Annotated in this window: 54 protein-coding genes and 3 pseudogenes (1 of these 57 only partly in view); 30 read left to right on the plus strand and 27 right to left on the minus strand. The window is 69.8% G+C overall.

The genetic code is table 11. From position 1 onward, the window contains the following. The 3 genes and pseudogenes from J7E87_RS04270 to J7E87_RS04280 form a co-directional block, all read left to right on the plus strand. Positions 1-320, plus strand: a pseudogene (locus tag J7E87_RS04270) (RNA helicase); the annotation flags it as partial. 397 nt (positions 321-717) lie between these two features. Continuing rightward, positions 718-1917 carry a hypothetical protein gene (locus J7E87_RS04275; protein ID WP_215090036.1) on the plus strand — a complete coding sequence of 400 codons (1200 nt, stop codon included), beginning with the start codon at positions 718-720 and terminating at the stop codon, positions 1915-1917. A gap of 146 nt (positions 1918-2063) precedes the next feature. After that, on the plus strand, positions 2064-2738 hold the full coding sequence (locus J7E87_RS04280) for a class F sortase (RefSeq protein WP_215090038.1): 675 nt from the start codon (positions 2064-2066) through the stop codon (positions 2736-2738). A 121-nt stretch (positions 2739-2859) separates the two neighbouring features. On the opposite strand, the gene J7E87_RS04285 is transcribed toward J7E87_RS04280, so the two are convergent. After that, positions 2860-3567, minus strand: coding sequence for an HAD family phosphatase (locus tag J7E87_RS04285; protein WP_215090040.1), 708 nt, complete (start codon positions 3565-3567; stop codon positions 2860-2862). A 25-nt stretch (positions 3568-3592) separates the two neighbouring features. Then, entirely contained in the window at positions 3593-4075 is a 483-nt protein-coding gene (locus tag J7E87_RS04290; protein WP_215090042.1) for an Lrp/AsnC family transcriptional regulator, read from the minus strand. Between the two features lie 139 nt (positions 4076-4214). On the opposite strand from J7E87_RS04290, the gene J7E87_RS04295 reads away from it, so the two are divergent. Beyond that, positions 4215-5897, plus strand: coding sequence for a LuxR family transcriptional regulator (locus J7E87_RS04295; RefSeq protein WP_215090044.1), 1683 nt, complete (start codon positions 4215-4217; stop codon positions 5895-5897). Positions 5898-6089: 192 nt separating this feature from the next. Continuing rightward, on the plus strand, positions 6090-7475 hold the full coding sequence (locus tag J7E87_RS04300) for an FAD-binding oxidoreductase (protein ID WP_215090046.1): 1386 nt from the start codon (positions 6090-6092) through the stop codon (positions 7473-7475). 87 nt (positions 7476-7562) lie between these two features. On the opposite strand, the gene J7E87_RS04305 is transcribed toward J7E87_RS04300, so the two are convergent. Next, positions 7563-7961: an SHOCT domain-containing protein gene (locus J7E87_RS04305; protein WP_215090048.1), complete on the minus strand. Its 399-nt coding sequence runs from the start codon at positions 7959-7961 to the stop codon at positions 7563-7565. A gap of 226 nt (positions 7962-8187) precedes the next feature. Here J7E87_RS04305 and J7E87_RS04310 point away from each other — a divergent pair, with 226 nt between their 5' ends. The 4 genes from J7E87_RS04310 (at position 8188) to J7E87_RS04325 (ending at position 12615) form a co-directional block, all read left to right on the plus strand. Further along, positions 8188-8391, plus strand: a complete 204-nt coding sequence (locus J7E87_RS04310) for a cold-shock protein (RefSeq protein ID WP_215090050.1) — start codon at positions 8188-8190, stop codon at positions 8389-8391. 325 nt (positions 8392-8716) lie between these two features. Then, complete coding sequence (locus J7E87_RS04315; protein ID WP_215090448.1) at positions 8717-10219, plus strand: FUSC family protein; 1503 nt, start codon at positions 8717-8719, stop codon at positions 10217-10219. 122 nt (positions 10220-10341) lie between these two features. After that, positions 10342-11493 carry a nitric oxide synthase oxygenase gene (locus tag J7E87_RS04320; protein ID WP_215090052.1) on the plus strand — a complete coding sequence of 384 codons (1152 nt, stop codon included), beginning with the start codon at positions 10342-10344 and terminating at the stop codon, positions 11491-11493. Positions 11494-11565: 72 nt separating this feature from the next. Beyond that, the gene (locus J7E87_RS04325; protein ID WP_215090055.1) at positions 11566-12615 is read left to right on the plus strand and encodes a lactonase family protein; all 1050 of its coding nucleotides are present in this window, start codon (positions 11566-11568) and stop codon (positions 12613-12615) included. A gap of 99 nt (positions 12616-12714) precedes the next feature. Here J7E87_RS04325 and J7E87_RS04330 read toward each other — a convergent pair whose 3' ends face one another. The 7 genes and pseudogenes from J7E87_RS04330 to J7E87_RS04360 form a co-directional block, all read right to left on the minus strand. Then, positions 12715-13635 (minus strand): sirohydrochlorin chelatase, encoded by a 921-nt coding sequence (locus tag J7E87_RS04330; RefSeq protein WP_215090056.1) that lies wholly within the window; start codon positions 13633-13635, stop codon positions 12715-12717. A gap of 95 nt (positions 13636-13730) precedes the next feature. Next, a complete protein-coding gene (locus tag J7E87_RS04335; protein ID WP_215090058.1) occupies positions 13731-14723 on the minus strand; it encodes a BadF/BadG/BcrA/BcrD ATPase family protein in 993 nt (330 codons plus the stop codon). Continuing rightward, complete coding sequence (locus J7E87_RS04340) at positions 14720-15382, minus strand: uracil-DNA glycosylase (RefSeq protein WP_215090450.1); 663 nt, start codon at positions 15380-15382, stop codon at positions 14720-14722. Before J7E87_RS04340 ends, J7E87_RS04335 begins: the two co-directional genes overlap by 4 nt. Before the next feature lie 53 nt (positions 15383-15435). Next, on the minus strand, positions 15436-16521 hold the full coding sequence (locus J7E87_RS04345) for a sialidase family protein (protein WP_215090060.1): 1086 nt from the start codon (positions 16519-16521) through the stop codon (positions 15436-15438). A gap of 455 nt (positions 16522-16976) precedes the next feature. After that, the gene (locus tag J7E87_RS04350) at positions 16977-18056 is read right to left on the minus strand and encodes an NADH:flavin oxidoreductase/NADH oxidase (protein WP_215090062.1); all 1080 of its coding nucleotides are present in this window, start codon (positions 18054-18056) and stop codon (positions 16977-16979) included. Between the two features lie 120 nt (positions 18057-18176). Then, a pseudogene (gene ddaH, locus J7E87_RS04355) lies at positions 18177-18992 on the minus strand (dimethylargininase); the annotation flags it as partial. Positions 18993-19116: 124 nt separating this feature from the next. After that, positions 19117-19608 carry an Lrp/AsnC family transcriptional regulator gene (locus J7E87_RS04360; RefSeq protein ID WP_215090066.1) on the minus strand — a complete coding sequence of 164 codons (492 nt, stop codon included), beginning with the start codon at positions 19606-19608 and terminating at the stop codon, positions 19117-19119. A 199-nt stretch (positions 19609-19807) separates the two neighbouring features. Here J7E87_RS04360 and J7E87_RS04365 point away from each other — a divergent pair, with 199 nt between their 5' ends. Then, complete coding sequence (locus J7E87_RS04365) at positions 19808-20158, plus strand: helix-turn-helix transcriptional regulator (RefSeq protein ID WP_215090068.1); 351 nt, start codon at positions 19808-19810, stop codon at positions 20156-20158. A gap of 29 nt (positions 20159-20187) precedes the next feature. Here J7E87_RS04365 and J7E87_RS04370 read toward each other — a convergent pair whose 3' ends face one another. Continuing rightward, positions 20188-21543, minus strand: a complete 1356-nt coding sequence (locus tag J7E87_RS04370; RefSeq protein WP_215090070.1) for an FAD-dependent oxidoreductase — start codon at positions 21541-21543, stop codon at positions 20188-20190. A 140-nt stretch (positions 21544-21683) separates the two neighbouring features. Here J7E87_RS04370 and J7E87_RS04375 point away from each other — a divergent pair, with 140 nt between their 5' ends. Then, positions 21684-22289, plus strand: coding sequence for a DUF6214 family protein (locus tag J7E87_RS04375; RefSeq protein WP_308312851.1), 606 nt, complete (start codon positions 21684-21686; stop codon positions 22287-22289). 46 nt (positions 22290-22335) lie between these two features. Here J7E87_RS04375 and J7E87_RS04380 read toward each other — a convergent pair whose 3' ends face one another. Continuing rightward, positions 22336-23001 (minus strand): DUF305 domain-containing protein, encoded by a 666-nt coding sequence (locus J7E87_RS04380; protein WP_308312852.1) that lies wholly within the window; start codon positions 22999-23001, stop codon positions 22336-22338. Positions 23002-23177: 176 nt separating this feature from the next. Between J7E87_RS04380 and J7E87_RS04385 the strand changes: the two genes are divergently transcribed. Beyond that, entirely contained in the window at positions 23178-24683 is a 1506-nt protein-coding gene (locus J7E87_RS04385) for an LVIVD repeat-containing protein (protein ID WP_215090073.1), read from the plus strand. Here J7E87_RS04385 and J7E87_RS04390 read toward each other — a convergent pair. From J7E87_RS04390 to J7E87_RS04415, 6 genes are all read right to left on the minus strand, one after another. Further along, a complete protein-coding gene (locus J7E87_RS04390; RefSeq protein ID WP_215090075.1) occupies positions 24665-25312 on the minus strand; it encodes a TetR/AcrR family transcriptional regulator in 648 nt (215 codons plus the stop codon). The two genes, J7E87_RS04385 and J7E87_RS04390, sit on opposite strands and share 19 nt — an antisense overlap. A gap of 181 nt (positions 25313-25493) precedes the next feature. After that, complete coding sequence (locus tag J7E87_RS04395) at positions 25494-26189, minus strand: HAD family hydrolase (RefSeq protein ID WP_215090077.1); 696 nt, start codon at positions 26187-26189, stop codon at positions 25494-25496. 19 nt (positions 26190-26208) lie between these two features. Then, positions 26209-26925, minus strand: a complete 717-nt coding sequence (locus J7E87_RS04400; protein WP_251016958.1) for a phosphatase PAP2 family protein — start codon at positions 26923-26925, stop codon at positions 26209-26211. A gap of 4 nt (positions 26926-26929) precedes the next feature. Then, on the minus strand, positions 26930-27865 hold the full coding sequence (locus J7E87_RS04405) for a M56 family metallopeptidase (RefSeq protein WP_215090079.1): 936 nt from the start codon (positions 27863-27865) through the stop codon (positions 26930-26932). 95 nt (positions 27866-27960) lie between these two features. Then, a complete protein-coding gene (locus J7E87_RS04410) occupies positions 27961-28506 on the minus strand; it encodes a DUF5134 domain-containing protein (protein WP_215090081.1) in 546 nt (181 codons plus the stop codon). Between the two features lie 239 nt (positions 28507-28745). Further along, a complete protein-coding gene (locus J7E87_RS04415; protein WP_215090083.1) occupies positions 28746-29132 on the minus strand; it encodes a VOC family protein in 387 nt (128 codons plus the stop codon). Positions 29133-29207: 75 nt separating this feature from the next. On the opposite strand from J7E87_RS04415, the gene J7E87_RS04420 reads away from it, so the two are divergent. Next, the gene (locus J7E87_RS04420; RefSeq protein ID WP_215090085.1) at positions 29208-29759 is read left to right on the plus strand and encodes a GNAT family N-acetyltransferase; all 552 of its coding nucleotides are present in this window, start codon (positions 29208-29210) and stop codon (positions 29757-29759) included. A gap of 24 nt (positions 29760-29783) precedes the next feature. Here the strand turns inward: J7E87_RS04420 and J7E87_RS04425 are convergent, their stop codons facing one another. Together J7E87_RS04425 and J7E87_RS35825 are read right to left on the minus strand one after the other, a co-directional pair. After that, the gene (locus tag J7E87_RS04425; protein WP_215090456.1) at positions 29784-30434 is read right to left on the minus strand and encodes a glycerophosphodiester phosphodiesterase family protein; all 651 of its coding nucleotides are present in this window, start codon (positions 30432-30434) and stop codon (positions 29784-29786) included. Positions 30435-30537: 103 nt separating this feature from the next. After that, positions 30538-30663 carry a hypothetical protein gene (locus tag J7E87_RS35825; protein WP_285427295.1) on the minus strand — a complete coding sequence of 42 codons (126 nt, stop codon included), beginning with the start codon at positions 30661-30663 and terminating at the stop codon, positions 30538-30540. A 301-nt stretch (positions 30664-30964) separates the two neighbouring features. On the opposite strand from J7E87_RS35825, the gene J7E87_RS04430 reads away from it, so the two are divergent. From J7E87_RS04430 to J7E87_RS04450, 5 genes and pseudogenes are all read left to right on the plus strand, one after another. Beyond that, positions 30965-32362 (plus strand): DUF6421 family protein, encoded by a 1398-nt coding sequence (locus J7E87_RS04430; protein ID WP_215090087.1) that lies wholly within the window; start codon positions 30965-30967, stop codon positions 32360-32362. Positions 32363-32388: 26 nt separating this feature from the next. Then, positions 32389-33144, plus strand: a complete 756-nt coding sequence (locus J7E87_RS04435) for an SDR family NAD(P)-dependent oxidoreductase (RefSeq protein ID WP_215090089.1) — start codon at positions 32389-32391, stop codon at positions 33142-33144. After that, entirely contained in the window at positions 33123-34202 is a 1080-nt protein-coding gene (locus J7E87_RS04440; protein WP_215090091.1) for a low specificity L-threonine aldolase, read from the plus strand. Before J7E87_RS04435 ends, J7E87_RS04440 begins: the two co-directional genes overlap by 22 nt. Positions 34203-34277: 75 nt before the next feature. Next, positions 34278-34856, plus strand: coding sequence for a transglutaminase family protein (locus J7E87_RS04445; protein WP_215090093.1), 579 nt, complete (start codon positions 34278-34280; stop codon positions 34854-34856). A 13-nt stretch (positions 34857-34869) separates the two neighbouring features. Further along, positions 34870-35570 (plus strand): annotated as a pseudogene (locus J7E87_RS04450) (B3/4 domain-containing protein). Positions 35571-35574: 4 nt separating this feature from the next. On the opposite strand, the gene J7E87_RS04455 reads toward J7E87_RS04450, so the two are convergent. Next, positions 35575-36297 carry a 1-acyl-sn-glycerol-3-phosphate acyltransferase gene (locus tag J7E87_RS04455; protein ID WP_215090095.1) on the minus strand — a complete coding sequence of 241 codons (723 nt, stop codon included), beginning with the start codon at positions 36295-36297 and terminating at the stop codon, positions 35575-35577. Between the two features lie 160 nt (positions 36298-36457). Further along, positions 36458-36874: a DUF4395 domain-containing protein gene (locus J7E87_RS04460; protein WP_215090097.1), complete on the minus strand. Its 417-nt coding sequence runs from the start codon at positions 36872-36874 to the stop codon at positions 36458-36460. 75 nt (positions 36875-36949) lie between these two features. On the opposite strand from J7E87_RS04460, the gene J7E87_RS04465 reads away from it, so the two are divergent. The 6 genes from J7E87_RS04465 (at position 36950) to J7E87_RS04490 (ending at position 43401) form a co-directional block, all read left to right on the plus strand. Beyond that, positions 36950-37363, plus strand: coding sequence for a thioredoxin family protein (locus J7E87_RS04465; protein WP_215090099.1), 414 nt, complete (start codon positions 36950-36952; stop codon positions 37361-37363). Positions 37364-37562: 199 nt separating this feature from the next. Next, on the plus strand, positions 37563-38069 hold the full coding sequence (locus tag J7E87_RS04470) for a flavin reductase family protein (protein ID WP_215090101.1): 507 nt from the start codon (positions 37563-37565) through the stop codon (positions 38067-38069). A 231-nt stretch (positions 38070-38300) separates the two neighbouring features. Then, on the plus strand, positions 38301-39089 hold the full coding sequence (locus tag J7E87_RS04475; RefSeq protein WP_215090103.1) for an electron transfer flavoprotein subunit beta/FixA family protein: 789 nt from the start codon (positions 38301-38303) through the stop codon (positions 39087-39089). A 58-nt stretch (positions 39090-39147) separates the two neighbouring features. Continuing rightward, positions 39148-40110 carry an electron transfer flavoprotein subunit alpha/FixB family protein gene (locus J7E87_RS04480; RefSeq protein WP_215090105.1) on the plus strand — a complete coding sequence of 321 codons (963 nt, stop codon included), beginning with the start codon at positions 39148-39150 and terminating at the stop codon, positions 40108-40110. Between the two features lie 153 nt (positions 40111-40263). After that, a complete protein-coding gene (locus J7E87_RS04485) occupies positions 40264-41562 on the plus strand; it encodes an aldolase/citrate lyase family protein (RefSeq protein ID WP_215090108.1) in 1299 nt (432 codons plus the stop codon). Positions 41563-41634: 72 nt separating this feature from the next. Further along, positions 41635-43401, plus strand: a complete 1767-nt coding sequence (locus J7E87_RS04490; protein WP_215090109.1) for a serine/threonine-protein kinase — start codon at positions 41635-41637, stop codon at positions 43399-43401. Here J7E87_RS04490 and J7E87_RS04495 read toward each other — a convergent pair. Further along, positions 43387-44373, minus strand: coding sequence for a LacI family DNA-binding transcriptional regulator (locus J7E87_RS04495; protein WP_215090111.1), 987 nt, complete (start codon positions 44371-44373; stop codon positions 43387-43389). The genes J7E87_RS04490 and J7E87_RS04495 overlap by 15 nt on opposite strands. A 214-nt stretch (positions 44374-44587) precedes the next feature. Here J7E87_RS04495 and J7E87_RS04500 point away from each other — a divergent pair, with 214 nt between their 5' ends. Continuing rightward, complete coding sequence (locus J7E87_RS04500) at positions 44588-45553, plus strand: ROK family protein (protein WP_215090113.1); 966 nt, start codon at positions 44588-44590, stop codon at positions 45551-45553. Here J7E87_RS04500 and J7E87_RS04505 read toward each other — a convergent pair. After that, positions 45537-47585, minus strand: coding sequence for an NPCBM/NEW2 domain-containing protein (locus tag J7E87_RS04505; protein WP_215090115.1), 2049 nt, complete (start codon positions 47583-47585; stop codon positions 45537-45539). The genes J7E87_RS04500 and J7E87_RS04505 overlap by 17 nt on opposite strands. Positions 47586-47852: 267 nt before the next feature. On the opposite strand from J7E87_RS04505, the gene J7E87_RS04510 reads away from it, so the two are divergent. Genes J7E87_RS04510 through J7E87_RS04520 form a run of 3 tightly spaced genes read left to right on the plus strand, consistent with a single transcriptional unit; the run spans position 47853 to position 51136 of the window. After that, on the plus strand, positions 47853-49148 hold the full coding sequence (locus J7E87_RS04510) for an ABC transporter substrate-binding protein (RefSeq protein ID WP_215090458.1): 1296 nt from the start codon (positions 47853-47855) through the stop codon (positions 49146-49148). A gap of 36 nt (positions 49149-49184) precedes the next feature. Continuing rightward, positions 49185-50219, plus strand: coding sequence for a carbohydrate ABC transporter permease (locus J7E87_RS04515; RefSeq protein WP_374195138.1), 1035 nt, complete (start codon positions 49185-49187; stop codon positions 50217-50219). Further along, positions 50216-51136: a carbohydrate ABC transporter permease gene (locus J7E87_RS04520; RefSeq protein ID WP_215090117.1), complete on the plus strand. Its 921-nt coding sequence runs from the start codon at positions 50216-50218 to the stop codon at positions 51134-51136. Before J7E87_RS04515 ends, J7E87_RS04520 begins: the two co-directional genes overlap by 4 nt. Positions 51137-51197: 61 nt before the next feature. Here the strand turns inward: J7E87_RS04520 and J7E87_RS04525 are convergent, their stop codons facing one another. Further along, positions 51198-51374: a hypothetical protein gene (locus J7E87_RS04525; RefSeq protein WP_215090119.1), complete on the minus strand. Its 177-nt coding sequence runs from the start codon at positions 51372-51374 to the stop codon at positions 51198-51200. A 231-nt stretch (positions 51375-51605) separates the two neighbouring features. On the opposite strand from J7E87_RS04525, the gene J7E87_RS04530 reads away from it, so the two are divergent. Then, positions 51606-52640 (plus strand): NUDIX hydrolase, encoded by a 1035-nt coding sequence (locus tag J7E87_RS04530; protein ID WP_215090121.1) that lies wholly within the window; start codon positions 51606-51608, stop codon positions 52638-52640. On the opposite strand, the gene J7E87_RS04535 is transcribed toward J7E87_RS04530, so the two are convergent. Continuing rightward, positions 52581-53309 carry an MBL fold metallo-hydrolase gene (locus tag J7E87_RS04535; protein WP_215090123.1) on the minus strand — a complete coding sequence of 243 codons (729 nt, stop codon included), beginning with the start codon at positions 53307-53309 and terminating at the stop codon, positions 52581-52583. The two genes, J7E87_RS04530 and J7E87_RS04535, sit on opposite strands and share 60 nt — an antisense overlap. A 56-nt stretch (positions 53310-53365) precedes the next feature. Continuing rightward, positions 53366-54757, minus strand: coding sequence for a dipeptidase (locus J7E87_RS04540; protein ID WP_215090125.1), 1392 nt, complete (start codon positions 54755-54757; stop codon positions 53366-53368). Positions 54758-54899: 142 nt separating this feature from the next. On the opposite strand from J7E87_RS04540, the gene J7E87_RS04545 reads away from it, so the two are divergent. Next, positions 54900-55950: the 5' portion of a geranylgeranyl reductase family protein gene (locus tag J7E87_RS04545; RefSeq protein WP_215090127.1), read on the plus strand. It continues 167 nt past the right edge of the window; only the first 1051 of its 1218 coding nucleotides appear in the window; the start codon lies at positions 54900-54902; its stop codon lies off the right edge, out of view.

Here is a 55950-nt window from a genome sequence, read left to right on the forward strand (position 1 = left end):
TCGTCACCCTGGTCCTGCCCAATCAGCGCCGCGACATGACCCGCCTCATGGCCGACGCGGGCATCACCCCCCAGATCGCCCAAGTACGCTCCGGCGAGGCCGAACTGAGCCGCATCACCGGCGCCCAGGCCCCCTCCGGCGTCCCAATCAGCGTCAGCGCGCCGATCACGGAGCGCCCCAAGCGTGGCGGCGCCCCGTTCCGAGGCCGAGGCACTCGCCCGGGCCAGCCCGGGCGCTCCGGTGGCGAATCACGCCGGTCCGCCGAGGCCCGCCAGACCGCTGAGGCCCGAAAGGCCGCACGGGTCCGTCGGTCCGCGTAGTCCGCGCGCAGGATGAAAACCCCCTGTGGGGAGCTGCATCCTCCGGCGTGATCCGCGTTCCCGCTCAGGCACTCCGCGCGGATCGCCGCCCTCTGAGCCGGCACCGCTCCCCGCCCGACCGGGGCTGTAATGAGGCGGATCATCAAGCCGAGAATGAGGCACCGTCAGCGGATGAACGCCGCCGAGTAGAGATGAAACCTCTACTCGGCGCGGCGTGCCGTCCAACGGGTGACTATTGGCTGGTTGTCACACGAAGGGCCCCATGGTGTAGCTCGAATGCGGAGCTCTCCGGTGGTGCGGAGACGAAATCCGGCTAACGGTGAATCACGTCGCCCCTGCGATTCCATGAGCCGATGAAGTGTCGGCCGTCGCAGCCGCGGCGAAAGGAATGTGACTCATGCGCTCTGCCCGCACCCTGTTCGCGTCGGCGGCCGTCTCCGCGGTCCTCGCGATTACCACTCCTGCCGCATATGCCCTGACCCTGGCCGACGACCAGGACAGCGGCTCCTCCAGCGGCTACAGCCAAGAGTCCGAGAAGGGCGACAAGTCCGAGAAGGACGAGAAGTCCGAGAAGAGTGAGAAGTCCGAGGAGGGCTACAAGTCCGAGAAGGGCGACGACGAGTCCAAGAAGGACGACTCCGAGGCCAAGAAGGACGACTCCGAGAAGAAGGGCGACGACGAGTCCAAGAAGGACGACTCGGAGTCCAAGAAGGACGATCACGGGGACAAGAAGGACGACTACGGGTCCAAGAAGGACGACCACGAGGACAAGAAGTACGACCACGGGGACAAGAAGTACGACCACGGTGACAAGAAGCACGACCACGGGGACAAGAAGGACGACCACGGGGACAAGGACGACGACGAGGACAAGCCGAACGGTGGTGTTGACACCGGTGGCGGCGCTCTGGCCATGGTCATGGCCGACGACGAGGACGGCGAGAAGTCCGAGAAGGGCGACAAGTCCGAGAAGGGCGACGACGAGTCCAAGAAGGACGACTCCGAGTCCAAGAAGGACGATCACGAGGACAAGAAGGACGACTACGGGTCCAAGAAGGATGACCACGAGGACAAGAAGTACGACCACGGTGACAAGAAGTACGACCACGGTGACAAGAAGCACGACCACGGGGACAAGAAGGACGACCACGGGGACAAGGACGACGACGAGGACAAGCCGAACGGTGGTGTTGACACCGGTGGCGGCGCTCTGGCCATGACCATGGCCGACGACGAGGAGGGCTACAAGTCGGAGAAGGGCGACGACTCCAAGAAGGACGACGACTCCAAGAAGGACGACGACTCCAAGAAGGACGACCACGGGGACAAGAAGGACGACTACGGGTCCAAGAAGGACGACCACGAGGACAAGAAGTACGACCACGGTGACAAGAAGGACGACCACGGGGACAAGGACGACCACGGGGACAAGGACGACGACGAGGACAAGCCGAACGGTGGCGTTCACACCGGTGGCGGTGGCACGGCCCTGCCCGGCGGGAGCCTGGCTGCCGGCGCGGTGCTGATGCTCGGTGGTCTCGGTGCAGGCGCGTACCGGCTGCGTCGCCGTAACGCGTCCGGTGTTTCGCCGGCCTGACGGGGTTTGCCCCATAGCAGTTCGCTTGCCGTCGCGGCCGCCGCCCTCCCGGGCGGTGGCCGCGACGATTGCCCTTTCGGCACCGCAGCCTCTTCCGTCGTCTCCCGGCGCCCCACTGACGTCCTAAATGCGAAAGGCACGCTCGCATGACCGCCCAGCAGCCTCCTGGTTCCGCCCTCGCCTCCCGTCCCCTCGGCCGCGTCCTGCTGTGGCCCGCACTGGCGGTTGTGCTGGGTTTCTTCCTTATCTACAACTTCTTCGGCGCGTCGGTGGAACTCAAGCCACCCGCCCGCGCCGCGGCTTCCGCCCCCGCCGCGCCACCGGGGGCTGCCGCCCCGGCCGACGAGCTGGTGCTGCCCCGTTCCGTCCCGAAGCGGATCGCGATCTCGGAGATCGCCGTCGACGCGCCGTTCACGGCGCTGTCCATCGGCTCGTCCGGACAGCTGAACGCACCACCACCGGACGACAACAATCTGGTCGGCTGGTTCGAGGGGGGTGTCACACCCGGCGAGCGCGGCACCTCAGTCGTCGCGGGCCACGTCGACACCAAGACCGGTCCGGCTGTGTTCCTGCAGCTCAGCTTGCTCAAGCCTGGAAGCACGGTCGACATCACCCGCGAAGACGGCACCGTCGCCACGTTCAAGGTCGACTCCGTCGAAACCTTCAGCAAGGCGCACTTCCCCAATGAGCGCGTCTACGCCGACACCCCCTCCCCACAGCTGCGTCTGATCACCTGCGGAGGCGATTACGACAGGAAGGCGATGGACTACACGGACAACGTGGTGGTGTTCGCCCACCTCGACTCCGTCAAACGTGCCTGAACCGCTGCCCCGGAACCGGGACATCGGCCGCACAGCACGTCGAACGGACCGTCAGGGCGGCCCGGCCTTCCGGCGCCACCCCGCCATCGCTCCGGTCACGTCCGTCAGTCGGCCCTGGGCGTCAACCTGATGCCCGTCGGGAGACCCGCTGGGCGACGAGCCAGTCGTACGCCGCCCGCGCCGTGAACTCGCCCTGTCCGCCCGCGAAGAGCAGCTCCGCCGCCCGGAACACCGGGTCGTCGGCCGTCGCGGGCACATAGGGAATGGCGATACAGCGCATGCCGGCGGCGTGGGCGGCCGCCGCGCCGGGAGGCGCGTCCTCCAGCACCACACAGTCGCCGGGACCGGTACCCAGGCGGCGCGCGGCATCAAGGAAGATGTCGGGCTCCGGCTTGCCCTGCGCGACCTCCTCGGCGGAGACGACCGTCGGTATGAACGCGTCAAGTCCGGTGCCCGCCATCACCACCTCGATGGCGGCGCGGGACGAACCGGATGCCACCGCCATCGGCACTCCTTTCGAGTGCAGCAGTTCCACGAACTTCCGCATCTCGGGGAAGACCTCCGTCGAGGCGCGCGCCAGCTCCAGATAGTTCCGGTTCTTCCCGGCCAGCAACTCGTCGACCGGTGCCTCGATCCCGTACTCCCCGCGCAGAATCTCCAGCGTCTCCCGCGTCCCGATGCCGATGAAGCGCGTGTGGTGCTCCCAGCTGAAGTCCGGCACGCCGTGCTGGGCCAGGAGCCTGCGCCCCGCTTCGTAGTAATTCGGCTCGCTGTCCACGAGGGTGCCGTCGAGATCGAAGATGACCGAAGGGGAACGCGAAGTGCTCATGCGTTCCAGCATGCCAAGGCGCGGCTCAGCGTGAGGTGCCGGCCGACCGGCCCACCGATTCGACCAGCGGCAGCAGCCGGTGGGGGACCCGCTCGCGGAGCGCCATCTCGGTGCGCGTGCGCACCACGCCCGGCAGTTGGATCAGTCGCTGGATGACGTCTTCGAGGTGTCCGTTGTCGCGCGCGGCGACCCGGGTCAGCAGATCGCCGCCGCCGGTGATCGAGAACGCCTCGATGATTTCCGGTACGGCCGCGAGCGCGTCGCCGACCTCGTCCAGATGCCCCTGGGTGACCTCGATATGGACGAAAGCGAGGACGGGGTGCCCGAGGGCGGCGGGGGAGAGGTACGGTCCCATGCCCGTGATCACGCCGTCCCGCTCAAGCCGGTCGATCCGGGCCTGCAGGGTGCCGCGGGCGATGCCCAGGATCCGGGCGTACTCGCGCACGCTGGTACGCGGCTGCTCGATCAGCAGCCGCAGGATGCGGGTGTCGAGCGCGTCCACCGCCATAGTCCGTTGGCCTCCCTCTGGTCCGATACCCCGGTACATGACCGTACCAATGGCCCAATTCCGTAACGCGCCCCGAGGCTGCCCGCTCCTATCCTGATGAGGGGTGGTCCGGCTCGCGGAGAGCGCGAAGGGAGCCGCGGTGGCTGACCAGATCACCGGCGCAGAGCAGGCGATCGAGCAGGCGAGGGACGCTGTCGCCCGTGAGGCCTGGGCCGATGCCTACGCCGCCCTGCGCGACATCGACCCCGACCGGCTGACTTCCGACGACCTCGCCGCACTCGCCGATGCCGCGTGGTGGACCCGTCGCGTCGATGAATCGATCGAGGCGCGGAAAAAGGCCTACTCCGGCTATGTGGCGGCGGGCGCCGCCCGGCAGGCCGGATTCAGCGCCTGGATGCTCTTCTACGAGTATCAGCTGGCGGGACGTACGGCGGCGGCCGCCGGCTGGCTCCGCCGGTCCCGGCAGCACCTCAGCGGCGAACCCGAGTGCGTCGAGCAGTGCTATCTCGCCTGGGTCGAAGCCGAAGAGGCACAGCAGCGAGGCGCGTTCGACGAGGCGATGAACGGCGCCCACCGCATGGCCGGCATCGCGCGGCGCTGCGGCAGCCCGGATCTCCTCGCCATGAGCGCCCAGGTGCAGGCGAGCGTGCTGCTGGCCCGGGGACGGGTCGTCGGCGGGCTCGCACTGCTGGACGACGCCATGTGCTCCGCCATGGCCGGCGAGCTGAGCTCGTTCTTCACCGGGTGGATCTACTGCCTGGGACTCCAGCAGTGCATGGCCTGCGCCGACCTGGAACGGGCCGTCGAGTGGACCGAGGCCGCCATGGCCTGGTGTGCGTCGATGCCCGAGGAGAACAACTTCCGCGGGCTGTGCCGGGTACACCGGGTGGAGGTGCTGGAGCTGTGCGGTGACTGGCCCCGGGCCGAGACCGAGGCCGCCCTGACCTGCAGGGAGCTGCTGCCCTACGAGGCGAGGACGGCCGCGGAGGCGTTCTACCTGACCGGTGGCATCCAGCGGCGGCGCGGCGAGTTGGCCGCGGCTGAGGCATCGTACGACCGCGCTCATGAGCTTGGCCGCGACCCGCAGCCGGGCCTCGCCCTGCTGCGCCTGGCCCAGGGCAAGGCCGACTCATCCGCTGCCGCCCTGCGGCTCGCACTGGCGGCCGAGGGCGGTGGGGATGATGGTGGTCCCGGCCGCCTCGGGCGCTGTCGGTTGCTCGCGGCCCAGGTCGAGGTCTCGCTCGCACTCGGGCAGCTCGGCCAGGCCCGTACGGCAGCGGACGAACTGGAGTCGACCGCTCGCGCCTGGCAGCAGCGGCGCGAGTCCGAGACCACCGTGCTGCATGCGACCGCCGCGGCGGCGGGCGGCGCGGTGGCATTCGCCGACCGCGACCTCGAGCGGGCGCTGTCCCTGCTGCACCGGGCGCTGTCGCTGTGGCTGGAACTGGGAGTCCCGTACGAGGCGGCGCAGGTCCGGATGACCCTCGCCGCCGCCGACCGCGCCGCCGGGGACGACGAAGGCGCACGGCTGGAACTCCGGGCCGCGCAGGCGGTCTTCGAGCGGCTGAGCGCGGTGCCCGATGCGCGGCGGGCGGCGGCCCTGCTCAGCGCTGTGCACCACCGCCTCCCCGGTGAGCTCACCGTGCGTGAAATGCAAGTGCTGCGCCTTGTCGCCTCGGGCCGGACCAACCGGTCCATCGCCGCCGAGCTGGTGATCAGCGAGCACACCGTCGCCCGTCACCTCAACAACATCTTCGCGAAGCTCGATGTGTCTTCCAGGGCCGCTGCCACGGCGTACGCCTGCACACACGGCCTCGCGTGATCCCGTATGCGATGGGGCGCATGGGCTGTTCTGCCCATGGGTGGTTCGGCGAGATGGGCGGTTTTGGCGATGAGGGCCGCTCGGCCCCGTGCCTAGAAAGGTGCTGTCCGCATTCCCGAAGAGTCCCGGGATCCCTGAATATCCCCGAAGGTCCGCACGGACCACTGAAGACGCGGAAAGCCGGTGGCGGCCATGACCACCTACACGCCAGCCCTCGACGACAAGCTGTTGGAGGGGCTGCAGGGGGCCGTACGGGGCGACATCGTCCAGCCCGGCGACCCCGACTACGACGAGGCCCGCAAGGTCTACAACGCGATGCACGACAAGCGGCCGGCGATCATCGTCCGGCCCGTCGACGTGGGCGACGTCGTCGCCACCGTCGACTTTGCCCGGGAGCGGGATCTGCTGCTGGCGGTACGCGGCGGCAGCCACAGCGTCTCCGGCTACGGCACCTGCGACGGTGGCGTCGTGCTCGACCTCGGGCGCATGCGCGGGATTCGGATCGACCCGCAGGCACGTACGGCTCGGGCCGAGGGCGGCTGCACCTGGGCCGATGTCAACCACGCCACGCACGCCTTCGGCCTGGCCACCACGGGCGGCATCGTGTCCAGTACCGGTGTCGGCGGTCTGACGACGGGAGGCGGCATGGGGTATCTGGCCCGGCGCTATGGGCTGGTCTGCGACAACCTGGTCTCGGCCGACCTGGTCACGGCCGACGGGTCCTTTCTGACCTGTACCGAGGAGCGCAACGCCGACCTGCTGTGGGCAGTGCGCGGCGGGGGCGGGAACTTCGGAGTCGTCACATCCTTCGAGTACCGGCTGCACCCGGTGGCCGACATTCTCGGTGGGCCGACGTTCTATCCGCTCGACGGCGACGTGATGCGCGGATACCGGGAGTTGATCGCCGGCTTCGACGAGAAGCTCGGCGCCGTGCTCGTCGTCGCGCTCGGCCCGCCGGTGCCGTTCCTGCCCGAGCGCTGGCACGGCCGGCCGCTCTGCGGAGTGGTCACCTGCTGGAGCGGCCCCGAGGATGAGGACGATGAGGTCCGTGCCCGCCTCGCCGAGCTTGGTCCGGTCGTGGGGCAGTACCTCGAACGCATTCCGTATCCGGTGATCAACACTCTCTTCGACGACCTGCTGCCCGCGGGCCTCTTCCACTACTGGAAGGGCACCTTCAGCCAGGGACTGCCGGACGGGGCCATCGACGCGTACGTCGACTACGGCGCCACGACTCCCACCATCCAGAGCGCGACCGTCGTGTTCCCCATCGATGGCGCCTGCCACCGAGTGGGGCCGCAGGAGACCGCGTTCACCTACCGGGACGCCGACTTCGCGACCGCACTCAGCCCGACCCTCCCCACCCGCGCCGACTGCGAGGCCACTGTCGGCTGGGCGCGCGCCTTCGCGGCGGCACTCGAGCCCCACTCCTTGGAGGGTGGCTATGTGAACTTCATGGACCACGACGACCAAGGCCGGGTCCGGGCCAACTACCGTGAGAACTATGACCGCCTGACGACGATGAAGCGACGCTACGACCCCGGCAATCTGTTCCGCCTGAACCACAACATCACGCCCTGAGAAGCCTCGCGGTCACCGTGGGCAGGGGCCCGTATCGCCCTCCGTCCGGCCCGGACGCCGCGAGACCGGGGCGATGCCGCCGCTCCCTCAGGCGAGGAGCTTGTCCTTCGCCCTCTGGAATTCCTCGTCGGTGAGGAGGCCCTTTTCCTTCAGCTCGGCCAGCCTGGCCAGTTCGTCGGCTCCGCCGCCCGTACGTCCGCCGGAGCCGGCCGCGTCACGGATGTACGCCTTGACCGACTCGTCGGCCGCCTTGGCCTGCTGGGCGTCGCGCTCTCCCATCGACTTGCCACGGACGATCACATAGACCAGCACGCCCACGAACGGCACCGCGAGCACCAGGATCAGCCAGCCCGCCTTGAGCCATCCGTTGAGGTCGTGGCTGCGAAAGATGTCCGTGACGACCTTGAAGAGCAGGAACAGCCACATGACCCAGATGAAGAACCAGAGCATGGTCCAGAAGAGATTGAGCAACGGGTAGTCGTCCATGAATCAGTCATAACATCGAATATCGGCCGCTGCCCGAGAAGCGAGAGCGCCTCGGTACAGCGTCGCGTCGCCCGTCTGGCGGGTGGCGGGTGGCCACCCAGCTGGTCGAGGTCGAGTTCCCGGGCGAAAGCCGCACGGGGTGACAAAATTGGGAGCGCAGTCTCGATGGGGCTGCGGTCGGTGCCCGATGAGGCGGCACCGTGGCATGGGACAAGGGATCGAATCGATGGCAACAGGCACTGTGAAGTGGTTCAACGCCGACAAGGGCTTCGGCTTCATCCAGCAGGACGACGGCGGCCCGGACGTGTTCGTCCACTTCTCCGCCATTCAGACCACAGGCTTCAAGGAGCTGCAGGAGGGCGACAAGGTCGAATACGAAGTCACCCAGGGCCCCAAGGGCCCGCAGGCGGAGCAGGTCCACCCCAGGTAGGCACCCGCGCCGCCAGGTAGGCGCCCGCGCCATGGCGCGGGCGCCTACGCAGCGCGGCACCTGCGTACGCTCCGCGATCAGCGGCATACGCGGTCGTAGTCGGCGGGCCGGTTCGATGATGAGCCGGACCTCGACTTGGTAGTCCGTTGGCTCGTATCGCGGCCGTGATCGGCGGGTCCGGATAGGCCAACGGTCCATTGGTTCGAGCGTCACTTGAGCCAATGGGGGTGCGGATGTTCTGATGTAGGGGTCGATGGCGCTGCGGAATCCGCGGCGCCTTTTCCATGTCAGGGCGAGGGCGGGGCCGAAAGCAGTGCTGAAGAGGATGTTCGTGGTGCCGGATCCGGGTCGACTGCGGCTGCGCAGCGCCACTCGGTCCGTCCTCGGCGTCGGCGGGGCGGTTGTCGCGTGCAGTCTCGCCGGTCACACCCTCACCGGCGTCATCACCGGCGGCCTGGCCGCGCTTCTCGCGCTCTTCAACGTCGTCGACCCCACCGTGCGGGCCCAAGCGGTGACCACGGCCCTTCTCCCCGCCGCCGGATTCCCGGTGCTGGCGCTGGCGACGACCCTGCACGCCGAGCCGCTGCCGCGCGCCGCCGCCTGGCTCGCCCTGATCTTCTGCGGCGTCTACGCCCGGCGCTGGGGCGCGCGCGGACAGGCGCTGGGGATCTTCGCCTTCATGATGTTCTTCGTCACCCAGTTCCTGGACGCGGTCCCGGCCCAGCTGCCGGAGCTGTACGCGTCGGTGGCGCTGGCCATCGTCGCCTGTTCGGTGGTCCGCTTCGGTCTGTGGTGCATCGAACGGCGCACGCCGCCGCCCGCGGCCCCCGCGCCGTTCCCCGGTCGCGGACTCGCCCGCCCCACCACCCGCCAGGCCTTCCAGGCGACCTTCGCCTGCGGCATCGCGCTCGCGGCCGGGCAACTGATCTCGCCGGACCGCTGGTACTGGGCCGTCGCCACCGCCTGGTGGATATTCGTCAACACCGCATCGCGCGGCGAGACCCTGGTCCGGGGCTTCCGCCGGGTCCTCGGCACCGTCACCGGCATCGCCGCGGGCCTGCTCGTCGCCATCCCGATCGCGGGCGCGCCCGCGCCCACCGCCGCCCTGGTCGCCGTCTGCGTTTTCGGGATCTTCTACACGGCCGCGGCCTCGTACAGCTGGATGATGTTCTTCGTCACCGTCATGGCCGGTCTGCTGTACGGGCTGCTCGGCGTGCTGCACCCCGGGCTGCTGCTGCTCCGGTTCGAGGAGACAGCGGCCGGCGCGCTGGGCGCGGCGCTCGGCGTCGCCCTGATCCTGCCCCTCACTACGCATGCCGCGACCGACGCCTGGATCCGGCGCGCCCTGCACTGTGTGCACGGCTGCACCACCACTGCCGCGCGCCGGCTGGCCGGGGACGAGCAGGCCGACCCCGCCCCGCTCGCCGCCGAACTGGAGCTGCTGCTCGGCCGGGTACGGCTCTCCCTCGCGCCGCTCGTCCACCCGCTCAGCCCGCTGCGCGCCCGCAAGGCGCGCGCCCGCCAGGTGATCGTGCTGCTGGACGAATGCGCACGCGAGGTCCGCGGCCTCGCCGCCGTCGCCGCCGACCCGGAGGCTTCGCACGACGCGCGGCTGGCCGACGCCTGCCACCGTGTCGAAGCCGCGGTGCATGCCCTGGTGCCGCCCGCCGCCCGGCAGGCGGCGGTCCACAGCGACCCCGTAGCGGTGCCTCAGCACCACCCCGGTGCCGAGGCGGCCCTCACGCATCTCCAGGCGCTGGAGCGGGCGCTGGCGGAGCTGGACGCGCCCCTGCGTACCTCTCCGCGCGCCCCTCTTGTGCCCGCCTGACCTGGGGAATAGGCGCAAAGCCCTTGAACGAGGCAAATTCCCCCGGCACACACAGGGTGATCAGGCTGTTCAAGGGGTAGCCACAGCGGCATCCACGTTCCAGGAGCCCGGGGGTGCGCACCATGCGGCAGTCTCAGTTCAGACCCTTGTGCCTGACAGGCGCACAGGTGGACCGGCAGGAGGCGGAGGATTTCATCCGCCTCCACCACCGGGAGGAGCGAGCGGGGGGCGACCCGGCCGCCCGGATCGCCGCCGTCCTCGCGGAGATCGACGAGACCGGCACTTATCGCCACACCCGAGCGGAGCTCGCCCACGGCGCACGCGTCGCGTGGCGCAACAGCAACCGCTGCATCGGCCGCCTCTACTGGCGCTCCCTGCGAATACGCGACCGAAGACACATCGACGACGCCGACTCCGTGGCACGCGAGTCGGTGGAACACCTGCGCCAGGCCACCAATGACGGCCGCATCCGCCCGATGATCACTGTCTTCGCCCCGGACGAGCCCGGACGCCCCGGCCCGCGGATCTGGAACGAGCAGCTCGTACGGTACGCGGGTTACAGCTCCGCCCACGGGCCCACCGTGGGCGACCCCCGCAACGTCGCCCTCACCGACGTCGCCTTACGGCTCGGCTGGCAGGGCGGGCCCGGCACGCACTTCGACCTGCTGCCCCTCGTCATCGAGGACGGCGACGGCAAGCCGCGCTGGTTCGAGCTGCCGGGCGACGCCGTCCTCGAAGTGGAGCTGCACCATCCTGAGGAGAGCTGGTACGAGGATCTTGGCCTGCGCTGGCACGCCGTACCCGCCGTCTCGAACATGTGCCTGGAGATCGGCGGAATCTGCTACCCCGCAGCCCCCTTCAACGGCTGGTACATGGGCACCGAGATCGGCGCCCGCAACCTCGCCGACACCGACCGCTACGACCTGTTGCCGCGCATCGCCGAGCGGCTGGGCCTCGACACGACGAGCGACCGCTCGCTGTGGAAGGACCGGGCGCTGGTCGAGCTGAACCGCGCCGTGCTGCACTCCTTCGACCGCGCTGGCGTCACTGTCACAGACCACCACACCGAATCGCGCCGCTTCCTGACCCATCTGGACCGGGAGGCGAGCCGTGGCCGCTGCGTCGGCGCCGACTGGTCGTGGATCGTGCCGCCGATCTCGGGCTCGGCGACGCCCGTCTTCCACCGTACGTACGACTCCACACAGCGGCGGCCCGCCTATGTCCACCACCCGGATGCGCAGGCACGCGCCCACGGTGAACGCGACTTGCGGTAGCCGGACTTGGTCTAGACCGCCTGCTACCGTCTGCCCGGCAACAAGCGATCAGTCGGCGAGAGGGGAAACGCTGTGCTCGACAAGGGCGCCGGGCGGGCATTCATCGGGTCGTTCACCTCGGCAGGAGGCCGCGGGATCATCGCCGCGGACGTGGACGGGGAAACCGGTGCGCTCGCCGAGACGGGAGCGAGCGACGCCGTCGCCGACCCCTCGTATCTCGCCATCGCGATCGGATCCGGCGGCCCGGTCCTCTACGCCGTCTCGGAGACAGCCGAGGGCGCGGTGGCGGCCTTCGACGTCAACGGGCCCTCGCCGAAGCCGATCGGTGCGCGGATCCCCGTGTGCGGCGAAGGCCCCACCCATCTCGCGCTCACAGCGGGCCATCTGGTGACCGCCAATTACGGATCGGGCAGCGTCACCGTGCTCCCTGTCACAGCCGGCGGAGAGCCCTTCGCCGCCAGTGGCGTACTGCAGCACGAGGGCGCGGGCCCCGACCCGCAACGGCAGCGCGGTCCGCACGCCCATCAGGTGCTGCCCGATCCGACCGGGCGCTGGGTGCTCGGCGTCGACCTCGGCACCGACTCGATACGGATCTGCGCCCTTGACCCCGACGCGGGTGAGCTGACCCTGCACGGCGAGACAGCGCTGCGCCCCGGAACGGGCCCGCGCCATCTCGCCTTCCACCCCGCGGGCAGCCATGCCTATGTGCTGAACGAGCTCGAGCCGACCCTCACCGTCTGCCGCTGGGACGCGGACGCGGGCGTCCTCGAGCCGATCGGCGAGACGCCGGTGGTGCCGGACGGCGTCGATGGACCCGTGTACCCGTCCGAGGTGGTCGTCTCGCACGACGGCAGGCATCTGTGGACCGCCAACCGCGGCCACGACAGCATCGCCGTACTCGCGCTCGACGGGACGCGAGAGAAGGCGGAGCTGGTCACCACAGTGCCCTGCGGCGGGCACTGGCCGCGCGATCTCGCCCTGGATCCGACGGGACGCAGGCTGTACGCGGCCAACGAGCGCTCCGGGGACGTCACGTGGTTCGACATCGACCCGGAGACAGGCGTGCCGCGCAGGGCGGGCTCCCTAGACGCCCCCGCGGCCTCCTGCGTGATCTTCGCCTGATCACCGGGCCGTAGCGCGAGGGCCCGCACCGTTCGAGTGATGCGGGCTCTTGCGCGTGTCCTCTGTGCGTATCCGCTTCGTGTACCTACGGCAATGCCGTCAGTGCGAGGGCGAGCCCTGCGGCTGCGGGGCGATGCCCAGCGCGGTCGTGTACTGCGACAGCACCAGCCTGCCGATCGCCGGGTAGGCGCCGAGCGCCTCGGCGGAGGCGCAGCCCGCCTCCTTGACGGCGGCGTCCAGCAGACCACCGGGCAGCTCCGGGCCGACCAGATAAGGGGCCAGGGCCAGCTGCGTGGAACCCGAGCCGCGCAGCTGCTGGGCGATCGCGCTCACCGCGCCTTCCTGGTCGAGCGCCGCGGCCATCACCGGCACCGCGAGGCGCGCGGCCAGCAGCATGCCGGTGATCCCGGCGGCCTGAACGGCCTCCTCACCGCCGACCGTGGCCAGGATGATGCCGTCGGCCGCCGTGGCCACGGTGAACAGCCGGGCGCGGTCGGCACGCGCGAGGCCGGCCTCCGAGAGCCGCACGTGCAGGGCTTCGGCGAGCAGCGGGTGCGGGCCGAGTACGTCGGTCAGCTCCGCGCTCGCGCGGCTGTCCATGATCGCCTGGCGGATGCGTCGCATCAGTGCGTTGTCCGGGCCCGCGAGGAGCGGCACCACGACGGCGGCGGGACCCTCGGGCGCGGACACTTCACGACCGGCGGCCTTCGCGATCTCGTACCGCTCGGTGCGCCGGGCGGCGGTATGCGCGAGGACGCTCGCGAGCGTGGGGCACTCGGCGTCGTCGCCGTCGAGATACCCGATGGCCACGTCGAGGCCGGGCAGCTCCGAACGGGCGATGCTTATGACCTCTTCGGCCAGGCTGCGCGTGGCGTACACGGGAGCGCCGGGAACGGCGAGCACGAGCGCGGGCGCGCCCTCAGGAGCCGCCACGGGTTCCGGGCGGCGGTGCCGCCCGGACTGGCGGGGTCGCGGCATTCGTACAGGCAGGCCGGATGCAGGCCCAGTGGGGGAGCTCATGGCGCCGCATGCTACTGGTTTTGGGGGTGCGGCTGTTCGGGGAGGGGGCACTCAAGTGTCATCTGTCCGTATTTATCCGGTGAATGTCGTACGCCTCAACTGCCCTGCTCTGTCGGTACGTGCAGCAGGGTCGGATGGCGTGGCAGCCGCAGCGAATCGGTGGCGAGCGCGGCCGCGAGAAGCACCGCGCCGGCGAGCGGATCGCCGGCCGCGGGCACCGGCCGGGCGTGCGGCAGCTGTCCGGACAGCTCACTCCTCAGCGGTACGAGCAGCGGGTCGCCCAACTTGAACAGCCCACCGGTCAGGGCGACTTCACAGCCACCGGGTGCCTCGGCGGCCGACGGGCACACGGCCTCGGTCGCTTCCGCGATATGCCGGGCGGCCCCGGCAAGAATGCTCGCGGACACCGCGTCGCCCTGCGCCGCGCACCGCCCGACCTCGGGCGCGAAGGAGGCGAGCACCGCGGGCCGGTCCGGACGCGGATAGAGAACGCCCGGCATTTCCTGCGCCGGACCGAACACCGACTCCATTCTGGCCAGCAGCGCGGCGGAACCGCCGCGCCGCCCGTCGTGGGCGCGCAACGCAGCCTCCAGACCCGCCCGCCCGATCCAGGCGCCCCCGCCGCAGTCGCCCAGCAGATGGCCCCAGCCGTCGGCCCGGTGCCAGGCCGTCAGATCCGTGCCCATCGCGATCATGCCGGTGCCTGCCGCGACCACGGCCCCGGGACGCTGGCCGAGCGCACCGGCGTATGCGGTGACCGCGTCCGCGGCGAGCGCGAGACGGCGTACACCCAGTGACTCGGCAAGTGCGGTGGGGAGTTCGGCGCGCAGGCGGTCGCCGAGCGTCGCCATCCCGGCGGCGCCGATCGCGACCGCGGACACGGTGCCGCCACCTGCCCGGTCCAGCAGCGTGCGCGCCATCGGCAGCAACTGGGCCAGCAGATGCCCCGCGTCGATGCCCCCGTCGCCGGTGCGCACCGGTTCCCGTGACTCGACACTGTCGGCGCGTGCCGGGTTCGAGGCATCGGCGAGCGCCGTACGCAGACCGGAGCCGCCCGAGTCCACAGCGAGGACCCAGCGTGCGGTCACGGAAGCCGCCAGTCGACCGGCTGCGCCCCCTGGCGTTCGAGGAGTTCGTTGGTCCGGCTGAACGGGCGGGAGCCGAAGAAGCCGCGGTCCGCGGACATGGGGGAGGGGTGCGAGGACTCGATCGCGGGGAGGTCGCCGAGCAGCGGACGCAGACTGCGGGCATCACGCCCCCACAGCACGGACACCAGGGGCTTGCCGCGCGCGGCGAGGGCCCGGATGGCCTGCTCGGTCACCTCCTCCCAGCCCTTGCCGCGGTGCGCGGCGGGCTTGCGGGGCGCGGTGGTCAGAGCCCTGTTGAGCAGCAGCACACCCTGCCGGGTCCATGGCGTCAGGTCGCCATTGGCCGGACGGGGGTGCCCCAGGTCGGCGTGCATCTCCCGGAAGATGTTGTCCAGGCTGCCGGGCACCGGTCGCACTTCCGGCGCCACCGAGAAGCTCAGCCCCACGGCGTGCCCGGGTGTGGGGTACGGATCCTGGCCGACGATCAGGACCCGCACATCCTCGAAGGGCTGCTGAAAGGCGCGCAGCACATTCGATCCGGCCGGCAGATAGGTACGCCCCGCGGCGACCTCCGCGCGCAGGAAGTCGCCCATCGCGGCGACGCGTTCGGCCACTGGAGCGAGGGCGTCCGCCCACCCCGGCTCGATGATTTCTTTCAAGGGTCGTCGTGCTGCCACGGTGCGTCACTCTACTGGTGCCGCGGCCCTGCCTCTCAACCCATGGCCGCTGCCCGCACGCAGAGCACATCCGGCAGATGGGAGGCGAGCAGCTGCCAGGTGTCTCCGTCGTCCGCGCTCGCGTACACCTCGCCGTTGCGATTGCCGAAGTACACCCCGGCCGGGTCGGCGTCGTCCGTGCACAGCGCGTCCCGCAGCACGGTGCCGTAGTGGTCGCCCTCGGGCAGCCCGGCCGACAGCGCCTCCCAGCTGCCGCCCGCGTCGCTCGTGCGGTAGACGCGACAGCGACGTCCGGCAGGCACCCGGTCCGCGTCCGCCGTGATCGGGAAGACATAGGCCGTATCGGGCCGGTGGGGATGGGCGGCCACCGCGAAACCGAAGTCGGACGGCAGGCCCGCGCCGATGTCCGTCCACTTGGCGCCCGCGTCGTCGCTGCGGTACACACCCCAGTGGTTCTGCAGATACAACCGGTCCAGATCGCCCGCGTCCTGCGCGATCTTGTGGACGCACTGCCCGAACTCCGGGTCGGGATCGGGCAGGAAGACCGCCGACACTCCCTGGTTGGAGGGCGCCCAGCTCGCGCCGCCGTCCTTGGAGCGGAACACCCCGGCCGCCGACACGGCGACCGTCACCATCTCCGGGTCCCGGCGGTCGGTCACCACGGTGTGCACGGCCTCACCGCCGCCGCCCGGCACCCATTTCGAGCGGGTCGGATGCTCCCACAGCGGGCGTACGAGCTCGAAGGTCTCGCCGCCGTCGTCCGAGCGGAACAGCGCGGCGGGCTCCGTCCCCGCGTACACCACGTCCGGCGTGGCGGGGCCGGCCGGATGCAGCTGCCACACGCGCTCCAGCGACGCCCCGGTGTCCTTGGGGAACTTCACGGCCGGTTGTTCCGGCTCGGTCCAGCTCTTGCCGAGGTCGTCGGAGTGGAACACCGAAGGGCCCCAGTGCGCGCTGTCGCCGCCCACGAGCAGGCGGGGCACGGGCCGGCGCGTGTCGATCCCGATCGAGTACACGGCCTGCGCGTTGAAGTGCGGGCCGTCGAACTCCCATGTGCCGCCGCGCCTGCGGCCGATGAAGAGCCCTTTTCGAGTGCCTACAGTCAGAAGAACATCGGACATGGCCTTTGCCTCCAGGACGCCGTTGTCTTGAATACGGGCCAGTCTGCACCCGCCCACTGACAGTGGCCCGTCAGGCGGTTCTTCTCGCAGCTCAGCCCGGGTGTGGACGGTTCAGTCGACTACCGAGCCGCCGGTGATGCCGAGGGTCGTCGCGGTCATTGAACGAGCCAGGTCCCAGGCGGCGAAGACCGCCACAACGCCGACGTCGGCGAGCGAGGCCGCCCGGTCGGGGCGCGTTCGGCGAGATGGACCCGCGCACCTTCGCGGGCGAAGGCGCGGGCGACCGCCCCGCCGATCGCGCCCCCCTCCGCAGATGACGGCGTTGTCGTTTTCGAGCAGCACGAGGTGCCTCCTGAGTACGTACGTACTCAGTGCAGACCGGCCGGTGTCCCGGAACTCATCGGTTGCCGGAGTGCCGGGATCCCGCGGAGCCTCACGGACACCTCCCGGGAGTCTCAGACGGAGCGGTGGTACTGCTCCGGGATGTGGATCTCGCCGCCCAGCTCACGGGCCGCGTGCCGGGCCCATGAGGGGTTCCGCAGCAGCTCGCGGCCGAGCAGCACCGCGTCGGCCTCGCCGTTGTCAAGGATCTTCTCCGCCTGCGCTGCCTCGGTGATCATGCCGACCGCGGCGACCGGGAGCCCGGTCTCCGCCTTCACCCGCGCGGCGAACGGCACCTGGTAGCCGGGTCCGGTCGGGATGCGGACCCGCGGTGCGTTGCCGCCGGTGGACACGTCGAGGAGGTCGACGCCGTGCTCCTTGAGCAGCGCGGCGAAGCGGACGGTGTCGTCGGCCGTCCAGCCGGCCTCGTCCAGCCAGTCGGTGGCCGAGATACGGAAAAAGAGAGGCAGTTCGTCGGGCCACACGGCGCGCACCGCGTCGACGACTTCGAGGGCGAAGCGGATGCGGTTCTCGAAGGACCCGCCGTACTCGTCGGCCCGCCGGTTGCTGTGCGGCGAAAGGAACTCGCCGATCAGATATCCGTGCGCACCGTGGATCTCGGCGACCTGGAAGCCGGCGTCCAGCGCTCGGAGGGCGGCTGCCGCGAACTGGCCGGTGATTTCCCGTATCTGGGCGACCGTCACCTCGGCGGGGACGGGGTGCCCCTCGTCGAAGGAGAGCGGACTGGGCCCGAGCGGCTGCCAGCCGTTCTCATCGGCGCCCAGCGGCGCGCCGCCCTTCCAGGGGCGGTCGGTGGATGCCTTGCGCCCGGCGTGCGCCAGCTGGATGCCGGCGACGGTGCCCTGGCTCGCCAGGAAGCGGGTGATCCGGCGGAACGCCTCGACCTGGGTGTCGTTCCAGATCCCGAGGTCCGCGGGGCTGATGCGGCCCTCCGGGCTCACGGCGGTCGCCTCGGTGAGGATCAGGCCAGTGCCGCCGGTGGCGCGGGCGGCGTAGTGGGCGAAGTGCCATTCGTTCGCGGCGCCGGCGTTCGGGCCGAACGCCTCCGCGCTGTACTGGCACATGGGTGCCATCCAGACGCGGTTGGGGACGGTAAGCGACCGCAGGGTGTAGGGCTGGAACAGCGCGCTCACGGCGGACTCCATTCGGGGCGGGACCGGTGTACGCGTCGTACGATACCTGTCGTAGTACGGCGAGTGTCAAACTATGAGGATTCTCGTACATCGCGCCCGGCGACGCCCACGCCCGACGCTCTACTCCCGGATCTCCTGCGTGCAGCACTTCGCTCCACCGCCGGCCTTGCGGAACTCCGAGAGGTTCACGGGGACGGGGACGTAGCCGCGCGCTGCCACGGCCTCCATGAGGCCCGTCGCATCCTGCGCCATCACCACATTGCGTCCGTCGGAGACGGAGTTGAGCCCGAAGGTCAGCGCATCCTCCCTGGTGGCGACGACGGCGTCCGGGAACAGGCTTCGCAGGACCTGCTGACTCCCATCGGAGAAAGCGCCCGGGTAGTAGGCGATATTGCTGTCGTCGAGAGCGAAGAGCGCTGTGTCCAGGTGATAGAAATGCGGATCGATCAAGTGGAGGCTCACTGTCGGCTTCCCGAAGAATTCCTGGACCTCGTGATGGGCTGCCGGCAGTGTGCGGAACCCGGTGCCCGCGAGGATGTAACCGCCGACCGGGGTGAAGTCCCCTTCCCCTTCACAGGTATGAGAGGGGATCCGGGTCTCGAATCCGGCGCTTTCGAACCAGGCCCGGTAATGGGCGGCTTCCGGCTGCCGCTCCATTGCGTGGAATTGCGCGCCGAACGCCTTGCCGTCGAGTACGAGTGCCGAATTGGCCGCGAACACCATGTCGGGGAGATCCATGACCGGATCCACGACGTCCACGGTGTGACCCAGCGCGCGATACAGGGCTACGAGCCCGTCCCACTGCTTTCGCGCAAGGCCGATGTCGACCGGCTCCCCCGAGGTCATCCAGGGGTTGATGGCGTACCGGACGTCGTAGTACTCCGGCGGGCAGACGAGATACCGGCGTCTCTTCGCGGTTCGGATGGACGGCATCCGCGTTGTCCTCTCATCGGACTGGGGGTGCTGACCACGCTAGAGACAGTGACGGACAGTGACAAGACGAATGAATTGCGTCTACACGCAACAACGTTGCGTGAAAAGGAAGTGGAGCCACTACTTGTTACGTCAGGTCCGGCGAGATGCGTCCCGACCCGGCCTCGGGGCTGCTCGGCAGGAGATGCGAGAGCACGATGAAGCTGTTGGTGGCCTTCACGAAAGGCTCGGACCGGATCCGCTCGAGGACGTCTTCGAAGTGCGCTACGTCGAGCGCCCTGATGTGCAGGATCGCGTCGGCCCGTCCGGTGACCGTCACCGCCGACTGGACCTCGGGGTGATTCCGGACCACCTCCGCCAGCCTCCTCGGCGGAGCCGCTCCGTCGCAGAACACCTCCACATACGCTTCGGTGTGCCAGCCGAGCGCCGCGGGCTTCACCACCGTGGTGAAACCCGCGATCACCTCCTGCTCCCTGAGTCGGTCCACCCGGCGCTTGACGGCGGGCGCCGAAAGGCCGATCGACATGCCGATCTCCCGCAGGCTCGCCCGCGCGTCGGCCATCAGGGCCGAGATGATCTTGCGGTCGAGTTCGTCGAGATCAGCTCCGCGCCGGGACATGGAGTCAGCTCCTTTCGCAGCGTTCACCGCGCCTCACGGCTGCGCGGGGAGCACGGTTCGCGGCGATCATGCCATCCGTCTTCCCGCGGTGCCCGGTGCGGCTCCGCCCTCACGGCTCGTACGGCCTTCACCGTATTACGGCGAGTGTCAAACTACGAGAGTTTTCGTACAATGGAGACCCCGACGAAGTGGAGCCGCCGTGACCACCGCGACAAGCCCCCGCGTGCTTGCCCATCCCACGCGCGAGGAGATTCGCCTGGAGAACGTGCTCCACGCGCTCTCCGACCCGATGCGGCTGCGTGTGGTGCGTGACCTCGCGACGGCCGAGGACGACCTGTCCTGTTCGTACTTCGACCTGCCCGTCACCAAGTCGACGACCACCCACCACTTCCGCGTCCTGCGTGAGAACGGCGTGATCCGGCAGATCTACCGGGGCACCGCCAAGATGAACGGGTTGCGCCGCGACGACCTGGACGCGCTCTTTCCCGGGCTGCTCGACAGCGTCCTCGCCGCCGCAGCGGGCCAGGCGGACCGCCTCGGCGAGGGCTGAGGCTGTGGCGCACCACCCGCACCCGTCGCTCAATCGCCCGCCGCGCTCAACAGTCCTGTCCAGTCGGGGATCTTGACGGTACGCCGGCCGAGCGTGAGCCCCAGCGCCGACTCCGCCGTCTCGATCGCCAGCCAGCCCGGCCACTGAACAGGCCGGTGTCCCAACTCCCGCATCTCGGCCAGCGGATCCGCGGCGACAGGCCGAAGGGCGAGTGTCGCGGCATCGTCGAGAAGCGAGGCCACCGTCTCTTTGGCGCACGGCCGGTTGGTGCCGATCACCCCGGTCGGCCCACGCTTGATCCACCCCGCCACATACTCCCCGGGCGACGGCTCGCCGTCCCGAAGTACCCGCCCGGCCGCGTGCGGCACCGTGCCGTGCCCCTCGTCGAACGGCAGCCCGGGCAGCGGGACACCGCGGTAGCCCACCGCCCGCAGCACCAGTTGCGCCTCGACCTCTTCGTACGATCCGGTGCCCCGAACGCCTCCCTCACCGTCCGGAGCGGTGCGCTCGAACCGTACGCCCGCCACCCGCCCACTGCGCTCCAGCAGCTCCACCGGGCGCAGGAAGAACCGCAGATGAATCCGGCGGCCCCGGCTCTGTGGGGGCTGCGCCGCCCAGCCGCGTACGACTTCGAGGTTGCGCCGGTTGACCGCGGGCAGCGCGGACACGGCGGAGGCGGAAGGATCGGCGTACGCCGGGTCGAGCGAGAGGTCCGCGGGGTCGACCAGTACCTGGGCAGCGGGCAGCGAGCCGAGCTCCCGCAGCTCCTTGGTGGTGAACTTCGCCTGCGAGGGGCCGCGCCGGCCCACCATGTGCACCTCGCGCACCTGGCTGAGCGAGAGCGCCCCGAGTGCCGTCTGCGGCACATCGGTGGGCCGCAGCTCGTCCGCGCCCCGCGCCAGGATGCGGGCCACGTCGACGGCCACATTGCCGACGCCGATGACCACGGCCGAACGGGCCCCGAGAGCGAAGCCGTTGCCCGCGGAGTCGGGGTGCGCGCTGTACCAGGAGACGAAGTCGGTGGCCGAGCGGCTGCCGGGCAGATCCTCGCCGGGGATGCCGAGCCTGCGGTCCCTGGCGGCCCCGACGCAGTAGACGACAGCGTGGTAGAGCTCCAGGAGCCGTTCGGGGCCGAGTCCGTGCCTGCCCACCTCCACATTGCCGATGAAGTCGACCCGCTCGTGCTCCAGCACGGCGCGCAGATTGTTCTGCAGCGACTTGATCTTCTCGTGGTCGGGCGCGACTCCGTAGCGCACCAGTCCATAGGGGCAGGGGAGCCGGTCCAGTACGTGCACCCGCACATCGGGCACCCGGCTCTGCTGGACGAGGTCCTGCGCGGCGTAGACCCCGCTGGGCCCCGATCCGATGACGGCGACGCGAAGCACAGCTGCGCTCCTTCCCGCAGGGGGTTCCAGCATCCCACCGGGAGGCGCCGATGGGGGAGATGCTCTAACGGGGTGTCTTGTGGCGTCGCGACGTGCGTGCCGCCGCGAGAGGTATGGATTTGGCTGGTTACGTGCTAATTGTGCAAGAAACTACGTTTCTTAACGCTAATGATCTGTATGACCTCGGTGGGGCGCTGCCCTACCCTCCCGTCTGGGAGCTGCAAGGTGCCGGCACAGTCACCTCGGAGTCCGGCGGACGCGAGATCATTCCGCCCTGGTTCAACGTCCGGCTCACCTTTGCCGACGGTGCCCGCATCGACGTCCTCGTCGTAGTCGACGACGGGCGGGTCGCCATCGAGGATCTGCGCGCCGACCCGCCGCTGTCGCTCGGGGGCTTCGAGATGCTCGCCGAGCGGATCGAGGACCTGCTGGAGGACGCCTGCCGGGTGGCTACGCCGCCACCTGCTCCCGATGAACCGGAGCCCGACCCGCCGTGCGTCGCCGAGCACGCGGACCCGCGGGGTCCCGGCCGTCGTCGGACCCGCCCTGCGGTGCCGCGCGGCAGCGCAGGGCGGCGGATGGCGGCCGACGCCTACCGGGCCGCGCAGCAGGACGGGCGTGACCCGGTGCTCGCAGTGATGGCCGCGAGCGGGCGGAGCCGACGCAAGTCGCTCCGGCTCATCGCGGGCGCTCGCGACGACGGCTATCTCACGCCACGCCACAACCGCCGCCGCCACCGTTCGTGACCCTGGCCCTTTCCCTGGCTCGAGCCCGGCGCCGGCCGGCGGCGGATCACAACGCGTGCATCCGGTTGATCTCACTCGTCTGCTGGGCGATCACGTCGCTCGCCATCTCCTCGATGAGGATGTTGTTGCCCTTCGAGAGGGCGTCGGTGGCCATGGTGATGGCTCCCTGGTGGTGAGTGGTCATCAGCTTCAGGAAGAGTTCGTCGAACGCCTTGCCCTTCGCCCCACGCAGCTGGGCCAGTTGGGCCGTGGTGGCCATTCCGGGCATCACGGCGTGCTCGTGGTCGTGACCGCCCTTCCCCTTCGTCTCACCGTTCGTTTTCAGCCAGCCCTGCATCGCGCCGATCTCCGGCTTCTGCGAGGCGGCTATGCGCTCCGCCAGCCGCTTGACCTGCGTGGACCCCGCGCGGTCCGGTGCCAGGGCGGTCATCTGCAGCGCCTGACTGTGATGGGTGATCATCATGTGCGCGTAGGAGAAGTCCGCCGCGTTGGGGGAGTCGTCGGGGGCGGCCTTCGCGGCTTCTTCGGCGGAGAGGGTTCTGGCCGGCTCGCCCGGTTTGCCCGGTGCCACCACTGAGGGTCCGGCATCCCCCTTGGCCTTGGCGGGAGTGCCGGAGTCCGACTCGCAGGCACCCAGGGCGAGTACGGCGGCCGTGACCGCGGCAGCGACTACCGACCTGCGGACACACGCGGCCCTACGGCGGTTCAACACGGTGACCTCCTGTGGCACTTGGGGTGTTTGGGGACGTTCCTAGCACGCTTCCATACGCGGTTGATCAAAAACTTTCATTACGTCTCTGTTGCCATCTGTTGAGATGTACATGGAAGGGAAGATACTGCCGGGGTCCGTGAACCGTTCAACAGCGAACGGATACAAGGGAGGACGCAGTGACCCTGTTGCACCCCACCCGAGTGCGGCGCAGACGTCTGGGCGTGGCTACAGCCGCGGCCGGGCTCCTCGCCACACTGCTGACGGCCGGACCCGCGGTCGCCACACCCGACCCCGGCGACACCCCTGCTCAGCAGGGAGTCTCCTCGGGGCAGGCAGCCGAAGACAGGGCTGCCATCACGAGCGGCGACATACCCGGCGTGGACGAGATCGTCCACAGCGACAACATCGAACATCTCGCCAACATCCCCAAGGACGCGCTCAAGGGCACCAACTCGGACCTCGCCTTCCAGGGGAAGTACGCCTTCGCGGGCAACTACGACGGCTTCCGGATCTTCGACATCAGCAATCCGAAGTCGCCCACGACCGTGGCTCAGGTCCTCTGCCCCGGTGGGCAGAACGACATCTCGGTCTCCGGCAACCTGGTCTTCCTCTCCACCGACTCCTCGCGCAGCGACAACTCGTGCAACAGCACCTCGCAGCCCGCGACCGAGAAGTCGTCCTGGGAGGGCATGAAGATCTTCGACATCAGCGACATTCGCAACCCGAAGTACGTCGCCGCTGTTGAGACAGCCTGCGGCTCGCACACGCACACGCTCGTGCCTGAGCGCCGCAACGTCTACGTCTACGTCTCCTCGTACTCGCCGAGCGCGACCTTCCCGGACTGCCAGCCGCCGCACGACGGAATCTCCGTCATCAAGGTGCCGCGCAAGGCTCCCGAGAAGTCGGCGATCGTGAACTTCCCGGTGCTCTTCCCCGGTGAGGGCCCGGACGGCGGCGGCAACCCCGGCTCGCCCACCAACCCGGGCGTCTCCAAGACCACCGGCTGCCACGACATCACGGTGCTCCCCTCGAAGGACCTGGCCGCCGGCGCCTGCATGGGTGACGGCATCCTGTTCTCGATCGAGGACGCGGAGCACCCGAAGGTCATCGACCGGATCCAGGACAACGTCAACTTCGCGTTCTGGCACTCGGCGACCTTCAACCAGAAGGCCAACAAGGTCGTGTTCACCGATGAGTTGGGCGGCGGCGGGGCGGCGACCTGCAACGCCGAGATCGGCCCGAACCGCGGCGCCGACGGCATCTACGACATCGTTGGCAAGGGCGGGCGGAGCAAGCTGGTCTTCCGCAGCTACTTCAAGATCGACCGGCACCAGGCCGACGCCGAGGTCTGCGTGGCCCACAACGGTTCGATCATCCCGGTGAAGGGCCGCGACATCATGGTCCAGGCCTGGTACCAGGGTGGCGTTTCGGTGTGGGACTTCACCGACTCCTCGAAGCCGAAGGAGATCGGCTACTTCGAGCGGGGTCCCGTCACCCTCGACCGGGTCACCACCGCGGGCCCCTGGTCGGCGTACTACTACAACGGGTACGTCTACTCGAACGACATCGCCAAGGGCCTCGACGTCCTGAAGATCAACGACAGGCGCACGGACCCGGCGAAGCGGGTGCGGCTGCCCGAGCTCAATGTGCAGACCCAGCCCGACTACTTCGACCGCGACTGATCCCCGGCCTCAACAGGCGTTCCGCCGGGCGGCTCCTCGCCCGGCGGGACGCCGAGGTCCCAGTCCAGCCCGTACCGCTGGAACAGTTCGGCGCGCAGCCGAGCCGGCGGCATCGGCACCCCCGGCAGCAGGACCGCGAAAACCGCGCCCATCAGCAGGGCGCGAAGGAGTGGATAGTCGACGTCGACATCCTGTGATCCGTAGCGCTCCACCGTGTCGCGCAGCAGCGCCGCGAGCCGCTGCTGCTCCGGGCACTGCCTGAATCCCTCGGCCTGCAGGACCCCCGACATATGCGTCCGCATCAGCGTGGGCCGCTCGACCGCGAGCCCGAGGATTGCGTCGATCGCCCGGGCCAGCCGCTCCCGCCCGTCATCGGTTCTGGGCGCGCGCTCCAGCGCCGCTTCCAGCGTGCGATGCATCAACCGGTGCACTGCCGACTGGAGCAGCTGCCGTTTACCCGGGAAGTAGTACGAGACAAGCCCGCGTGCCGAGCCCGCTCTGTCGGCGATGTCGCCCAGTGTCGTCGCCTCGTACCCCCGCTCTCCGACCAGCTCCACGGTGGCGTCCAGGAGCCGCTCCCGGGAACGCCGACGGAGCTCTTCATTGACCGATGCGCTCCGCGGGGACATGCTTGACTCCTGCGTTGACTGGCTCTGAGCCAATATACTCAGCGTGCCCCGGGGCGAGGCCTTCAGGGCCTGGTCAGCGGGGGTGCTGCCCGAACCGGGCGACGCGGGGGATCGTCCGGTTCGGGTGGTTTTGCCATGCCTTAAGTATGCCTCCGGGCGCCTCCGGTCTGTTTCATCCGTTTCATTCGATGAGCCCGAGCACCGGGCGCAGCCCCGCCGGACGCTCCGCCACCGGCAGATGGTCGACGAAATGGACCGCACACCCCAGATTCGCGGCCCCGCCGTCCGCGACCTTGTCGTCGCCGACCATCAGAACGTCACCCGGGGCCGTGCCCAGCGCGTCACAGGCCATGCGGAAAAGACGTACGTCGGGTTTCTGCAGGCCGTGCTCGTACGACAGGGCATACCCGTCCACCCAGGTATCCAGGCCGTGGGCGCGGAAGACCGGCCTCGGATCCCAGCCGATGTTGCTGACCACCGCGATGCCAACCCCCCGCTCCCGCAGCGTGCGCAACACCTCGGCGGCGTCGGGGTACGGGCGCCAGGCGGCGGGCCTCATATGGCGTTCGTACAGCGCGTCGTACAGACCCGGATCCGGCAGCTCGACCTGACGGGCGAGACCGGTGTACGCGGCACGGTGCCGTTCCGCGCTCTCGTCGCGGGTCTTCCACAGCCCGGCGAGACCGGGTGGCATCCGCTGCGGCGACGAGCCGCCGGGGAGCGCCCCGGCCGCCGCCAACCGCTCGGCGTAGCCGGCCAGTTCGGCCTCGGGGAGAGCGCTCCCCCGCGCGTCGAGGGCCGCGCGAAGCCAGTCCCGCGCGGGCTCGATGCGAAACAGCGTCCCGGAGAAGTCGAAGAGCACACCCTTGATCGTCATGACCACGATCCTTTCGGCGTCAGTGCTGCCGGGCCAAGACCGCACGCTCGTACGCGGCGATCGAAAGGGCCGCAAAGCAGGCGCCGAGCAGCCAGCCGCCCACCACGTCCGAGGGCCAGTGCACGCCGAGGTAGAGCCGGGTGAGGCCGACCCCGACGACGGAGACGACTGCGGCCACGATGGTCCAGTGCCACAGCCGCCCCTGTGCTCCGTGCCGCCTGAGCAGCCACAGCAGCAGAACCCAGCTGACCATGGCCGTCATCGCGTGGCCCGAGGGGAAGGCCGCGTAGTGCGCGGAGTCGACCGGATCCGGCCAGTGCGGCCGCTCCTGGCCCACGGCGGACTTCAGCCCCTGCTGTACGAATGTGCCCACCGCACTGGTCACCGCGACCCACACCGCCAGCAGCCGCTCCCGCAGCCACCACAGCCACACGACGGCTGCCGCCAGCAGCGCGCGCATCGTCCAGGGATCCCACACCCAGTCGGTGAGCACCCGGCTCACCCCGGTGAGCCCCGGCTCGGTCACGGCCCAGCCGTGCAGGCCCTCCGCGACCGTTCGGTCGAAGGACATGAGGGGGGACCAGGAGAGCGCGACCAGGGTCAGCAGTACCGCCGAGAGGACGGCGAGCAGCGCGCCCGTACGGGCAGCCGCCGCGGCCGGGGTGTGCGCCGGCGGAGTGGGAGGAGCTGAGCGCGGGGAGTGCATGGGGGAGATCTTCGCCGCTGACCGGCTCATACCGCTATCCGAGCGCGCGCAGGGCGGGCACGAATGCCACCAGCAGGGGGATCACAGGCACCAGGGAGGCGGCCGCGGTCAGCCTCAGCCGATGGCCCGCGGTGAGCCGCGGCACCGGTGTCAGCAGCCGGTTCACCCGCTGCGGCAGCTGGGCGTCCGGTGTGGGGCAGGGCCCGAACACACCGCGGTCCTCGTTGAGTTCGACCAGGGCCAGGGCGATCGTCAGCCGGCCGAAGCGCCGGGACGCGACATCGTCGGCCGCGAGCTCCACCAGCCGGTGCATCTCGTCGCGGAACGCCGCGAACACCGGGATCTGCGGAAAGCCGTTGGCGAGCGCGGCGGAACAGTGCAACAGCCAGTCGTGGCGAGCCTGCGCGTGCCCCTGTTCGTGCGCCAGGACGGCATCGAGCTGGCGGTCTTTCAGGCGGAGCAACGCGGCCGTGGTGATGACCAGTTGGGGCGCCGCGCCCGGCAGCCACCAGGCGTCGGGCCGCTCGCCCTCCAGGACGACCAGCAGTTCGCCGCCCGGTTCCTCGCCCGGCATCAGGGGGGCGCGCACCAGGAGTTCTGTGCGCCGCCGCTTGCGCCGGACATGGGCCCGGTGGATCTCGCGGGTGAGCATCGCGCCGGTCCACAGGCCCCCGCAGGCCAGGACGACCGCGAGAACGGCGGACCACGGTCCGTTCGCGCCGAGGGCGTACGCCTCCACCACGCCGTTCGGCGCCGGCGCGAAGACATGCCCCCGCACAAGCTGCCAGGCCGCCGCCGCGCTGAACGTCATGGAGAGCGCGAAGCACAGCAGTACGGCCGCGACCACGCACTGCCAGACCCACAGTGCCACCACGGGCTCGCGCTCCGGCCAGTCGGCACGCGACACAAGTCGCGGGGCCACGACGGCGGCCAGTGCGCCGAGAAGCAGCAGCACGAGGGAGACCAACATGCCGTCAGCCTATGAGCGTGGGGCTACTCGCGGGTATGGCCTCGCGCTCCAAGTGACGTACGACACGGTTTTCGGTATCACCGTCCGCAGACGGGTCACAGAGCGAGCAGCATCGGCAGCATGGCGAGGCCCATGGCGAGCCGGCAGGCCGGCGCCAGCTCGGCTCGTGCGCTCCAGGGGACCGTCGCCGCGCCGTCCGCGGGCGCCGCCGCGGGCATCAGGCGGGCGCCGGAGTGCAGCACGTACACCGCGTAGTACGCCAGCAGCCCGGCGGTGAGCAGGGGGATTCCGGCGGCCGCGTGCCCGTGGTGGCCGCCGACGGAGGTCATCGCCACCGCCATGTAGACCATCGCGAGGGAACCCACGACGTGATGCACATGGTGAGCGCCGCGGCCAGCCGGCCACAGGGCGCGCAGCGCCGCCGCCCCGAATACCACCGCGTACACGACCCACCACCATCTGGGCGGCGCGAACACGGCGGCGGGCACCGCCATCGCCGCCATCCCCCACCCCATCAGGGCGTCGCCGCCTGCCGCCTCGCGTGCCTCGCCGCGGCAACCGCGCATCCGCACCAGGCAGTACGCGCCCGTCCCGCCGCACAGCGCGACGAGCAGCCAGCCGGACATGGCAGGTCCGTGCACGGCGCACCTCCCCCTTCGACGCTCAAGGAGCCGATGCCCAGTGGCCCTGGGGCCTACGCGAGCGCACGGAGGCGCAAGGGGAGCACAGTCCGAGGATCCGGGCCGCGCCCCCGACGCCCTGCGGCGCTCGCGCCGCTTCCCGGGGCGCAGTCGCCTCGGGGACAGGGCTCGGGGGACAGAGCTCGGGGGACAGAGGTCGGGGGACAGCGCTCCGGGAACAGCGCCCCGGGAACAGCGCCTCAGGGGCGGTACCGCAGCGGATGATCAGCCGGCACTTCGACGATCGCGATCCGGTGACCGTCCGGGTCGGCGATCCACATCTCGATCAGCCCCCACGGCTCACGAGTGGGCGGCCGCAGCACCTCGACGTCCCGCGCCGACAGCTCGGCGTGCACCGCGGCCGCGTCCTCGACCTGGAGCCACAGCTCGGGACCGGTCGCGGCCGGGGCCTTCGAGCGCCCGGAGACTTCGAGGAACCCGCCGCCCAGGAAGTAGACCGTGCCCCGCTCGGGACCGGTGCCGAATTCGCGGTAGACGGGGAGGCCGAGTGTCTGCCCGTAGAACCGCCGGGACCTCTCGGGGTCGGTCGGGCGCAGCAGGATCCGGCTGCTCAGCACATGCACCATGGCCAAACCCTAGGGCGGAGAGGCCCGGGTTAGTCTCGGGACACTTGCACACCGTCGAGATGGGAGTGCCACCCTATGGACACCGCACCGGCCCGGGACTCCGGCGAACTCACCTACCGTGACGCGGTCGAGGCTGATGTGCCCGCGCTCGTTCCGCTGATCGAGTCCGCGTACCGAGGCGATACGAGCCGGACCGGCTGGACGACCGAGGCGGACATTCTCGACGGACAGCGCACCGACCCGGAAGGCGTCCGGGGAGTCATCAATGCCCCCGGCAGCACCCTCCTCATAGTGGAGCGCGGCGGCGAGCCGATCGCCTGCTGCCAGCTCGAGCACCGCGGTGAGGCCGTGTACTTCGGCATGTTCGCCGTCCGCCCCGAGCTGCAGGGCGCCGGCCTCGGCCGCCGGATCATCACGGAGGCGGAGCGCACCGCGCGCGAGCGCTGGGGTGCGCGCGAGATGCACATGACCGTGATCTCTGTACGGGACGAGCTCATCGCCTGGTACGAGCGCCGGGGCTACCGCCGTACGGGAATGCTGAGCCCCTTCCCGTACGGCGACGAGCGCTTCGGTATCCCGCAGCGCGACGATCTCGCCTTCGAGCTGCTGGTGAAGGAACTGCCATAGCGGGCCGGTCCCGAGAAGGGGGCCTCAGGCCGTGAACCGGCCGGTGCGCCGGATCTCGGGGAAGTCGGTGGTCGCGCCGTCGAGTTCGAGGGCGCGCACCAGCCGCAGATGCTCCTGGGTGTTCACCACCCAGCCGATCACCTGCAGGCCTTCGCCGTGCGCGTGCTCGACGGTCTCCAGTGTCAGCCTGCGGATGTTCAGCGCGAGGGAGGCGGCACCCACCGCCTTGGCACGGTCCACGACGTCCGCGCCCCAGCGGCCGGCGATGAGCACCGTCCGTACGCCGGGCACCAGAGCCGCGATCTCGGCGACCGCGTCGTCGTGGAAGGAGGACACCTCGACGCGGTGCACGAGATCGCGGCTGAGCATCACGTCGGCCAGCGCCCGGGCGGCGGCCACGTCCTTGATCTCAGCCTGGAGCGGTGCGCGCACGGCGTCGAGCACCTCCTCGAAGACCGGCACTCGCTCGCCGTTGCCCGCGTCGAGTTCCCGCAGCTCGGCGAGGGTCTTGTCGGCGATCGGGCCCTTTCCGTCGGTCGTACGGTCCACGTCGGCGTCGTGCATGACGGCGAGCGCGCCGTCCTTGGTGAGATGAAGATCCAGTTCGATGGCGTCCATGCCGGCCTGTTCGGCGCGGGCGAAGGAGCGCAGGGTGTTCTCCGGCTCGACGCCCATGACCCCGCGATGACCGATGGTGAGGAAAGTCAAGATTCTCTCGCTTTCGTCGACGGCGGCTCCCGCGAGGCGCATCCCGGCAGCCGCGCGGCAATCACGCAGCCTAACGGCCCGCCTCCGCGATGGGACCGGTCTCGCGCGGGGGAGTGGAGTGGTCCGTTCGGGTCCCCGCGATCCCGAGGACGAAACCGGTGATGAGGGCTGCGACAAGGACGGTACGGGCGCTCACGCGATACGGCTCCGGGAGAGGCGGGTGAGGGCGGGCCCGTACGTCCTACCCGTGGCGGGCCGCCCGCACTCAGTCGGGTCACCCGCCCGTGGGCGCGTCCCGCGCCGGCTTGACGCGAGCCGCGCAGGGCCCGCGGCTCGGACGATGGTTTGGTCGAAGCGATCGCCCGAACGACCCCTGACCGTAAAACCTTCGGTGATCATGAGGGTAGGCAGGATAATTTCCCAAGGTCCTACTTGTACGGGAGAACCGGACACAGATACGGTGTCTTGACGCGAGGTTCTCCCGTGAAGGAAGTGACATGACGGAAATTCTTGTGCAGACCGCTGCCGTAGAGGGCATATCCCACACAGTCCGGGTGATCGACCACCCGGCCTGGCCGACGCTCAAGAATGCCGTCGAGGAGATCCGCCCCTGGCAGTCCAAGGATGGCTCGATCGACTTCGACGCGGAGGGCGCACCCGCCCGCGTCACCGCCGAAACCGCGCTCGGCCGCGTGATCGACGCCGTGCAGGAGCTCTCCCCGCTGCTCCCGCACGATGCCGCGTATCACCGCGCGCTCGTCGCCGATCTGCGCAAGTGGGCCGACAGCGCCTTCGGCGTCCCCGACTTCCTGGACTCGCTGCTCGCCTTCCAGCCGGCGGCAACCCGCGCCGACGGACTGCAGCACCTGGTCCTCTTCCCCATGTACACGCAGAACGGCAACCCGGACCGCAACCTCGAAGCGGTCGTACTGCGCATGGTCTGGCCCGAGTGGCTCGCCGAGCTGGAGCGCACCCGCTACGACAACCCCCTCTTCTGCGGCATCACCTTCGAGGACTTCACCGCCGGCTACGACACCAACTCCGCGGTGCTCTTCCCGGAGACCATCGCCGTGCGCGAAGCTCCGGAGCGGTTCACCTGGGGCGGCATCTTCTGCGACCGTGAGGCCGCCCGTTTCCGCGCCGTCACCACGGAGGCCGTAGGCATCCTCGGCCTCGAACTCCCCGATGACATCCGGGAGATGGTCGGCGACCAGGCGCGCTGCGAGCAGGCCTTCGTGCTCTGGGACATGGTCCACGACCGCACCCACAGCCACGGCGACCTGCCCTTCGACCCGTTCATGATCAAGCAGCGCCAGCCGTTCTGGATGTACGGCCTGGAGGAGCTGCGCTGCGACCTCACCGCCTTCAAGGAGGCCGTGAAGCTGGAAGGTGAAGGCAGCCGACACGGCCGTGATGTTCAGTACGCGGTGCTGTTCGACCGGATGTTCCGCTTCCCGGTCACGGGTGACCGGGTGCGCAACTACGACGGGCTCGGCGGCCAGCTGCTCTTCGCCTACCTCCACAAGCACGATGTGGTGCGCTGGACCGACAACACCCTGAAGATCGACTGGGAGCGCGCGCCGCAGGTCACCAACCAGCTCTGCGCCGAGATCGAGAAGCTCTACCGCGACGGCATCGACCGGCCCAAGCTGGTCCACTGGTTCGCCGCCTACGACCTGGTCTCGACCTACCTCGCACCGCACCCCGGTTCGCGCTGGGCCAAGGGCCCGGACGCTCTCGATCTGTCACAGCCTCCGCGCAAGCTCGTGGACGACGTGCTTCCTGACGAGTTTCCGCTCAGCATGTTCTATGAGGCGCTTTCCAAGAAGCTGAAGTCCGTGATCGCCTCCACCAAGGGGATCACCGCGGAGACTGCCGAGCGAGTGGCCGCGTGAGCTCTCGTACGGAGGAGACTGGGACCATGAACGAAAACGGAAACAGTCGGCTTGAGGGCGCAGTGGTAGCGGTCGCCGGAGCGGCGGGCCCGGCGGGCCGGGCCACGCTGCTGCGGCTGGCCGAGGCCGGTGCGACAGTCGTGGCCTCCGACGCGGATGCGGGGCGGCTGGCCGAGGCCGTCGACGCCGCTCGGTACGCGCACGGCGGCGCGACCGTCACCGGGGACACTGTCGACCTTCTCGATCTGCACGCCACCCGGGAGTGGGCGGACAAGACCGAGAAGGAGTTCGGCAGGATCGACGGTCTGGTTCATCTCGTCGGCGGCTGGCGCGGCAGCGCCACCTTCGCCGAGACCAACCTCGCCGACTGGCAGCTCCTCGAGAAGCTGTTGATCCGCACGGTCCAGCACACCTCGCTCGCCTTCCACGACGGGCTGCTGCGCAGCGACCGCGGCCGCTTTTTGCTGATCAGCGCGGCCGGCGCCAGCCAGCCGACCGCGGGCAACGCCGCGTACGCCGCCTCCAAGGCGGCAGCCGAGGCCTGGACGCTCGCGCTTGCCGACGCCTTCCGCAAGGCGGGGGGCGAGGAGGGGCCGAAGGCCGCGGCTGCGATCCTGGTCGTCAAGGCACTGGTGCACGACGCGATGCGCGCCGAGCGCCCGAATGCGAAGTTCGCGGGCTTCACCGACGTGACGGAACTGGCCGAGGCCATCGCCGGAGTCTGGGACCGGCCCGCCCGGGAAGCGAATGGACAGCGCCTGTGGCTGACCCCCAAACCGTGAAGACCGATGCTCGACGCCACCACGACCCCGAGGTACGCGGCTTCGCCAGTGACAACTACGCGGGCGCCCACCCCGAGGTCCTTGCGGCGCTCGCCGTCGCCAACGGCGGTCATCAGGTCGCCTATGGCGAGGACGCGTACACCGAGCACCTCCAGCGCGTCATGCACAGCCACTTCGGTCCGACGGCCGAGGCATTCCCGGTCTTCAACGGCACCGGCTCCAACGTCACGGCGCTCCAGGCGCTCACCGACCGCTGGGGCGCGGTGATCTGCGCCGAGACCGCGCACATCAACGTCGACGAGGGCGGCGCGCCGGAGCGGATGGGCGGGCTGAAGCTGCTGACCGTACCGACCCCGGACGGCAAGCTCACGCCCGAGCTCATCGACCGGCAGGCGTACGGCTGGGACGACGAGCACCGGGCGATGCCGCAGGTCGTGTCGATCACCCAGAACACCGAGCTGGGCACGGTCTACACGGTCGAGGAGATCCGGGCGATCGTCGACCACGCCCATGGGCACGGCATGAAGGTTCACCTCGACGGGGCCCGGATAGCCAACGCGGCCGCGTCGCTGGATGTGCCGATGCGCGCCTTCACCAACGCGGTCGGCGTCGACGTCCTCTCGTTCGGCGGCACCAAGAACGGCATGCTGTTCGGCGAGGCGGTGGTCGTCCTCAACCCGGACGCCGTGAGCCATATGAAGCATCTGCGGAAGCTGTCGATGCAGCTCGCCTCCAAGATGCGCTTCGTATCGGTGCAGTTGGAGGCCCTGCTGGCGCGCGATCTGTGGCTGCGCAACGCCCGGCACTCCAACGCCATGGCCCAGCGGCTGGCCGAGGGCGTACGTGGCGTCGACGGTGTGGAGATCCTCCATCCCGTCCAGGCCAACGCCGTCTTCGCCCGGCTCGCGCACGATGTGAGCGAGCGGCTGCAGAAGCGCTTCCGCTTCTACTTCTGGGACGAGGCGGCCGGTGACGTCCGCTGGATGTGCTCCTTCGACACCACCGAAGAGGACGTCGACGCCTTCGTCCAGGCGCTGAAGGAAGAGATGGCGAAGTAGCCATCGCTGTATAAGTATGTGGTCGACCGGAAATTGATTGACGTCCGGTCGGCCACTTCTTTAGGGTCGACGGGCATGGAGCTGATCCAGCAGAACCCTGAACTGTCCGCGTATCTCGCCACTGACGAGGTCATCGACCATGAGCACCCGCTGGTGCGGCAGACGGCCGCTCGTCTCCGTAGCGATGGTGTCGATGCATACGCATACGCCAAGGCGGCCTTTGAGTTCGTCCGCGACACCATCCCGCACTCCAGTGACACGGGGGACGTGCGGGTCCCCTGGCGTGCTTCCGACGTCCTCGCGCAGCGCACCGGCATCTGCTGCGCCAAGGCCCACGCGCTCGTCGCCCTGCTGCGCGCCGGGTCCATCCCTGCCGCCTTCTGTTACCAGCGACTGAATGTCGTCCACGGACTGGCCGCGCTGAACCTTCCAGGCGGTAGCGGGTGGGCGCGCCTGGATCCGCGCGGCAACAAGCCCGGGGTCGACGCGCAGTTCTCGCTCGGGGAGGAGCGCCTCGCTTTCGACATCCGTCCGGAGTCCAATGAGATGGACTATCCAGTGCTTTACGATGTACCTCATCCGGCCGTGCTGGACGCCCTCAGGGCGGCGCCCGACCAGGAGACCCTTTGGACCCTGTACCCAGCCGAACTGTGAGGCACGAAGAACCATGACGCTCACGCTCACCGTCTCCGACGAGGTCAGGGACCTCGCGCCCGGCTTCATCCATCTCGCGGTCGAGGCGCGCGGCCTGGTCAACGGGCCGAGCAACGCCGGCAGCTCTGCCCTGCTCGACGACGCCGCCCGCCGGCTCGCCGAGCGCCTGGACGGACGCGCCCCGCACGAGGACCCTCACATGGCCGCCTGGCGCGCCGCGTACTCCGCCTTCGGCGCCAAGCCGTCCCGCACCCGCAACTCCGCCGAGCGCTGGCCAAGCGGGCGCTCGCCGACGGCGGTCTGCCGCGCATCAATGCGCTGGTCGACATCTACAACGCCGTCAGCGTGGCCCATATCCTCCCGGTCGGCGGCGAGGACACCGACCACATCAAGGGCGGGATGCGGCTCGTACGCGCCACCGGTCAGGAGCCGTTCGTCACCGTCGCGGGCGGCCTGGAGGCCGTGGAGCACCCGGACGCCGGAGAGGTTGTCTGGTGCGACGACGAAGGCGTCACCTGCCGACGCTGGAACTGGCGTCAGGGAGTACGCACCCGGCTCACCGAGGAGTCGGTCAACGCGCTCTTCCTGCTGGAGGGCATGGCCCCAATGACGACCGGCGAGCTCGAGGCCGCAGCCGCCGAACTCGCCGAGTCGCTGGAGAAGTTGAGCCCCGGAGCGCGGATCACAGTCCGCCCGCCGCAGGGAGCGGTGTGACGTCTCAGCCGGCCTCGCGGACCTCGGCCGGAGTGGGCGCCGTGCCCCCGAGGTGCGCGGGCACCCACCAGGTGTCGCTCGCGTCCTTGGGGCGTACGGGATAGGCGCGCTGCGCGGCCTCGAGGAGCTCCTGTACCCGCTCGCGCAGCCGCCGCGTGATCGCGCCCGCGTACTGGTCGGCAGGGGCCTCCACGGGCTCGCCCACCCGGATCGTCACCGGAATGTGGCTGCGCCGGAAGTTGCGCGGCCGGCCCTTCGTCCAGACTCGCTGGGTGCCCCACAGCGCCATCGGGATCAGCGGAACGCCGGCATCCTGGGCGAGGCGTGCCGCACCCGACTTGAAGGACTTGAGGGTGAACGACTGGGAGATCGTGGCCTCTGGGAAGACACCGATGATCTCGCCCGATCGAAGCGATTTCAACGCGTGCTCGTATGCCGTCTCACCCTGCTTGCGGTCCACCGGAATGTGCTTCATCCCGCGCATCAGCGGGCCGGAGATCTTGTGCCGGAAGACGGATTCCTTCGCCATGAAACGCACCAGGCGCTTCTGGGGCAGCGCGGCGAGGCCGGTGAAGATGAAGTCCAGATAGCTGATGTGGTTGCTGACCAGCACAGCACCGCCAGAGCGCGGGATGTTCTCCGAGCCCTGAGTGTCGATCTTCAGGTCCAGCGCCTTGAACAGCGTGAGAGCGGCACCGACAACCGGCCGATAGACGAGCTCTGCCATCAGGAGAAGGCCCTTCTGTTGTACCCGGGGAGGGTTCTCCCGGCGGAAGTTACGCAGCCGTAGGTTTTCGGCTTTGGGCAGATCGTGCCCCATACGCGTCGCGGTGACCAGTCCTGGCGCCCGGGGCGGGCGAGATTCTTCTCACGGCTTTCTCGTTACATCATGACCGGACAGCGGTCGCCCGGCGCAGCAGCAGATACATCTCGCACCCCAGGCAGTACCCGAATGCGGCGTTGAGGAATGCGGCGGCCAGCGCGCATCCGGTGGCGACGAGAGCGAGCCACGACGGCCCCCAGAAATAGCCGGCCAGCCCGACCAGGGCGAAAACGAGTCCCACGCCCTGCGCGAACCGCGGCGGCCCGGGCGACTCCAGCTCGGTCGGCGGCCCGAGTCGCGGTCGTACCGCGGTGCGGAAGAGCCACCCGTACGGAGAACGCCGCACGCCGAACGCCGCACCCGCGGCGAAGCAGAGCGCCTGCCAGGCGAGCAGGGCGCCGCTGCCCGTGACGAGAACGGCGGCGAGTACGACCGTGCTGACGGCGGCCCCGAAGCGCGGCCCCCTGATGTCGATATCCATGCCCTCAGCATGGCGCAGCGGATTCGCCGTGCCCGCCCGGGAATCTTTACGGTCTTGTGAACGCTGCACCGGGCGATGACTGGACTTGTGGTGTGTGCGGTGGTGCTCGCGGCGGCGAGTGTCTACGGGCTGTGGCAGCGGCACAGCGGCGGGAGGCTGAAGGTGCGGGGTCGGGACGCCCAAAGACGGCTCGGTGCGGCGGAGATCGGTGCGGACCTGGGGCAGCGGGCGACGCTCGTCCAGTTCTCCAGTGCATTCTGCCAGCCGTGCAGAGCGACGAGGCGCACCCTCGCCGAAGTCGCGGACATGGTCGACGGAGTCACCCATGTCGAGATCGACGCGGAGGAGCGGCTGGCCCTGGTGCGGGAACTCGGCATCCTCAAGACGCCCACGGTGCTGGTGCTTGACGCCGGCGGCAACATCGTCTCCCGTGCGTCCGGCCAGCCTCGCAGGGCGGATGTGATCGCAGCGCTCGGACAGGCGGTGTGACGACCCGTGACCCGTGTCGCACATCCTGGAACGCACTTGACTGCACGTGCCATGCATCGTCAGGCTGACGCTGTGCTTCCAGAACTCCTTCTCCACGGGCGGCCCTACGTCGACCTCGCCCGGAACGCGAGTGCGCGCTGTCCGGCTGTATGAGCAGCCACGGCCGCCCCGTTCGCATCCCTTGCAGAAGGACAACCTGATGACGGCTTCGCCCCAACTCGGCGCACCTCAGCTGGCCTCTCCCGACCTGCTCCGCTCCGTCTTCCGGCAGCACGCCGCGGGCGTCGCGGTGATCACCGCGCAGGGTGACTACCCCGTCGGATTCACCGCCACCTCTCTCAACTCGGTAGCCGCCGAGCCGCCGTTGATCTCATTCGGTGTGGGCACGTCGTCCTCCAGCTGGCCGGTGATCGCCCGGGCCGAGCACATCGGCGTACACATACTCGGCGACCACCAGCAGGATCTTGCCGCCACCTTCGCCCGCCGCGGCGCCGACCGCTTCGGGCCGCCCACCGGCTGGAGCAGCGGCCCGCAGGGCGTCCCGGTCCTCGACGGCGTTCTGGCGTGGCTGGTGTGCCGGGTCATCAACCGCGTCCCGGCCGGGGACCATCGCATCGTGATCGCCGAGGCCGTCGTCGGTGACCCCGCGGGAGCCGGCCGGCCGCTGCTATACCACCAGGGACGCTTCAACGGTCTGAAGGACTGAGGGTTCCGCCTGAGTTTCCGGAACCGGGTTTTCCTGAACCCTCGGTTACGGAGCGTTGGCAAGGTCACAGTGCAAAGCGCTTGCTTACCGGGAATGAACTGGATGTACTGAGGGTACTGGCGAGTAATATTTCGTTCGGAGCGCGGCCCGCCCCGACCGGAATCCGCCCCATCAGACGCCTATGCTGCGTGCAAGGCAGCCCAGTAGAGACGATGCAGTAGGAGAGCCGGCGTGAGCTTGAGGATCGTTGTCTGTGTGAAGTACGTGCCCGACGCCACCGGCGACCGGCACTTCGCCGATGACCTGACCGTCGACCGCGACGACGTCGACGGCCTGCTGTCGGAACTGGATGAGTACGCGGTCGAGCAGGCGCTGCAGATCGCCGGTGACTTCGACGGCGATGCGGAGATCACCGTGCTGACCGTCGGTCCCGAGGACGCCAAGGACGCGCTGCGCAAGGCTCTGTCCATGGGTGCCGACAAGGCCGTCCACGTCGAGGACGACGACCTGCACGGCAGCGACGTCATGGGCACCTCGCTCGTGCTCGCCAAGGCGATCGAGAAGACCGGTTACGACCTGGTCATCGCCGGTATGGCCTCGACGGACGGAACCATGGGCGTGCTGCCGGCGATTCTCGCCGAGCGCCTGGGCGTTCCGCAGGTCACGCTGCTCTCCGAGGTCTCCGTCGAGGGCGGCGTCGTGAAGGGCCGCCGTGACGGCGACACCGCGAGCGAGCAGCTCGAGGCGTCCCTGCCGGCCGTCGTGTCCGTGACGGACCAGTCGGGCGAGGCCCGCTACCCGTCCTTCAAGGGCATCATGGCCGCCAAGAAGAAGCCGGTGGAGTCCCTGGACCTGGAGGACCTCGAGATCGACGCCGACGAGGTCGGCCTCGAGGGCGCCTGGACCGCTGTGGACTCGGCCGCCGAGCGTCCGGCCCGTACCGCCGGCACGATCGTCAAGGACGAGGGCGAGGGCGGCAAGCAGCTCGCGGAGTTCCTCGCGAGCCAGAAGTTCATCTGAGCTTCGGCCATATCCCCAACCGCCCCCAGATACTTCGCATTCGCAGGAGACCAATCCCATGGCTGAAGTTCTCGTCTATGTCGACCACGTGGACGGCGCCGTCCGCAAGCCCACCCTCGAGCTGCTGACCCTGGCCCGCCGCATCGGCGAGCCGGTCGCCGTCGCGCTGGGCTCCGGCGCCGAGGCCACCGCCCCCGTGCTCGCCGAGCACGGCGCGGTCAAGGTTCTGACCGCCGACGCCCCCGAGTTCGCCGACTACCTCGTCGTACCGAAGGTGGACGCGCTGCAGGCCGCGTACGAGGCCGTCTCCCCGGCCGCCGTGCTCGTCCCGTCCTCCGCCGAGGGCAAGGAGATCGCGGCCCGCCTCGCGGTCCGTATCGGCTCCGGCATCATCACCGACGCCGTCGACCTCGAGGCCGGCGACGAGGGCCCGGTGGCCACGCAGTCCGCGTTCGCCGCGTCCTTCACCACCAAGTCCCGTGTCTCCAAGGGCACTCCGGTCATCACGGTCAAGCCGAACTCGGCCGCCGTGGAGGCCGCTCCGGCCGCGGGCGCCGTCGAGGCGCTCAACGTCACCTTCTCCGAGAAGGCCACCGGCACCAAGGTCGTCTCGCGCACCCCGCGCGAGTCCACCGGCCGCCCCGAGCTGACCGAGGCCGCGATCGTGGTCTCCGGCGGCCGCGGCGTCAACGGCGCCGAGAACTTCCACATCATCGAGTCGCTGGCCGACTCGCTCGGCGCGGCCGTCGGCGCCTCGCGCGCCGCCGTGGACGCCGGCTGGTACCCGCACTCCAACCAGGTCGGCCAGACCGGCAAGTCGGTCTCCCCGCAGCTGTACATCGCCTCGGGCATCTCCGGCGCGATCCAGCACCGGGCCGGCATGCAGACCTCGAAGACCATCGTGGCCATCAACAAGGACGCCGAGGCCCCGATCTTCGACCTGGTCGACTACGGCGTGGTCGGCGACCTCTTCGAGGTCGTCCCGCAGCTCACCGAAGAGGTTCAGGCGCGCAAGGGCTGACCTCCGCTTTCGGTACGGACCGGGGCCGCACGGTGATCTTCACCGCGCGGCCCCGGCCTGTTGCGGGGGACCATTGACGCAGGTCTTAGCCGCCTACTAGCTTCGCTATACGGATTGTTGATTCCGTGGAGCGGAAAGCGGGAGGGTGCAGGGATGGGTCAGCAGGAGAAGGTGGCAAGGAGCCTCGCCGGAGCGGTCAGCGAGGGCATCAGCGCTTCCCTCGCACCGGTGGACGCGGAGCTCGCCCGCCGCTACCCGGGAGACCCCGGCACTCGCCAGCCTGTCCACACGGTCTACGTACCCGGTGACGTCTTCGCCGCCGACACCATCCGCTCCTGGGGTGACCAGGCGCTCGCCGCGCTCGACGAGCACGCCCCGGACGCCGCGTCCCTCGCCGCAGTCCTCGGCCTCTCCGGCGAGCTCGCGGCCCCGGTGTACGACCGCGTACGGGCCAAGCTGGAGCGCGAGCCCGTCGAGGACCTGCGCATCGACTTCGAGGACGGCTACGGCGGCCGCGGCGACGCCGAGGAGGACGCGCACGCGGCCCGCGCCGCCCGCCTGATCAGTGAGGCGTACGCGCGGGGCACCGCCGCCCCGTACATGGGCATCCGCATGAAGTGCATGGAGGCCGCCGTACGCGACAGGGGCATCCGCACCCTCGACATCTTCCTCACCGGTCTCGTCGAGTCCGGCGGTCTGCCCGGCGGTCTGGTCCTGACCCTTCCCAAGGTCACGTACACCGAGCAGGTCACCGCGATGGTGCGGCTGCTGGAGGAGTTCGAGAAGGCGCGCGGTCTGGACGCCGGCCGGATCGGCTTCGAGATACAGATCGAGACCAGCCAGTCCATCCTCGCCGCAGACGGCACCGCCGCGGTGGCGCGGATGATCGACGCCGCGGACGGCCGGGCCACCGGACTGCACTACGGGACCTTCGACTACAGCGCCTGCCTCGGCGTCAGCGCCGCCTACCAGGCCGGCGACCACCCGGCCGCCGACCATGCCAAGGCCGTCATGCAGGTCGCGGCCGCGGGCACCGGTGTACGCGTCTCGGACGGCTCCACCAACGTCCTCCCGGTCGGCACCACGGAGAAGGTCCACGACGCCTGGCGGCTGCACTACGGCCTGACCCGCCGCGCCCTGGCCCGCGCCTACTACCAGGGCTGGGACATGCACCCCGGCCACCTGCCGACCCGCTACGCCGCCGTGTTCGCCTTCTACCGCGAAGGCTTCGAGCAGGCCGCCGCGAGGCTGTCCGCTTACGCCGGCCACGCGGGCGGCGATGTCATGGACGAGCCCGCTACCGCCAAGGCGCTCAGCGGCTATCTGCTGCGCGGCATCGACTGCGGCGCTCTCGACACCGCGGAGGTCGCCCGGCTCACCGGTCTGACCCGTGACGATCTGAACGGATTCGCCTCGCCGCGCCGAGGGGACCTCACGGCCACAGCCAAGTAACAGTCGCCGGAGCTGTCAGCGCTGCCCCCTAGTCTGTACGCGACCACAGTCGCAACAGGGATCGGGGCAGCGGTGTCTTCGGGGGAGAACGAGCGGCTCGCCGGCCGTTACCGGGTGATCGAACAGCTGGGCCGCGGCGGCATGGGCATCGTCTGGCGCGCCTTCGACGAGGTGCTCGGCCGCGAGGTCGCCGTCAAGGAACTGCGCACCTACAGCGACTCGTCGGGTCCCGAACTGGCCGACCTCCGAGTGCGGATGCAGCGAGAGGCCCGCGCGGCAGCCCGCGTACGCCACCCCGCGGTCATCGCCGTCCATGACGTCACCGAACACGAGGGCCGTCCGGTCATCGTGATGGAGTTCATCGACGGCCCCTCGCTGGACGATGTGCTCGGCGAGCGCGGCGTCATGGACGCGCGCGAGGTGGCAGCAGTCGGAGCCACGGTGATGGAGGCGCTGGGCGCCGCCCACCGCGCCGGGGTGCTGCACCGCGACGTGAAGCCCGGCAATGTGCTGCTGGACCGCGGGGGCCGGGTGGTGCTCACCGACTTCGGCATCGCGGCGATGGACGACCCCGGCGACGGCTCCACCACCCATCTGACACGCAGCGGCGAACTGGTCGGCTCCCTCGACTACTTGGCGCCCGAGCGGGCCCAGGGCCAGGACCCCGGTCCCGCGTCCGACATCTGGGCGCTCGGCGCCACGCTGTACGCAGCAGTGGAGGGCGCGGCCCCGTTCCGCCGCACCTCCACCTGGTCGACGCTGAACGCGATCGTGGTGGAGCCGCTGCCCGAGCCGCTGCGGGCCGGCGCACTCGGTCCCGTACTGCGGCAGCTCATGGACAAGGACCCGGCGCGGCGCCCCGACGCGGACACCGCCGCGAGGCTGCTCGCCGCCGTGGCGGCGGGCCGGGACACCGGCGCCTCGACCGCGGCGCTGGGGACAGTGCCGCAGGCCGCACCGGATCCGGCGACCCGGGTGCCGACCGTGCTCAACGCGACGCCGCACCGGCCCGAGGGCTTCGGTCCGGCGGCGGCGCAGCCCCCGGCCCCGCCCGCTCCCGCGCCGATACCCGCGCCCGCCCCGGCCGCTCCACCCACGTCAGGTGATCGCGGCGGCGGTCGCGCGAAGGTCCTGGTGGCGGCCGCGGTCCTCGCCGTCCTGCTCACAGGTGGAGGCGTGACGTACGCCCTCGTCGGCCGTGACGGATCGGGCGGCCAGGAGCTCGCGGGCGGCGGGGCCGAGAGCCCGGCGGGGAGTTCGGGCGCACGGGGAGGTCCGGTCGCAAGCGCCTCCGGCGGCAAGCAGAGCGCGGGCACCAAGCCCACCCGGCAGGGCGCCACCAAGTCGCCCAGCCAGTCCGCCAAGCCGCCCGCGCCCGGCACGGGAACCGGAGGATCTGACTCTGGTGGCCCGGACTCTGGTGGATCGGTCAGCGGCTCGACCGGCGGCGGCTCCTCGGGCACGACCGGCGGCGGGTCGACCGGCTCGACCACCACGGGCGGCGGCACCTCCACCAGCGGCGGCTCGACGACCGGAGGTTCCGACCCGGACCCTGCGCCCGTCTGCCACTCGATCGGCGGCGGTAAGTACAACTGCCAGGTCTGGAAGCAGGCGAAGTCGTACACCGCGTCCGGCACCGAGAAGGGCGTGCTCAACGCGGGCACCAACTACTTCTACTGCCAGCAGAATCTGGGCCGCCGCGAGACCTCCGGCCAGTGGACGAACGTCTGGTGGGCCAGGACCGACGACGACAGCGGCAACACCAATGTGTTCGTCAGCGACGTCTACATCGAGGGCGGCGACAACGACCGGCCGGTGCCCGGCCTACCCGTCTGCTGACGGCGGGATCTCGCCCGAGCCGCGCGGGATGAGCACCGTCTCCAGCGCCACTTGCGAGGGCTCGTCGTCCACGCCGTCGAGGCGGCGGAACAGCCGTTCCGCGGCGGTACGCCCCAGGGTCGCCGCGTCCTGGGCTATCACCGTGATCCCGAGCAGGTCGGCGAGTTCGATGTCGTCGAAGCCGACCAGGGCGACCGGCCGTTCGCGCTCGGCCAGGACCCGTACCGCCGTGACCGTCACCCGGTTGTTGCCCGCGAAGATCGCGGTGACCGGGTCGGGCCCGGTCAGCATCGCGGTGACGGCGGCCCGCACCCGTTCCGGCGCGGTGGAGCCCAGCGAGACCCAGGCGTCGTTCACACGGAGCCCGGCGTCCTCCATGGCGGTGCGGTAGCCGCGCAGCCGCTCGACGGCCGTGTGGATCCGCGGCTGGTCGCCGATGAAGCCGATACGGCGGTGCCCGTGCGCGATCAGATGGGCCGCGCCTGCGCGGGCGCCGCCGAAGCTGTCGGAGAGCACCACGTCCGCGTCGATCTGCCCGGCGGGGCGGTCCACGAACACCGTCGCGATGCCGGCCTTGATCTCGGGCTCCAGATAGCGGTGGTCGTGGCCGGCCGGGATCACGATCAGGCCGTCGACCCGGCGGGCGCACAGGGCCAGCACCAACTCCTGCTCGCGCTCCGGGTCCTCGGCGCTGGAGCCGTTGATGAGCAGCGCGCCATGGGACCGGGCGACCTCCTCGACGGCGCGGCTCAGCGGGCCGTAGAAGGGGTCGGCGAGGTCCTCCAGGACGAGGCCGATGGAGGCGGTGCGGCCCTTGCGCAGCACGCGCGCGCTGTCGTTGCGGCGAAAGCCGAGGGACTCGATGGCCTCCTGCACCCGGCGCTCCGTGTCGGGTGTGACACCGGCCTCCCCGTTGACCACTCGCGAAACCGTCTTGAGGCCGACGCCGGCGCGGGCGGCGACGTCTTTCATGGTCGGCCGATTGCCGTAGCGGGGCTCGGGACCTCGAGGGCGTCCGGGCGAAGGCAGGGGATGGTCGGTCTCTGCCACAGTGCGCTGTCCTGTCGTCGTCCGGGGGTGTGCGAGGGTGTGGCGTCGAGCATAGGCCCTGGACAACGTTGTCAGGGGAATGGAGACTGTTACCGAATCCGCAGGTCCGACCAGCTCCCCGGGGGATCCGACACCGATGCATACCGACCTCGTCGCCGCGCTGGACATCGGCGGAACCAAGATCGCCGGCGCGTTGGTGGACGGCAGCGGCAGGATCCTCGTGCGGGCCCAGCGCCCGACACCCGCAAAGGAGGACGGCGAGAGCGTGATGCGCGCCGTCGACGGAGTCCTCGCCGAGCTGGCGCTCTCCCCGCTCTGGGCGCGCGCGTCGGCCGTGGGCATCGGCAGCGCCGGTCCGGTGGACGCGTCGGCCGGCACGGTCAGCCCGGTCAACGTCCCGGGCTGGCGTGCCTTTCCGCTGGTCGAGCGGGTGCGCAGGGCCGTCGACGGGCTGCCCGTCGAGCTGGTGGGCGACGGTGTCGCGATGACCGCGGCCGAGCACTGGCAGGGCGCGGCCCGCGGCTACGACAACGCTCTGTGCATGGTGGTCTCCACGGGCGTCGGCGGCGGACTGGTCCTCGGCGGGAAGCTTCACCCCGGGCCCACCGGCAACGCCGGGCACATCGGCCACATCAGCGTCGACCTCGACGGCGATCTGTGCCCCTGCGGCGCCCGCGGCTGCGTCGAGCGCATCGCCAGCGGCCCGAACATCGCGCGCCGGGCCCTGGAGGGCGGCTGGCGGCCGGGTCCCGACGGTGACACCTCGGCGGCCGCGGTGGCCGCCGCGGCCCGGGCCGGACACCCGGTCGCCATTGCTTCCTTCGAGCGCGCGGCCCAGGCGCTCGCCGCCGGGATCGCCGCCACCGCGACCCTCGTCGAGATCGAAATCGCCGTGATCGGCGGGGGAGTGGCGAACGCGGGCGAGGTGCTCTTCACCCCCCTGCGCCGTTCGCTGCGCGACTACGCCACGCTCTCCTTCGTGCAGCGGCTGACCGTGGCTCCTGCCCTGACGGGCACGGACGCGGGTCTGGTGGGTGCGGCGGCTGCCGCCTCGCTCGGCCGTCGCGGCGAAGCGGCAGCGGTGGTCAGCAGTCGATCCTGAGATCGGCCCAGTCGGCGTGGTCGGAGTCGACGCCGTCCCCGCCGTCGGTGACCACCAGACGTACGACCTTCGCCCCACTGACATCCGCCGAAATCGGCTGTGCGGGCATGGTGTTGGTCAGGACGCCCGTCGACGCGGCCTTCGTTCCGTCCGCCCAGATCTCGAAGGCGACCGTACCGCGCGTCCCCTTCTCGTCGTCCACACCGACTTGCGCGCTCACCGTGGTGCACCGGCTGCCGGAGTAGTACTCGACCGCGCTCGCGGCGTGTACGCCGAGCCCCTTGGCGAAGACCTGGCCGCCGATGGTGATCGGCTTTCCGTCGCCCGTCCCGCTCTCGCCATTGCTGGTGTCCTTCTCCACCGGACCCCAGCCGTTCGCCGCGCTCAGCGCGCCGAGATCGCTGAGATACGACTGACCGGCGGGCGGCGCGACGACCACATGCACACTGCCGGGCACGGTCGCTGTCAGCCGCTGCCCGGTCGACGAGCTGTACTTCGCCGTCAGGGTCAGTGCGTACGAACCTGGGGCCGCGCCCGGCGGCACAGCGACCTCCCAGCCCGTCGTCAGCTTCCTTCCGCTGGTGAGCACCGCGGCGGTGGCCCTGGACGTGGCCTTGACGCGCCAGCCCTCGGGTCCGGTCAGTGCGACGGAGACAGCGAGCGCAGGCGTACGGCCGAGATCGGTGACGGTCGAGGTGAGCTTCCCGCTCTGGCCCGCCTCGGCCATCAGCCCCTCGTCAGCGCTCACTTCGACGGCCGGCGGCAGCAGCGCCCAGTCGCGGTCCCTCGAGACGCGCACCAGCACCGTGCCGTGCGCGGGCACCGTCGCGGAGATCGTCCCCGCGGTGTTGGCGTCGGTGTGCTGCCACAGATCGCGCAGCCGGTAGCCGGGGGCGTCCGGCAGCCCGACTGCCTTGGCCGTGGTGGCGATCCGCTGCGGGCTGCCGCTCTCGTTGAAGAGCGCGACCGCGCGGCTGCCGTCCCGCATCTCCTTGGCCACCACCCAGCGGCCTCCCTCGGAGCTGATGACCGTGCCCTGCTTGCCCAGTGGGTCCTGGTCGACGGCGATGACCTCGCGGTTGCCGAGGATCTCGAAGGCGGAGGCGGGCGCCTTGCGCAGATCTGAGCCGATCAGCAGCGGAGCGGCCATGACCGACCACATCGAGAAATGGGAGCGGTACTCCGTGTCCGTCATGCCGCCATTGCCGACCTCCAGCATGTCGGGGTCGTTCCAGTGTCCGGGGCCCGCGTACTGCGCCAGTGGCAGATTCCGCTTCATGATCGACAACATGGAACCCCAGTTGTCGCTGATGTCCCCGGTGGTGCGCCAGAGCTGTCCGACGTCCGCTGCCCACTCCCAGGGCTTGCTCTCGCCCCACTCGCAGATGCTGTAGACGATTGCGCGACCGGTGGCGTTCAGGGCGTCTCGCATTGTGTTGTAGCGGAGCTTGGCGTCCACGCCCTGGTTGTTGCAGTTGTCGTACTTGAGGTAGTCGACGCCCCACTCGGCGAACTGCCGCGCGTCGCTGTACTCGTGGCCGAGCCCGCCGGGGAAGCCCGCGGCGTTGCAGGTCTTGGTCCCCGCGCTGGTGTAGATGCCGAACTTCAGTCCCTTGGCGTGGACATAGTCGGCGACGGCCTTGATGCCGCTTGGGAAGCGCTCCGGGTCGGGGACGAGCTTGCCGTTCGCGTCGCGCTGCGGCAGCGCCCAGCAGTCGTCCAGATTGACGTACTCGTACCCGGCTTCCTTGAGGCCTTTCGCGACGAAGATGTCGGCGATCCCCTTGACCATCGCCTCGTTGAACTCCGCCCGGCAGTGGGTGGAGTTCCAGTTGTTGAACCCCATCGGAGGGGTCGGGGCGAGCCCTTCGCCGAGCTGCGCGCCGGCCGGTGCGGGTTCGGCCGGCGCGGCCTGGGCGGCCGGGGTGCCCGAGGCGACGGCCTCAGTGCCCAGTCCTGCCGCGCAGAGCAGCGCGGCGGCCAGCGCTCCGACGACTCTATGGCGGGTAGTGCGGGTGGGAAGGTGACGCATCGTAACGTTCCTCCGTACTCGCGCGTATTGGGATGACGGCACGTGTGTGTCAGTGGCGAGCGTTTACGGTAGGCCGTGTTGGAGTCTGTTGGAAGAGATGCGGTAACGGTTGCTCGATGTCTCGCCAAAACCCTTGACGACGCCACTTCTTGGGAGTGAGATCCAATCCTCGCGTTGGGTTGTGTTGAGTTGCATCCCGGAGGAGGGGACATGGCGCAGTCATCGTTCAACGGTTCTGCCGCGCCCGGGAGCGTGGCAGGACATCGGATGTCCCGGCGGAATCTGCTGCGGGGTGCGGCGGCGGGTGCGGGTGCGATCGCGCTGCCCTCGTTGCTCGCTGCCTGCGGCGGTGGCCCCGGCGGGGACGGCAAGACCATCACCATGGGGTCCAACTCGTCCGACCCCGTGCCGAAGAAGGCGTTCGCCGATGCCTTCGCCGCGTATGCGAAGCAGTCCAAGGACGGCCGGAAGGTCAAGGTCAACACCGTTGACCACAACACCTTCCAGGAGAACATCAACCGCTATCTCCAGGGCAAGCCGGACGATGTCTTCATGTGGTTCGCGGGCTACCGCATGCAGTTCTTCGCCAAGAAGGGGCTGCTGCACGACATCAGCGACAACTGGGAGAGCTACCAGGGCTTCTCGCCCGCTCTCAAGGCCCAGTCGACGGGCGAGGACGGCAAGCAGTACCTCACGCCGTACTACTACTACCCGTGGGCCGTCTTCCACCGCAAAAGCGTCTTCCAGCAGCACGGTTACCAGGCGCCCAAGACGCTGGACGAGTACATAGCGCTCGCCAGGCAGATGCAGAAGGACAAACTCGTCCCCATCGCGTTCTGCGACAAGGACGGCTGGCCCGCGATGGGCACCTTCGACTACATCAACATGCGCAGTAACGGATACGAGTTCCACAAGAACCTCATGGCGGGCAAGGAGGCGTGGACCGACAAGCGCGTCAAGGAAGTCTTCGACACCTGGCGCAGCATCCTCCCGTACTGCCAGCCCGGCGCCAACGGCCGCACCTGGCAGGAGGCCGCCACCAGCCTGCAGAAGAAGCAGGCGGGTATGGCGGTTTTCGGACTCCCGCATCCCGGCGCGCAGTTCCCCAAGGACGAACAGGCCGACATCGACTTCTTCCCCTTCCCGGTGATCAACCCGGAGCACGGCCAGGACGCCGTCGAGGCGCCCATCGACGGCTTCCTGCTCGCGAAGAAGTCCAAGAACCTCAAGAACGCGAAGACCATGGAGAGCGCCAAGGACCTGCTGAAGTGGCTGGCCACCGGCAAGGCGGAGGACATCTACCTCGCCAGTGACCCCAACAACATCGCGGTGAGCGACGAGGCCGACCTCTCCAAGTACACCCCGCTGCAGAAGAAGGCCGTCGAGCTCGTCTCCGGCGCCAAGCAGATCTCGCAGTTCCTCGACCGCGACACCAGGCCCGACTTCTCGTCGACCGTGATGATCCCGGCCATTCAGACCTTCATCAACAAGCCGAAGGACGTGGACGGGTTGGTCAACAGCATCGAGAGGCAGAAGAAGACCATCTTCGCCGCCGAAGACTGACCGACACCGGCCGAAACCGACTTGGAGCCACCACCCGTGCCGCTGCTGCGATCTCCCGGGGGACAACGCCCGGACCGGCCCCCCCGGCCCTGCGGGTCCGGGGGGACCCACAGCCCGGAACCGAAGGCGGGCACCCCGAAGGACACCGGGGGGCGAACGAAGGCGAGCGTCTCACGGCGGGCCGCACGACGAGGACCGCGGAGGTTCACCCGCCGCGACGTCGCCGTCCTCAGCGTGCTGCTCGGCATACCGGTCCTGCTCGACGTGGCCATCGTGTGGGGGCCGACCCTCGCCTCCGTCGCGCTCTCCTTCACCAGTTGGGACGGCATCGGAGACATCTCCTGGGTCGGCACGAAGAACTACGAGACCCTCTTCACCAGCTATCCGCAGTTCTGGCCGGCGGCCCGCCACAACCTGCTCTGGCTGGCCTTCCTCGGGCTGGTAGCCACCCCGTTCGGCCTGCTGCTCGCCGTCCTCATCGACAAGGGCGTACGGTTCAGCCGCTTCTACCAGTCGACGCTGTACATGCCGGTCGTGCTTTCGCTCGCTGTCGTCGGCTTCATCGCCCAACTGGTCTTCTCCCGCGACCAGGGCGCGCTCAACGCGATCCTCGGCGACACCGAGTCGCCCACCGACTGGCTCGGCGACCCCGACCTCAATCTCTGGATGATCCTGCTGGCCGCCGCCTGGCGGCACACCGGCTATGTGATGATCCTCTACCTGGCCGGGCTGAAAGCAGTCGACTCCTCGTTGAAGGAAGCCGCCGCCATCGACGGGGCGAGCGAGACGCAGACCTTCTTCCGTGTCGTCTTCCCGACCCTGCGGCCGGTCAATGTCATCGTCGGGGTCATCACGGTCATCGAAGCGCTGCGCGCCTTCGACATCGTCTACGCCGTCAACAAGGGCAGAAACGGCCTGGAACTGCTCTCGGTCCTCGTCACCGACAACATCATCGGCGAAGCCAGCCGGATCGGATTCGGCTCGGCCATCGCCGTCGTGCTGCTGCTCGTCTCCATGGGATTCGTCGTGACGTATCTGGTCCAGGAGATCCGTGGGGAGAAGAACCGATGACGCTCGACACCGCCCCGGCGCCCGCCGCGACCCCGACAGCAACGGCAGCGCCCCGCAAGCACCTTCCGCGCCCCGGCCGGCTCGGCCTGCACGCCTTCCTGATGACCGTCTCGCTGGCCTTCCTCGCGCCGCTCCTGCTCGCGGTCTACGCCTCGCTCAGGCCGTACGACGAGACCTCCGAGCACGGGTACTTCTCGCTGCCGAAGAAACTCTCCTTCGACTACTACCAGCAGGCCTTCAGCGACTCGGACATGACGAAGTACTTCGTCAACACCCTCATCATCGCCGTGCCGGGAGTGCTGCTCGCGCTGTTCTTCGCCTCGTTCGTGGCCTTCGCCGTGGCACGGCTGAGGATGCGAGGCTCGGTCCTGCTGCTGATGCTCTTCACCGCGGGCAATCTGCTGCCCCAGCAGGTGATCGTCACTCCGCTGTACGTGCTGTTCAACCGCATCCCGCTGCCGTACTGGATGTCCGACTCGATGACGATGTTCGACTCGTACTGGGCCGTCGTCTCCGTCCAGATCGGCTTCCAGATCGGATTCTGCGTCTTCGTACTCGCCAACTTCATGCGCACCCTGCCGCAGGAGATCCTGGAGGCGGCGATCGTGGACGGCGCGAGTGTGTGGACGCAGTACTGGCGCATCACGCTCCCGCTGTGCCGTCCCGCCCTCGCGGCGCTCGGCACGCTCCAGTTCACCTGGATGTACAACGACTTTCTGTGGGCGCTCGTCTTCATCTCCGACGGCGACAAGCTCCCGATCACCTCGGCGCTGAACAACCTCCGCGGCCAATTTTTCACCGATTACAACCTGCTCGCCGCGGGCTCGGTGATCGTCGCGCTGCCGACGCTGCTGGTCTTCCTGCTGCTGCAGCGGCACTTCATCGCCGGGCTCACCCTCGGCTCCACCAAGGGCTGACGGGCGCGCGAGGCCCCGTCCGGGGCGGGGGCCTCGCTGCGTCCTGAGCGTCCTGAGCGTCCTAGCTGACCGCGTCCGCGGTCTGCCTGGGCAGGACCACCAGGAACGCATCCGATTCGAGGTCCATCACGACCTCCGCCGCCAGACCCTCGTCCCGGCGGGCCCGGGCGAATTCCTCGGCCGGCCAGCTTCCACGCGGGCCTCCGGCAGGAAACCTCTCCAATACCGTACGGCGCATCCCGCACCCCCTTGTCTCTCCAGCTCCAACGGCGCTTCGCCCATGGGTGTCACGGCCGTGCGAAAGCCATCCGTTCGTACGGGGAGACGCACCGGCGTGCCGGGCGGCGGTGGTGAACCGGCAACAGCAAGGACACAGTTGTGTCCGCGATCAGCCTGCCGGTTGTCTGCACGGGTTTCCGTGGCAGGGTGTTGCGGGCAATCCACTGTGGGCTACGGAAGAGGGGGAACCGTGATCGTCTGGATCAACGGTGCGTTCGGAGCGGGCAAGACCAGTACCGCGCGCGAACTGATCGATCTGATCCCGAACAGCACGCTGTACGACCCCGAACTCATCGGCGACGGGCTGCGCCACGTGCTGCCGCCGAAGCGTCTCGCCGAGGTGAGCGACTATCAGGACCTGCCGATCTGGCGGCGGCTCGTGGTGGACGCCGCGGCGGCGCTGCTGGCCGAGCTCGGCGGTGTGCTGGTGGTGCCGATGACCCTGCTGCGTCAGGAGTACCGCGACGAGATCTTCGGCGGGCTCGCCTCCCGCCGGATTCCCGTTCGCCATGTGCTGCTTCGACCGGAGGAAACGATCCTGCGCGCGCGGATCGCCGCCCGCGAGGAGCTGGGCATCCCGGACGCCGACCAGCGCGTCAGACAATGGGCGTACGACCATTTCGAGCCGTATCTCGCCGCCCTCGACTGGATCGGCGCCGACGCCCACGTCATCGACACCAGCCGGCTGGACCCTCATGAGACGGCGGAGCACATAGCCGAGGCGGTACGGAACGGGGACGCCGCGGTCTGCGAGATCGTGCAGACGCCCGAGCCGACCGCCGAAACCCTCGCCGCCGGAGTACTGCTCTTCGACGAGGAGGACCGGGTGCTGCTTGTCGATCCGACCTACAAACCGGGCTGGGAGTTCCCTGGCGGAGTCGTCGAACGAGGCGAGCCGCCCGCCCGCGGCGGAATGCGCGAGGTGGCCGAAGAGCTCGGCATCGAACTCGCCGAGGTGCCAAGGCTGTTGGTGGTCGACTGGGAGCCGCCGCGGCCGCCCGGGTTCGGTGGGCTACGGCTGCTCTTCGACGGCGGCCGGCTGCACAGCGCCGAAGCCGGACGGGTGTTGCTGCCCGGATCGGAGCTGCGCGGCTGGCGCTTCGTGGGCGAGCAGGAGGCGGCGCAGCTACTGCCGCCGACCCGCTACGAGCGGCTCCGCTGGGCGCTACGGGCGCGTGAGCGCGGGACCGTGCTCAACCTGGAGGCCGGGGTTCCGGTCGGCTGAGGCGCGCAGCACCGCCGCGGCATCCTCGGTCAGGGGGTCGCCGTGCCCGAAGCACACGGTGGACGGCGCGAGCGAGGCAAGGCGGCGCATCGAAACCTCCGCCTGCGCGCGGTCCACATTGAAGACGCCCAGCATCACCTGACCCACCGCCGCGACGCAGTCGCCCGTGAACAGCACGCCGTGGCGGGGGAGATGGATGCCGATGGAGCCGTCGGTGTGGCCTGGAGCATGGACCACCACGGCCCCGTCGCCGAAACCGAGCTCGTCGCCGTCCTCGAGCTCGCGGTCGACCCGGGTGGGCGGAGCCGGCGGCACCGTGAGCCCGTGCTCGTACAGCGGAACCTCCCAGTCGAGCAGGACCGGCTCGGGGACGGGCATCTCGCCGCGGACGACGGGGGCGTCGAGGCGGTGGGCCAGCACCTCCGCGCCGTACCGGTCCGCCAGCTCCTCGGCCGCGCCCACATGGTCCCGGTGGCAGTGGGTGAGCACGATGCGGCGGATGGAGCCGGGGCTTTTGCCCACGCTCCGTATCGCCTCCTCGATGTCCCGAGCGGCGTGCACATTTCCCGCGTCGATCAAGGTCAGCTCGTCGCCGTCGCGCCAGAGGTAGGCCTGGCCGATCGGGAAGCGGAACATGTGCAGTTGGGGAAGTACCTCGACGAAGTCCATGCGGCGAACGTACGCAGCGTCGTACGCCCGCCGCACGGATCTACGCTTGGGGCGATCTACGCTGAGCGCTGAAGCCCCGCTCGCTCAACCTTCTTGGACTCGGCGTAGTTGACCAGGAAGAGCGCCTCCGCGACCGAGAGCCGCTCCAGCTCCTCGGGCGACACGGACTCGTTGACCGCGTGGATCTGCGCCTCCGGCTCGCTCAGGCCGATCAGCAGGATCTCCGCGTCGGGGTAGAGCGCGGCGAGCGTGTTGCAGAGCGGGATCGAGCCGCCCATGCCGGCGGCCTGCATCTCCTCTCCCGGGTACGCCACGCGCATCGCCTCGGCCATCGAGGTGTAGGCGGGGCTGGTGACGTCCGCCTGGAAGGCCTGACCCTGACCCACCTGCTCCATCGAGACCCGGGCGTTGAACGGCGTGTGCTTCTCGATGTGCGCGAACAGCAGCTCGGTCGCCTCGGCGGCGTCCTGGCCGGGCGGCACCCGCAGGCTGATCTGCGCCCGGGCGCTCGCCGGGATGGAGGGGGTCGCGCCGGCCACCGGGTGGCAGTCGATGCCGATCACGGTGACGGCGGGACGCGCCCAGACGCGGTCGGCGACCGTGCCGTTGCCGGTCAGTCCGACACCGTCGAGGACCTTGGCGTCCTTGCGGAACTCGTCCTCGGAGTACTGCAGTCCGTCCCACCGCGCCTGCGCCGGGAGCCCGTCGATCACCGTCGAGCCGTCCTCGGCACGCAGCGAGTCCAGTACGCGGATGAGCGCGGCCAGCGCGTCGGGGGCGGCGCCACCGAACTGGCCCGAGTGCAGATTGCCCTCGAGGGTGTCGATCCGGACTCGGATCATCGTCATGCCGCGCAGCGTCGCTGTCACGGTCGGCAGACCCACCCGGAAGTTCCCGGTGTCGCCGATCACGACGGCATCGGCGGTCAGCAGCTCCGGGTGCGCCTCGGCGTACTGCTCCAGACCGCCGGTGCCCTGCTCCTCCGAGCCCTCCACGATCATCTTCACGGAGACCGGTATGCCGCCGTTGGACTTGAGGGCGCGCAGCGCGAGCAAATGCATGATGAAGCCGCCCTTGCAGTCGGCGGCACCACGCCCGTACCAGCGGCCGTTCCGCTCGGTCAGCTCGAACGGCGGGGTCGCCCACGCGGACTCGTCCAGCTTCGGCTGCACGTCGTAGTGCGCGTACAGCAGCACTGTCGGCGCACCCTCGGGGCCGGGCAGCAGCCCGTACACCGACTGCGAACCGTCGGGGGTGTCGAGCAGCGCGACATCCTGGAATCCCTCGGCGCGCAGCGCACCGGCCACCCAGTTCGCGGCGGCCTCGCACTCACTCTTCGGCGCCACGGCCACGTCCGCCACCGATTGGAAGGCCACCAGCTCGGTCAGCTCCGCCTTGGCGCGGGGCATCAGTGAGGCGACGGTCTCGGCGATCGGATTCGAGGTCATGGGCACGCTCCTTGTGGGTGCGACGTTGTGCCATTTGTGTATGGCGAATGTGCGGTTGATCCTCCCACGGGCGGGAAATGACCGCGCCGTAGGATGCCGTCGAGACCGTGATCACGCATTGGATGGGGAGCAGTAGCAGATCGTGAGCAGCGAGAACGCAGACGCCGTAGGAGAGCACGGCCAGCCGGTGTGGGATGTCGTCGTGGTCGGCGGCGGGCCCGCCGGAGCCTCGGCGGCATATGCCGCCGCAGTCGCAGGCCGTCAGGTCCTCCTGCTGGAGAAGGCCGAGCTGCCCCGCTACAAGACCTGCGGCGGAGGGATCATCGGCCCCTCGCGCGACAGTCTGCCGCCCGGGTTCGAGCTGCCGCTGCGGGACAGGGTGCACGCCGTCACCTTCTCGCTGAACGGCAGGCTGACGCGTACACGCCGCTCCAAGCGGATGCTCTTCGGCCTCATCAACCGTCCGGAGTTCGACGCCGGCCTGGTCGAGCAGGCGCAGAAGGCGGGCGCCGTGCTGCGTACGGGTGCGACGGTCTCCCGGGTCGAGCAGCACGGATCTGCCGTGCCGGACCGACGCACGGTCGCCGTGGTGCTGGCGGACGGCGAGACGGTGCTCGCGCGTGCGGTCGTCGGCGCGGACGGCAGCGCCAGCCGGATAGGGGCGCATGTCGGGGTCAAGCTCGACCAGGTGGACCTCGGTCTGGAGGCGGAGATTCCGGTGCCGGCGACGGTGGCCGAGGACTGGGCGGGGAGGGTGCTCATCGACTGGGGGCCGATGCCCGGGAGTTACGGCTGGGTGTTCCCCAAGGGAGAGACACTGACGGTCGGGGTGATCTCGGCCCGCGGCGAGGGCGCGGCGACCAAGCGGTATCTGGAGGACTTCATCGCGCGCCTCGGGCTCGCCGGATTCGAGCCGGCGATCTCCTCGGGGCATCTGACCCGGTGCCGCAGCGACGACTCGCCGCTGTCGCGCGGGCGGGTGCTGGTCTGTGGTGACGCGGCCGGGCTCCTTGAGCCGTGGACCCGGGAGGGCATCTCCTTCGCGCTGCGGTCGGGGCGGCTCGCGGGGGAGTGGGCCGTACGGATCTCGGAGGCCCACGATGCGGTGGACGCCCGCAGGCAGGCGCTGAACTACGCGTTCGCGATCAAGGCGGGACTGGGTGTGGAGATGGGGATCGGGCGGCGGATGCTCG

Source organism: Streptomyces sp. ISL-1, from assembly GCF_018614585.1.
Taxonomy (GTDB): Bacteria; Actinomycetota; Actinomycetes; order Streptomycetales; family Streptomycetaceae; genus Streptomyces; species Streptomyces maoxianensis.

Bases quoted from the DNA above. Each gene is read 5' to 3' on its own strand.
- J7E87_RS04320 (WP_215090052.1), top strand. From the start codon at position 10,342: ATGCGGCAGTCTCAGTTCAGACCCTTGTGCCTGACAGGCGCACAGGTG.
- J7E87_RS04480 (WP_215090105.1), top strand. From the start codon at position 39,148: ATGGCTGAAGTTCTCGTCTATGTCGACCACGTGGACGGCGCCGTCCGC.
- J7E87_RS04395 (WP_215090077.1), bottom strand. From the start codon at position 26,189: ATGACGATCAAGGGTGTGCTCTTCGACTTCTCCGGGACGCTGTTTCGC.
- J7E87_RS04420 (WP_215090085.1), top strand. From the start codon at position 29,208: ATGGACACCGCACCGGCCCGGGACTCCGGCGAACTCACCTACCGTGAC.
- J7E87_RS04540 (WP_215090125.1), bottom strand. From the start codon at position 54,757: ATGACCTCGAATCCGATCGCCGAGACCGTCGCCTCACTGATGCCCCGC.
- J7E87_RS04470 (WP_215090101.1), top strand. From the start codon at position 37,563: ATGACGGCTTCGCCCCAACTCGGCGCACCTCAGCTGGCCTCTCCCGAC.
- J7E87_RS04495 (WP_215090111.1), bottom strand. From the start codon at position 44,373: ATGAAAGACGTCGCCGCCCGCGCCGGCGTCGGCCTCAAGACGGTTTCG.
- J7E87_RS04360 (WP_215090066.1), bottom strand. From the start codon at position 19,608: ATGTCCCGGCGCGGAGCTGATCTCGACGAACTCGACCGCAAGATCATC.
- J7E87_RS04310 (WP_215090050.1), top strand. From the start codon at position 8,188: ATGGCAACAGGCACTGTGAAGTGGTTCAACGCCGACAAGGGCTTCGGC.
- J7E87_RS04280 (WP_215090038.1), top strand. From the start codon at position 2,064: ATGACCGCCCAGCAGCCTCCTGGTTCCGCCCTCGCCTCCCGTCCCCTC.
- J7E87_RS04535 (WP_215090123.1), bottom strand. From the start codon at position 53,309: ATGGACTTCGTCGAGGTACTTCCCCAACTGCACATGTTCCGCTTCCCG.
- J7E87_RS04525 (WP_215090119.1), bottom strand. From the start codon at position 51,374: ATGCGCCGTACGGTATTGGAGAGGTTTCCTGCCGGAGGCCCGCGTGGA.
- J7E87_RS04430 (WP_215090087.1), top strand. From the start codon at position 30,965: ATGACGGAAATTCTTGTGCAGACCGCTGCCGTAGAGGGCATATCCCAC.
- J7E87_RS04390 (WP_215090075.1), bottom strand. From the start codon at position 25,312: ATGTCCCCGCGGAGCGCATCGGTCAATGAAGAGCTCCGTCGGCGTTCC.
- J7E87_RS04505 (WP_215090115.1), bottom strand. From the start codon at position 47,585: ATGCGTCACCTTCCCACCCGCACTACCCGCCATAGAGTCGTCGGAGCG.
- J7E87_RS04405 (WP_215090079.1), bottom strand. From the start codon at position 27,865: ATGTTGGTCTCCCTCGTGCTGCTGCTTCTCGGCGCACTGGCCGCCGTC.
- J7E87_RS04425 (WP_215090456.1), bottom strand. From the start codon at position 30,434: ATGGGCGTCGAGCCGGAGAACACCCTGCGCTCCTTCGCCCGCGCCGAA.
- J7E87_RS04455 (WP_215090095.1), bottom strand. From the start codon at position 36,297: ATGGCAGAGCTCGTCTATCGGCCGGTTGTCGGTGCCGCTCTCACGCTG.
- J7E87_RS04460 (WP_215090097.1), bottom strand. From the start codon at position 36,874: ATGGATATCGACATCAGGGGGCCGCGCTTCGGGGCCGCCGTCAGCACG.
- J7E87_RS04330 (WP_215090056.1), bottom strand. From the start codon at position 13,635: ATGAGCTCCCCCACTGGGCCTGCATCCGGCCTGCCTGTACGAATGCCG.
- J7E87_RS04520 (WP_215090117.1), top strand. From the start codon at position 50,216: ATGACGCTCGACACCGCCCCGGCGCCCGCCGCGACCCCGACAGCAACG.
- J7E87_RS04500 (WP_215090113.1), top strand. From the start codon at position 44,588: ATGCATACCGACCTCGTCGCCGCGCTGGACATCGGCGGAACCAAGATC.
- J7E87_RS04315 (WP_215090448.1), top strand. From the start codon at position 8,717: ATGTTCGTGGTGCCGGATCCGGGTCGACTGCGGCTGCGCAGCGCCACT.
- J7E87_RS04445 (WP_215090093.1), top strand. From the start codon at position 34,278: ATGGAGCTGATCCAGCAGAACCCTGAACTGTCCGCGTATCTCGCCACT.
- J7E87_RS04285 (WP_215090040.1), bottom strand. From the start codon at position 3,567: ATGAGCACTTCGCGTTCCCCTTCGGTCATCTTCGATCTCGACGGCACC.
- J7E87_RS04465 (WP_215090099.1), top strand. From the start codon at position 36,950: ATGACTGGACTTGTGGTGTGTGCGGTGGTGCTCGCGGCGGCGAGTGTC.
- J7E87_RS04290 (WP_215090042.1), bottom strand. From the start codon at position 4,075: ATGGCGGTGGACGCGCTCGACACCCGCATCCTGCGGCTGCTGATCGAG.
- J7E87_RS04345 (WP_215090060.1), bottom strand. From the start codon at position 16,521: ATGTCCGATGTTCTTCTGACTGTAGGCACTCGAAAAGGGCTCTTCATC.
- J7E87_RS04275 (WP_215090036.1), top strand. From the start codon at position 718: ATGCGCTCTGCCCGCACCCTGTTCGCGTCGGCGGCCGTCTCCGCGGTC.
- J7E87_RS04485 (WP_215090108.1), top strand. From the start codon at position 40,264: ATGGGTCAGCAGGAGAAGGTGGCAAGGAGCCTCGCCGGAGCGGTCAGC.
- J7E87_RS04400 (WP_251016958.1), bottom strand. From the start codon at position 26,925: ATGAGCCGGTCAGCGGCGAAGATCTCCCCCATGCACTCCCCGCGCTCA.
- J7E87_RS04510 (WP_215090458.1), top strand. From the start codon at position 47,853: ATGTCCCGGCGGAATCTGCTGCGGGGTGCGGCGGCGGGTGCGGGTGCG.
- J7E87_RS04435 (WP_215090089.1), top strand. From the start codon at position 32,389: ATGAACGAAAACGGAAACAGTCGGCTTGAGGGCGCAGTGGTAGCGGTC.
- J7E87_RS04305 (WP_215090048.1), bottom strand. From the start codon at position 7,961: ATGGACGACTACCCGTTGCTCAATCTCTTCTGGACCATGCTCTGGTTC.
- J7E87_RS04300 (WP_215090046.1), top strand. From the start codon at position 6,090: ATGACCACCTACACGCCAGCCCTCGACGACAAGCTGTTGGAGGGGCTG.
- J7E87_RS04415 (WP_215090083.1), bottom strand. From the start codon at position 29,132: ATGGTGCATGTGCTGAGCAGCCGGATCCTGCTGCGCCCGACCGACCCC.